Below are 43624 nucleotides of genomic sequence, written 5' to 3'. Positions count from 1 at the left end.
AAATTGTCGATGCAGGCGATGCTTACTTTCGCTGCCATGAATTTAAAAAAACTCGCCAGCTGGACATGGCGAGCTCCGAAAATGGCATAAATAATCCTCGGAGAGGTCTACTTTCCTCAATAATTGCTTCAAATTCAATAAAAATGACAAAAGGGTTTCGGAATGAACACATTCCGAAACCCTTTTGTCTACAACCTGAGACTGGTTCTCCAAGAACCTGTCTTTTTTATTTGCTTCAAGCGGGAAGTTATTAAATATTTCTAGTTAATATTTAAATAACACTAAAAAATTCACTATTTCTGCCGATAACTAATATATAGAAGTCTAATAGTATGCAAATTTTTGTTTGAATCAACCAATAGTAATATTGATAGATAAAGGGAGATCCTTTCATGGAAGTTAAAAATTCAACTGCTAATCATTTTTCAAAAACTGTTGAACCGGGTTTAGTGAAACCGATAGTAACTCTCCCTCTTCTTTAGAGAAAAAAACGAATGATATCGAAGAAAAAATTATAACTAAAGAAATGATTGTCAATAAAGTAGAAGGCATGAATGAATTTTTACAGCCGACTTCTACCAATGTGAAGTTCCAGCTCCATGAAAAGCTGGATATCTATTATGTGCAAGTAATCGATTCGAAAACAGATGAAGTCTTGAGAGAAATCCCAAACAAGAAGTTTCTTGATATGTATGCTTCGATGGCTGAATTGGCGGGATTGATCGTGGACGAGAAATTATAAATAGCTTAAATAGAAATTAGATTGGAGTGGGGATAGATGCGAGTAGGCGGTTTAGCTTCAGGAATGGATACAGATGCATTAGTCAAACAATTGATGCAGGCACAAAAAATGCCTTTGGATAAATTGATGCAGAAAAAAGTTTGGACGGAATGGCAACAGGAATCGTTTCGGGATTTCAACTTGTCCCTTTCGAGTTTGCGGACCAGTGCAAGCAATTTGCGCTTACAATCTTCTTTTAATGCATATAGTGCGACATCGAATTCAAGCACTGTGAATTTGACAACCACTGCCAACGCAGTGAGTGGTACATATAAGGTTGAGGTATTGAGTGTTGCCAGTTCTGCAAAACTGCATTCAGCGACTGCGATAGTAAAATCGGACGGCACTGTGGCAAAGTCGACGGATCTAATCGGTGCTGCAGCTGCTGGAACCATAAAGGTGAAAGGCAGTGACGGTTCGGAAGTTGCCGTGGAGATTACCGAAGACATGAGCTATGCAGACGTGGCAAAAAAATTACAAGATTCAACAGCTGGAAAACTGCCGGAGCTACGTGTGAGTTTTGACGATACCACTTCAAGATTCTTCATTTCCACTAAAGGTATGGGAGCAAATCAGGCGTTTTCACTTGAATTTACGGATACGACTGGAGCGCCTAATTCCGCTTTAGCTAATCAAGTTGTGAATAATGGAGGTACAACTGCTCTAGCGGCAGGGGCAGAAAATGGTTCGGTGAGTTTGGACGGAATCGTCATTGATGGACTGACTACTAATAAAACGACCGTAAACGGGTTAACCCTGAATCTTGTTCAGAAAGGCCCAGAAACAACCGTTACGGTTCAATCTAATCCAGAAAAACCTTTAGCAATGATTAAAGAGTTTGTTGGAAAATACAATGAAACGATTGCAAATATCGAGAAACAGCTAGTTGAAAAGCGTTATCCGAATTTCCAACCGCTTTCAGATGAACAGAAGAAAGATATGAGTGAGAAGGAAATTGAACTTTGGGAAGAAAAAGCCAGAAGCGGATTGGTACGAAATGATCCTACTTTAAAAAATGCGATACAGGAGTTAAGACGTGCATTTATGGATCCAGTTGATGACATCGCTACTGGAAACATCGAACTGCTGTCGCAGATTGGCATCAATACAGGCAAATATACGGAAGGCGGAAAGCTTTTCATTGATGAAGATAAATTAAACGCAGCCTTTACGAACAAGCCAGACGAAGTGATGAAGTTATTCACCAATAAAGACGCAGCTGGAAACGGTATTGGAATAGGCGACAAAGTTTACCAGAAGCTAAACGAGGTTGTGAAAAATCTCAGCACGCAGGCAGGCAGCCCTTCAAATTCTGTAGACAATAGCACGCTTTCCAAGAAAATTAAACAGATGAACGATGAGATCAGCCGATGGCAAGAGCGTTTGGTTGGTGTCGAAGACCGTTATTGGCGTCAGTTTACCGCCATGGAAAAAGCCTTGAGCCAAATGAATTCACAAAGCTCGTGGATGCAGCAGAATATGTTCGGTGGTATGTAATGAATGAAAAACATAATGCTTTAACAGAATTTCTTCATCTGACGGAAAAAATTCATCATCAAGCTAAAGCGGTTCACTCCAAAATGGAGGACAATGACAACGAGCGACTTGAAGCGATACAATCGCTATTTGATAAAAGGCAACAGATAATCGAGCAGATGGAAAGCTTTTTACAGCAAGCCAACTTCGGATGGACGGGTGAAGATAGGCTCGTAATTGAACAGCTGAAAGAAATCGAACAATCTCTTCAGCCTTTAATGAATAATTTACATAAATCCTTCCTGTCCCAAATGAACCGTATTACGCAGACCAAGCAAGTTTCTACGAAATATATGGGTGCCTATCAAAACATGGCGACCGAAGGGTCATTTATAGATAAACGGAAGTAGAACCAAGGAGGAAAATACGTGTCAATTAGAAATCCTTATCAAACGTATCAGCAAAATTCAGTGTTGACCGCTTCGCCGCAGGAACTGACATTAATGCTGTATAACGGCTGTTTGAAATTCATCAAACTCGCTAAACGAGCAATGATTGAAAAGAATTTTGAGGAAAAGAATACCAATATCATCAAGGCTCAAATGATTATCCAGGAGCTTCGCATCACACTGGATCCGGATATCGAGCTTTCACAAGGGTTGGAACAAATGTATGAATATCTGTACAATCGCTTAGTCGAAGCAAATATGAAAAACGATGTGGAAGCCTTGGAAGAAGTGGTAAACTTTGTATTAGAGTTGCGTGACACATGGAAACAAGTCATGGGGATTGTGAATAAGAGATAACTCAGCCGCTTGTTGGGTTATGTAATACTTTGAACTGAAATGAGGGTACTGGTGTGGATAAGACATCATGGTTAGGCATAATACTTGGTTTTGTTGTATTAGTCGGTGGGTTGATTTTAAAAGGTTCTGATCCTATTGCTTTATATAATCCTGCAGCGCTGGTGATTATTTTTGGTGGAACGGTTGCATGTATATTAATAGCGTTTCCGTTTAATGAAGTGAAGAAAATACCTAGTTTATTTAAGGTTATTTTTTCGGATTTAAAAATCGTTCCGATAAAGCAGTTAATTCCTACTTTTACAGAATGGGCAATGCTTGCGAGAAAAGAAGGACTTCTTGCGTTAGAAGAACGAGCTGAAGAGGTTGAAGACCCGTTTTTACAGCGAGGTTTAAAGATGGTGGTTGATGGACAATCACAGGAATATATTCGGGAACTGATGGAAGAAGAAATTGCTGCAATGGAAGAAAGACATGAGCTTGGTGCGAAAATTTTCACACAAGCAGGTACATATGCGCCAACCTTAGGTGTACTTGGTGCAGTAATTGGTTTAGTAGCAGCACTTGGTCACTTAGACGATATTGCCTTACTAGGAAAATCAATTTCAGCGGCATTTATTGCCACGTTGTTCGGTATATTTACCGGGTATGTATTGTGGCATCCCTTTGCAAATAAGTTAAAACGTAAATCAGAACAAGAAGCTAAGATGAAATATATTATGTTAGAGGGATTACTGGCCGTTCAAGAAGGTCTTCCCGTACGTATAGTAGAAGAAAAACTGCTGACGTATTTACCTGCAAAAGATCGAGTTCTTGTTGAACCAGAAGAAAGAGTAGGTGTTCGTGTTGAAGCGTAAGAAAAAGCATGAAGAGCATGTAGATGAATCATGGCTAATACCTTATGCTGATATTTTGACGCTTTTACTTGCTCTTTTTATCGTTTTGTTTGCTGCCAGTGAAGTTGACTCTAAAAAATTCAAAGCGATTTCTGATTCTTTTAATACGGAGTTACAAGGTGGGACAGGTGTACTGGAACAGCAAGCTGCTATTGAAATTACTGAAGATACTTCACAAACCGCAAAGCTTGATGAGACTATTCCTATCGAAGAGAGTGAAGAAGTAATGTCAGCTTATCAAGATCACAAAGAACTCCAGGAACTCCAACGGAAAATCGATGAATACATTACTGACAAAGGATTATCACCTAGACTACAAACGGAGTTAACGATTAAAGGATTGGTGCTTAAAATAAAAGAAGGTGTTTTATATCAATCTGGTAGTGCTGATATTAATGAAGAATCAAAAGTCATTGCGGTTGAAATTTCTAACTTACTAGTGACAGACCCGCCTAGAAATATTTTGATTGATGGTCATACGGACAATATTCCAGCCGTTTCAGAGGAATTCCCGTCAAACTGGGAATTAAGTTCGGCTAGGGCCATAAATTTCATGAAAATACTTCTTGAAAATAAGAATTTAGATTCAAATAAATTTAGTGCAACTGCATATGGCGAGTTCCAACCGATCACTTCGAATGACACAGAAGCGGGTAGAGCAGAAAACCGTCGTGTGGAAGTATTAATCACACCGTATAAGCAAGAAAATTAATTAACTATTTAGAGGTGTATCATGGGGAAAATTAAAGTTCTACTCGTAATTATTTTTGCTGTAGCGGCTATTGGTGCAAGCGCGATGTTTTACATGAAGAAAGTTGAGGCTGAACCTGAAACTGAAAAGGCAATATCAGCAGAAGAATTAGCTGAACTAAGCATTGATACCGATGTAATTACAACTAATTTAGCATCTGCAAGTAATTTTGCGATTGTGCAGTTTAATATATTGTTGAGTAGTGAAGAAGCAAAAGAAGAGACAGAGAAGAGAACACCTGAAGTGCGAGCAGCTATTATTTCCACCATTGCTGGACTGACGAAAGATCAGTTAATTGGTGAGGATGGGATAAACATACTCGAAAAAGAACTTTCGGCGAAGCTAGGCAAAATCGTTGAAACTGGGAAAGTGGAACGAGTGTTAGTTACAGAATTTAAAATACAATAATAAAACTTTTACTAAACATTTTAATTTAAATGCCGATATAAATAATAGAAAGTATTAGGTGATTCACATGCAATCAGGCCAGTTAGATAACTGTATAATTTGCGGAAGACTATTTCTAAAAGATCATACGGATTCTTGCTTAGAATGTTATCTAGAAAAAGAGCATGATTTTAATCGTGTGGCTGACTTTTTAGAAAGTGATCAAAACCGTTTTGCGACCATTGAAGAGGTAAGTGATTTTACGAATGTGTCCCTAAGACAAATTGCAGAGTTCCTTCGTGATGGCCTTATCTTCTCTGAGGACTATCCTAACCTGGGTTATCCCTGTGCCCATTGTAGTAAACTGATTAAAAGACAGTTGCTATGTAACGAGTGTTTCAACCGATTTTCAACAGATGTTAATCGAACATTAAATAGAGAAAAGCTGTTAGACGAAATTCAAAGTAAGTAACATATAAATTTTTATAGGTTGACAGGTAAAGAAAAATAAACGACAGGGCGGTGAAGGAATGAATATCGACAAAACAAATGGTTCTTCCTTTATTCAATCTTATCAAAAACAAATGCAAGTATCTCCAGCTGGAAAAACACGATCCATACAAAAAGAAGACCAACTGCAAATTTCACCACAAGCAAAAGAGATGTTTAAAAAAAATATAGAAATTGATGTAGATAGACAGGAAAAGATTAACGCTTTAAAAGCCCAAGTTCAATCTGGAGAATACCAAGTCAACAGTGAGAAAGTGGCAGATTCATTCTACCAATTTTGGTTCGATAAGTAGATTGGTGCTGTAAAAGAGGAGGGTGTCGGGTGCTTCATTTAATCGTCACGACGCTAGATGAATTGATTAGCATACAAAATCAACTTATTAACTTTGCCGAAAAAAAGACAACAGTATTAATAGAGCGAAAAGTTGACGAGTTAAATAAGCTGGTGCAAGAAGAAACAAAGGTAGTAAAGCAACTTAATGACCTAGATAATGAACGTGAACGGTTGGTCGAGATCTTGCTACAAAAGCATCCATCACTTAGCTTTAGTCAATTTGTAGAACAACTTCCATGTGATAGTACAAGAAGCAAATTACAATCACAACTGGAAAGATTACAGCAGCTTATGGTAGAGCTACAAGCAAAAAATAAAATAAATGAGAGACTCCTTACAGACTCTATGAGCTTTGTTCAACATATGATTGAACAAGTTACAAAGTCAAAACAACAACATTTCAATTATCAATCCCCGATAGGTCAACAAAAATCATTAACAAGTAGTCAAGGCTTTTTCGATACAAAAGCTTAATTGAGTAGGGAGAAGGGATATATATGGTTTCAACATTTCACGGATTAGAGCTTGGAAAACGCGGTTTAAATGTTGGTCAAGCAAGTATCGCAACAACAGGTCATAATATTGCCAATGCGAATACAAGAGGGTACTCACGCCAACAAGTAAATGCAACTGCTTCACCGTCATTAAACGTTTGGACAAGTGGTGCAGTTAATCCAAGTCAGCTGGGCTCCGGAGTATCACTAGACTCAATTACCCGTGTGAGAGACCGCTTTTTAGATCAACAATACCGAGACCAAGCAGGAACACTTGGACAATGGTCAGTTAAACAACAGTCGTTGGACCGTCTTGAAACGGCTATCAATGAACCAAGCGAAACTGGACTTCGTTCTTCAATGGATCAATTATCTGGTGCGTGGCAAGACCTAGCGAATGAACCAGACAGCCCATCCGCACAGGCAGTTCTTAAAGAGCGAGCAGAAGCATTTGTAGAAACGGCTCAGTCAATGGACAAAGCGATGACAAATGTAAAAGATGATTTAAACCAACAGTTAACTGTAACCATGGACGAAGCGAACGGCTATTTGACACAGATTGCCGAATTGAATACAAGTATTCAACGCAACGGTTCACAATCGAATGATTTACTTGATAAGCGAGATGTGCTGGTCGAAAAGCTATCTGAACTTGTTCCCATCAAAGTAAACGAACAAGCAAACGGAGTTTATAATATCACCTTGCGTGACGGAACTTCTCTTGTAGATGGATCAAATGTGTCAAATATTGATGCTAATAGTAATATTACCGGTGGGAAATTGGCTGGTATCAATGAATCACTGACCATCGTTGCTAATTACCAAAACAAATTGAACGAAACGGTCAAAGAGTTTGCAGTGGCAACTGGGATGTCTGCAACTCCTGCTACAGCTGGAGGGAATTTATTTATCGGAGATAGTAATAATTTTTCGATTGCTAATCTTAAAGTTAATTCTACGCTTAACAAAGACAATCCACCGGTTTTAAATCAGACTGGTAATCCTCAGAATGCTAAAGATTCATTCCAATCTCTTGTCGGCGAACTTGGAGCCGAAAGCCAAGCTGCTATGAATTCGGTTGCAAATCACGAGGCTGCTTTAATGGCTACCGAGAGTCATCGTCAATCGGTAATGGGCGTTTCGCTTGATGAAGAAATGGCGAATTTAATTAAGTATCAGCATTCATATAGTGCTGCAGCTAGAATGATTTCAACCACAGATCAAATGCTGGATACGATTATTAATCGTATGGCTGCACGTTGATCATGAGGTATTGGAGGAATTGATGATGAGAGTTACGCAACAGATGATACATCAAAATTCATTGCGTCATATGAATCAAAACTTGAGTCGATTGGAAAAAGCCAATTACCAAGTTTCATCAGGCAAACAACTTCACCGACCTTCGGATGACCCGAACGGTGTAAGTAAGGCGATGAACCTGAAAAGTGCACTAGCTGCAAATGAACAATATGAACGAAATACGAATGAAGCAACCTTGTGGCTAGATGAAACGGATCAAACCATTAATGACATGGTCAATGTTATGCAACGGGTACGTGAATTAGCGGTTAAAGGAAATACTGATACACTATCAGATCATGATAAATCGGTTATAGCATCAGAAGTAGAAGAATTAACCGAGCAAGTTCGACAATTTGCCAATTCAAAAGTAAATGGCAACTATTTGTTTAATGGACAAAAAACGAAGGAAGCTCCGTTCCCTCAAAAAGATTCCTATAAAACTAATCCGTTTGATACTGGTGCCAAATCATTTACCATTGCAGATGGAGTAGTTGTTCAAGCGAATGTAACAGCTGATAAGTTGTTTGGAAATGCTGAAGATGATGCCAATTTGTTTCAAACATTAAACAATCTCTCTGAAGGACTTCGTTCTGGTAATGATATCTCTATAGATCAAATCGATAAAGGGATTGAGCGAATGTTATCTACTGAAGCGGAAGCTGGCGCTAGGCAAAATCGTGTTGAAGCAGTTGGAAATCGTATTAAAGATAGCAATCTTGAACTTAAATCAATGTTATCAAAAATAGAAGATATTGATTATGCAGAAGCTATTACGAGATTGAAAAGTGAAGAGAGTATTTATCAAGCAACTCTTGCAGCTTCAGCAAAAATCATTCAACCAAGTTTAATGGACTTTTTAAGATAGAGAAAAGGAGCAAATGCGCTATGCATTTGCTCCTTTTTTGTGCTTTTATTGATGTTCAGACGTCAATGCCATTTTTTCAGACGTCGAGGCCGAAAAGTCAGACTGAGATTTTTCCAAAGAGTAAAAACCCCGCGCAACCCGATTTTTCTATCCTTTTATCGTATTAACTAAGCCCATCATATCGTCAGCGAATGAAATAGCTCTTCCTTGTGATTGAAACAATCGTTGCGTCGAAATTAATTCTGTCATTTCTTCAGTCAAATCAACATTTGACATCTCGAGAGAACCTTGATTAATTCTGATTGAGCGATTATTTTGCTCCGCTAAGTTTACAATTTGTAGGGTGCCATTTGCTACTTGCTGTTGTTCTGTTCCAGGAAGTTGATATCGATTACCGCCAATTTTTTCAAGCAAGTTTGGACGGTTAATCTCCGCTATACTTAATTGAATTTGAGTAGGTTGTTTGGCAGAATCTTTGTAGGATATTTCTAGAGTTCCATTTTCATCAACCTTAATTGCATCATAATCTCCATCAAAGGAAATTGGACGATTATTGCTATCGAGAACCGAATCTCCTACAGATGTCACTAAGTTTACTCGGTTTGAATTTAGGATTGGTTGCAATTGAAATGAGCCATCTTTTGTATAGTAAGTATTGCCTTCTGAAGCTACTCTGAAAAAGCCGGAATCACCTTGAATCATAAAATCAAGCGGACGATCTGTTTTCTGAATCGATCCTTGTTCTGTCCGAAGAGTAGTTTGAGAAATGAAGGCACCAGATCCTACACGTAAACCATTCGGTGTACTTCGTCCAACTTCGTGCTGCAATCCTGATTGTTTTTCGATCGATTGGACAAGGGTGTCAGAAAAATTTGCTTCCTGACGTTTATAGCCAGTGGTATTCACATTAGAAATATTGTTTGAGATAATGTCGATTTTTTTCTGTAGTTCACGCATCGAAGTTGTAGCAGAATTCATTTGGATATTCATGTGTAATAACCTCCTTAGTAAATCCGGCCGATTTCATTTACTGTTTTCTCCATACTGCGGTCATAGGCTTGTATAACTTTTTGATTCGCCTCAAAGCCACGATATGTGCTCATCATTTCCGTCATTGTTTGGGTCAAATCAACATTGGATTGTTCAACAAAACCTTGTTTAACTAAGGGACCTGTATTATTTAGCAAAGCTACATTATCTACAAACTGTGGTGTACCTTGCACATTCCCACCCCAACGCATCAAGCCTTGTCCTTCTTTTACAAATTGTTTAGGATCGGGAGTGTATCCGAGCCACAGGCGATTTGTTGTGGTTCCGTCTTCTAAGACGACTTGTCCATTATCAAGGACCTTAAATTCTTTTGAATTTACTTGAATGGGTTGCAAGTTTTGATTTAACACTTTGTGACCTTCAGCCGTTGTCAGGTATCCGGCGTCGTCAACTGTAAATTGTCCATTCTGTGTATAGCGAACTTCGTTATTATCAAGTCTAACAGCAAAGACTACTGTACCCTTTTCCTGTGTATCTGGATTAATTGGTAAAGACTCAGTAAGAAGGGAAAAGTCCGTTGTGTTTCCCGTTTCTCTTAATGCCCCTTGAGTAAAGGATGGAATTCCTTCTTGTGTATAAACGCCTGTATTTAATGTGCCGATGGTGTTTTGTCCAGAAGGTACATTAGTCCCATTGTCCATGGTGTACCCTTTTTCCATAGCCTTTATCAATTGAGCAGGAAATGCACGCAAAACACTTAAATCCTGTTTATATCCAGGTGTATTCGCATTTGCTAAATTATTTGTCAAAATTTGTTGTTGCCTATTATGTGCCATCATTCCAGATGTGGCAGTATATAAACCCCGAAACATTACTTTTTCTTCCTTTCAAAACACACTTAGATGATTTTAAATTAGCATAACATTATATAATGGCTAAATATAGAAAAATCAAAAATAAAATGGTAATTAAAGTATATATTTTTAGTAAAAAGTCACACATATTCAGAAAACTGTGTTAAAGTGTTAGTATATTTTGGTATAATTATGTCGAAAAACCACGAATTATTTGTTTGAAAAGTAAGAAAGTTTTTATCGTATCGACAATAGCAAACTTATTCGAAAGATAAGGACGCAAAGCCACGGGCCTAAAAAATTTTCTGTATGGTAGCCGGGTTGCCGAAAAATGGAGACTTGAACGTAAAGTCCACCTTTTTCTTTAGGGTGTTTTTTTTATGGCCATTTTCAATAAAATCAGGGGGTCAAGAATGAATATATTTCCTCAATCATTTCAGTCTTTAGAGCAGGCATTATCAACTGCTTCATTGAAACAGCGGGTTCACTCAGCTAACATCGCAAATGTGGATACGGCTAATTACAAGAGTAAGCAAGTTAGCTTTCAAACAGTTTTGAATACTGCCATGAATAATCCAGGCATTTCTAGTTTTAAAACAAGTGCTGAGCATTTATCTTTTAGCAGTGAAACTAAACAATTCAATCCAACCATAAAGACTAATAATTCTACACAATATAATCCGAACGGAAATAATGTGGATATGGATTATGAAATGGCAGAGTTGGCAAAAAACCAATTATGGTATAACGCGGTTACGGAACGAGTAAATGGGAAATTTAATAGTTTGCGAACAGTAATCGATGGGAGATAGCAGTGATGAGTTTATTTAATGGTTTTAATATTAGTGCTTCTGGATTGACAGCCAATCGTATGCGAATGGACGTTGTATCTTCAAATATTGCCAATGCAAATACGACTCGTGCTCAGCTTGTGAATGGCGAGTGGGTCCCTTATCGTCGAAAATCAGTGGAATTATCACAAAGTGGGGTATCTCCATTTGAACAACAACTTCAGTCCATGATGAATAAGGAATCTTCACATGTGTCAGGAGTAAAGGTATCGAAAATTAAAGAGGACCAAACTCCATTTACATTAACCTATGATCCAACACATTCCGATGCGGATGAGGATGGTTATGTTCGCTCTCCAAATGTTGATCCAATCAAGGAAATGGTGGATCTTATGTCTGCAACACGTTCTTATGAAGCAAATGTCACGGCATTAAACGCATCGAAAAATATGTTTATGAAAGCTTTAGAGATTGGCAAGTAATTTAAGAGATTGTTAAGGAGTGTACTATGGACAAACTGAGCCAGATTCAAACCCCATTTATTCAAAATCAATCGATTTCAAAATTGAAGCCTGAAAATAAGGTGGAAGGGTTTAGTGAAATATTTAAACAAACGCTTGAAGAAGTGAAATCTGCACAGAATCAATCAGATAAACTGACTAACGAATTAGTAACAGGTGAAGTAAAAGATATCCATGAAGTGATGATTGCTTCACAAAAAGCAAGTCTTTCTTTGCAACTTACTGTACAAGTACGCAATAAAGTTGTGGAAGCATACCAAGAAGTAATGAGAATGCAATTATGATTCCTGTAATTAGGGTGAAGGATGAAGGATAAATGAAAGAGAAGTTACTGGTTTATAAAAATAAATTAACAGAGTCATGGGGAAGTTTTTCTAAAGCTACAAAATGGTCAATTATAGGTACATTTGTAGCAACTCTTTTGTTGCTTTCTATTATTGTGTTTTTTAGTTCTCGGACAAGCTATGCAGCGCTATATACTAATTTATCTCCAGCTGAGGCTGGTGAAATTAAAACGGCTATCGAAGAACAGGGAATTCCTGTGCAGATTTCGTCAGATGGCAAGGCAGTTAGTGTTCCTAACGAAGAAATTGCCAATTTAAAGGTGAGTTTAGCAGCTGATGGAATACCGAAAAGCGGGAATGTGAACTACAGTATTTTTAGTGAAAATATGGGATTAGGAATGACGGATCGTCATTTTGATGTAGTTGAGCGTGATGCGATGCAAAATGAACTTGCTGATTTAATTAAGCAAATTGATGGAGTAACGGAAGCAAACGTGATGATTACCCTTCCAAAAGAAAATGTCTGGATTACAGATGAAGAACAAGTAGCAACTGCATCTGTTGTTGTAAAAGGTGATCCAACCTTCCAACTAGATCCAAAACAAATTAATGGTCTATATCATTTGATTAGTAAAAGTGTTCCTAATTTACCGCCTGAACAAATTGTCATTATGGATCAAAATGGTCAGGTTTTTGAAATACAAGATGAAAACCAGACTGATACAGCATTGTCTATGTATCAGCAACAGCGAGAAATAAAAAAGGATATTGAAAAAGATATTCAACGTGAATTGCAACAAATGCTTGGTTTAACTCTTGGTCGTGACAAAGTAGTCGTGTCAGTCATGGCAAGTATTGATTTTACGAAAGAAAAGCGAGAAGAAAATCTAGTTGAACCGGTCAATAAAGAAACCAATGAAGGTATTGATATAAGCGTTGAACGAATTGTAGATACCTATTCTAGCGAAGGTGTTGCAATTGATGATACGACAGGCACAGGGGAGACCGAAATTGCCAACTACCCAGGTGTTGATGGAGGCGGAAATAGCGAATCTGAAAAAACAGAAGATCGAATTAACCGCGAAGTAAACAGGATTAATCGCCAAATAGAATTAAGTCCGTATGTTATTGATGATATTACGATTAATGTTGGTGTCGAGCCTCCTAACCCTGAAGATTTGGAAAGTTTAACACAGCAAAATATAGCAGATATTAGTAATCTTTTGAAAAATACAGTAAGTACATCATTAAGTATGAATGGCAACCAAGTGACAGACGAGGAGCTTGATGACCGGATATCCGTATTTGCAACTGAATTTCAAGGTAAAACGATTGTAAATGGTGGAGAACCGGAAGAATCGTTATTAAATATTAATAATATTCCCAACTATGTTCTCATCTTTATCGGTGTTGGGCTTGCTCTGGTTATCTTAATCGTTCTTATTATTGTATTTGTAATTCGTAAAAGAAAACGCGAGGAACTTGAGGAAGAATTCGAATATGAAATGTTTGAACCACCTTTATCTACGCTTAGAACAGATGAGGATGAAGAAATGGATTTATCCGAATTTAATACAAAAGCAAATCCTAAGCGGAAAACAATTGAAAAGCTTGCTAAAGGAAGACCAGAAGATTTTGCGAAATTGTTGCGGACATGGATGTCAGAAGATTAGGAGAGTGACACATGGCTAAACAGACAAAAGAGTTAACAGGATTACAAAAAGTAGCCGTATTGTTAGTTGGCTTGGGGCCGGAAGTCTCTGTTGAAGCATTTAAACAACTAACTGAACAAGAAATAGATCGACTAACGATGGAAATTTCTAATGTTCGACAACTAAAAAAGGGTCAAACAGAACAGGTAATCAATGAGTTTTATGAAATGATTCTTGGTCAGGACTATATGAATGAAGGCGGCTTGGCTTATGCAAGAGAAGTCCTTGAAAAAGCCTTAGGAAAAGAAAAAGCGATGGATACAATCGGGCGTTTGTCGAACAAATTACAGGTAAAACCATTTGATTTTGCTAGAAAGTCTGATCCAAAGCAACTTTTAAATATTTTACAACATGAGCATCCACAGACCATTGCACTAGTACTCTCTTATTTAGATTCTAAGCAATCATCGCAAATTCTTTCTCAGCTACCTCCTGAAAAACAAGCAGAAGTGGTTCGAAGAATTGCGCTAATGGAAAGTACTTCTCCAGAGGTAATACACCAAGTCGAGCAAATTCTTAAGCGAAAGCTTTCAGCAACAGGGGCTCAAGACTACACAGCGACTGGTGGAGTAGAAGCAATTGTTAAGGTTTTGAGCAATGTGGATAGAGGAACGGAGAAAGCAATCCTTTCTCAATTGGAACTCGATACACCAGAGCTTGTAGCAGAAATCAAGAAACGAATGTTTGTATTTGAAGATATCGTGAATTTAGATACTCGTTCAATTCAGCGAGTTATTCGTGAAGTAATTGATGCAGATTTAATATACGCATTAAAAGTAGCAAGTGAAGATGTGAAAGATGTTATTTATCGCAATATGTCGACTAGAAGAGCTGAACTGATCAATGAGGAAATCGGATTGATGGGTCCTGTGAAATTAAAAGATGTAGAAAATGCACAAACAAATATCGTTACCTTGATTCGAAGTTTAGAAGAAAAAGGTGAAATTATTGTTGCCCGTGGCGAAGGGAATGAAATAATTGTCTAATGTTTTTCGTTTCAATCATATTCCATCAGTTGAAAAGAAAATTATTAAAACAAAAAAAATAGAAAACAAGAGATTGGATTCTATCGAACAAGAAATAGATCATGGACAAACGAAAGAACATTTGATGCTTGAGGTAGAAGTATTAGAGGCTAAGTACAGTCAGTTGCAAAAGCAAATAAAGATAGATCAAGAAAATGCACAGATAGATATCGATAATTGGTGGCATGAGAAGCAAGAAGAAGCAAAGCAAGAAGCTCGAAGATTGGCAGAAGAAGCATCTGCACAGGGATTTCAAGCAGGAACTAATCAAGGTCTTCTTCAAGTGGAAGAGGAATTTCGTGAAAAGCGACAGGAAATGCATGATTTAATCCAAACAGCTTATGAAGAAAAAGCGAAAATTGTACAACAATCCGAATCATTCTTACTGTCTCTCAGCGTAAAAGTTGCTGAAAAAGTGATAAAAGAAGAATTAAAACAACATGATGAACAATTATTAAACGTCGTAAAGCATGCTTTAAAACAAATTGAAGAATCTGAAGACGTCGTGATGCATGTTTCACCGGAAGATTATCCAATAATATTACCTTTTTTAGAGGAAATTAAAACGTATGTCAGAGCAGAATCAGAGTTGAAACTGATTCCTGTTGCTAGTCTTGCAAAAGGTGGTTGTATGATACACACCGCGAGTGGATCTTATGATGTCACGATTGATAGTCAACTAAAAGAAATTAAAAAGCACTTACTCGCTTATTGTGAGGAGAAGACAAACGATGAACCTAAGGCAAGATGATTACCTTGCGCTATTAGAAGAAATTGAACCGATTAAAAAGCACGGAAAAGTGATTCAAGTCATTGGCTTGACTATCGAATCAAGAGGACCGTATGCAAAAATCGGAGAAATATGTCTCTTGTACCCTAACAATTATGAGAAGCCGATTGAAGCGGAAGTAGTGGGCTTTAAAGAAAATAAAATTTTACTAATGCCGCTAAGGGATGTTTCGCAAATTGGACCTGGGTGCCTGGTTGTCGCAACTGGATTTCCTCTTCAAATAAAGGTTGGACCGTCTATCTTAGGGAAAGTCCTTGATGGAACGGGGAAACCGTTAGATGAAAGCATTCTACCAAAAGGCTTAACAAAATACTCAACCAATAACACGCCTCCGAATCCATTACAACGACCAAGAATAGAAAAGCCATTAGAAGTAGGTGTACGAGCCATTGATGGGTTGTTGACAGTTGGACAAGGGCAAAGAATAGGTGTTTTTGCAGGTAGTGGTGTTGGCAAAAGCACATTAATGGGTATGATCGCCCGCAATACGGAAGCCGATATAAACGTAATCGCGCTAATTGGAGAGCGGGGCAGAGAAGTCCGTGATTTTATCGAACGTGATTTAGGCCCAGAAGGGCTGAAAAAATCTGTTGTAGTTGCAGCAACTTCTGACCAGACTCCATTGCAGCGTATTAAAGGAGCATTGACAGCAACAGCAATTGCAGAATATTTTCGTGACCAAGGAAAAAATGTCATGTTAATGATGGATTCCGTTACACGTTTTGCAATGGCACAGCGGGAAGTCGGACTTGCGGTTGGTGAACCTCCCACGAGTAAAGGATATACGCCAAGTGTTTTTGCCATGCTTCCGAAACTATTAGAACGCTCAGGAACGTCAAGTAAGGGTTCAATTACCGCTTTTTATACGGTATTAGTTGATGGCGATGATATGAATGAACCGATTGCTGACGCTGTTCGAGGAATTCTCGACGGACATATTGTGTTAGATCGTAAAATTGCTCAAAAAGGACAATTCCCAGCTATAAATATTATGTCAAGCGTTAGCCGAGTCATGCATGAAGTGGTGTCTGAAGAACACCAAAAGGCAGCTATAGAATTTAAAAGATTGTTAGCTGCGTATGATTCAGCGGAAGACCTGATAAACATTGGAGCCTATAAAAGTGGTGCAAACAAAGAGATAGATGATGCCATCCTTTCACATCCACTTATGAAAGAATATTTACAACAAGATATTTATGAAAAGACCAAACTGGAAGAGAGTATTCAACGTCTATCGGCGCAATTTGGAGGAAACTATTCGTGACACAATTTAACTTCCGATTTCAAAAAATATTAGATTTAAAAGAAATTGAAAAAGACTTTGCACAAATCCAAATGGCGGATGCCATCAAATTGGAAGAAGTAGGACACCGAAAAAAAGAAGCAATCTATAACAAAATAATGGATGCTGAACGTTTAAAAAAAGATAAGCAAGAAGATGGAGTTAATATCTCGGAATTAAGGATGCTAGAAACTTATATTCATCAACTTCAAGACTTCCTGTTATCGTCTAATCGAGAGCTTCTGCATTTGCAAAACAATGTGACGAAAACACAAAGAGATTTACAAATGAAGGCTCAAGAAGAAAAAAACTGGGGTAATTTAAAACAACAAGAACTTACTATGTATGTAGAACGTAGCAAAGTGGCAGAACAGAATTTTTTTGATGAGCTGGCAAGCACGAGATTTTATCGAACATCCCAAGTTAGTTTAGCTGAAAGAGGGTGAATTCAATAGACGCATTGAATATGTCTTTCCAACCACCAGTGGTTCTAACAAGTAAGGCTTTCAATCAAAAAACTGATAGTACTTCAGCAAAAGAAGCCGTGAATTTTGCACAGTTGTTTGAATCCATAACTGTCGATGGCCAAATTGCAAGTGAAGAAGTAGTAACTGAAACTTCGCAAGAAGAACTGCTAGAAAAACTTGAAGATGTGTTGCAAATCTTGCAAGATCTACCAAAAGAATCTATGTCTCCTGAACAACAAGAGATGATGTATGCAATCATACAGATGTTATCCAATCAAACGATCCAAATAGAAGAACAGCTTCAAGTTAATGAGTCCAGCCTAGAAAAGGGTACGGCAAGTAATTCAACTCAAGAAAAGCTTGTGAACTTAATTCAACAGGTTGAGCTAGAGCTTAAAGAGCTTATGTCAAATTCATCTATTATAAAATTCGAAGATGTTTCGGAAATTGTGGGGGTAGAAGAGAAAAATATTTTCGCGGACCCTAAAAAGCTTGATCAGGTGTTTAAACAATTAGTCGGTTTTATCCAGCAGCTTGAAGCAGAACAGCAAACTGCAGGGAAACAAACTTCATTTCAGCAATTAGAACAATTAGATCAAGCTCTAAAGCAAATGAATAGTACTACTCAAGAACTAGCAAGTCACACACAACTAGTAGAAACAAGACAAAGTAATGTAATAAATGTAGATACCTCTCTACAAGTAACTGGGAGTACCGTTAACCAACAGACAAGTGATGGTGGACTGTCAGTAGAAACAATTCAAACCGAAGAGATTAGCCAAACATTAACTGGTGGTACAGCCCTTGATACAACAAAGTCAAGCCAGGCAGGGGGACGGACAGAAACGAATGTACCAGCTCCTACGGTCCGCATGACTAATCTTATTGAAGAGTTAGGCGGAGTACTTCGCAGTTCTTTTCGTTTAAATGGGAATGGGGAAGGTTCGCAAATAAAAGTGAACATCTTTCCTGAACATCTCGGACATTTAGATATTCGTATAACCGAATTAAATGGAAAGATTGCAGCTCAGATTTTTACTAGCAGCTTAGTAGCAAAAGAAGCGTTAGACCTTCAAGTAAATCAGTTGAGAAATTCACTGCTTCAGCAAGGGATAACGATTGAGAAAATTGAAATATCGCAACAGCATTCTTCCCAATCGTTTGGACAACAAAACGCACATCCCGACCAACGCTTTTCACAGCAGCAAAAGCAAGGAACCGCGGCACGGAATAAACACGGATATCAACAACTCGAAGAAGAAGTAGCAGTCATACGCAATCATGCGGTAAATGGAATGATGAAAGTAGATTATACAATCTAGTAAAAGAAAGGAGTATTTCCATGAATGTGAACAGCTACAACTCGGTCGGTAAGCAGGCGTTGGCTACAAATAAACAATCTGAGCCACAAAATGGACTTGGAAAAGATGCTTTTTTGCAAATTCTTGTCACACAAATGAAAAACCAAAACCCTTTAGAACCTTTAAAAGATACAGAATTCATTGGACAAATGACTCAGTTCAGTAGCTTGGAGCAGTTAACAAACTTAAATCAAACGATGAATCAGCTTGTGGGAGTTCAAGGAATGCAATCATTTACAGAACATTCAAATCTAATCGGGAAAAAGGTGTTTTGGGAATATGAAGTGAACGGGAAACTTGAATCAGGAGAAGGTATTGTTAAAGCGTTGTCGTTTAGTAAAGGTGAGTTAATAGTGGAGCTTGAAAAGGATAATATAAAGGTTCCGATTTATGCTATAAACCGAATTGAAAAGCACTTAGAAACAAAAAACGAACAGGAAATTGTCTAATCCACAAAGGGGATAAGGCAATATTTGAAAGGGGAAAAACAAATGTTACGTTCAATGTATGCGGGTGTGTCGGGTATGAAAGGTTTTCAAACTAAATTAGATGTGATTGGGAACAATATTGCCAATGTAAATACGATTGGTTATAAGAAAAGCACAATTAATTTCCAAGATTTATTAAGTCAAAATTTATCAAGCAGCGGTGCTAATCCAATACAGGTTGGATTAGGGTCAACTACTTCTGCTATTAATGTAGTTCATACTCCAGGTTCATCTATGACAACAGGAGATGGTAAAGACCTTACCATTATCGGAGATGGGTTTTTCGTTGTACAAAATCCAGCCGCTAATGGAAGTCAGTATTTAACACGAGCTGGGAACTTTGTAGTCGAGGCAGACGGAGATTTAGTTACAACTCAAGGTTATAACGTTTTAAATAGTGCTGGTCAGAAAATTACGATTAATCCAGCTACTTATGATTCATTTACCATTGATCGGTTAGGTGAAGTCAAAGGCAAATTACCGAATGGAACAGAGCAGTCGATTGGCTTTATAGGTATTTCTTCACCTCCAAATCCAACTGGGCTTCGTAAATTTGGAGGATCTTTATATGAATTAACTACAAAATCAGGTGCAGGACCAATTGGACCTGCAGCTGACCAGAATACTGAAATTGGTGCTGGCATGCTTGAAATGTCGAATGTTGATCTTACTGAAGAATTCACAGAAATGATTATCGCTCAGCGTGGATTCCAAGCAAATTCTCGTACAATTACAACTTCTGATGAGATCTTACAGGAAGTTGTTAACTTGAAACGATAACATAGGAGGGTTGGGCTGAGAGAGGACATCCTCTCTCTCGCCACTTTTATTATGATTCAATTAACTAGACTAAATCAATCATCTATTACATTAAATGCCATTTATATAGAAAGAATAGAATCGATTCCAGATACAGTGGTGACGTTACTATCGGGTAAGAAGGTACATGTATTAGAAACGGTTGAAGAAGTTTCCGATAAAGTGGCAACCTTCTACCAGAAAATAAACCTTTTCCATAGTTTACAAGAGCCAAACTGGACGGAATGAGGGGGGAACAGCCTTGGGAGAAGTCTTAACAGATGAAAATATTGATGCCATTCTTTCGTCTATAAAAAATGAAAAACCTAAACAGGCTAAACCTGGCAAAGAAAGAAATGTTCAAACTTACGACTTTAAAAAAGCATTACGCTTTTCACAAGACCAAGTTAGGACATTGACTAGAATCCATGAAAACTTTTCGCGATTACTGACCACCTACCTATCAACGCAGCTTCGAACGAATGTACAAATTTTTGTTACTTCTGTTGACCAATTTCCATATGAGGAATTTATCAATAATGTACAAGATAAATCCCTTTTAGGTGTATTTGATGCTCCTCCGCTTCAAGGAAGTATGGTCATGGAATTTTCTCCGGAAGTTGTGTATGTCATGGTAGATCGATTGCTTGGTGGGCAAGGAAATATAACGCAAAAAAGCAGTGACCTAACTGAAATTGAAATAAGTGTGATTCAGAGAATTTTTATTAGGACATTAAATAGTTTTCAAGAAGCTTGGTTGTCTGTATTGAAACTATCGCCAGAATTTAAAGAAATTGAGGTCAATCCTCAGTTTTTAACGATGTTTCCTCCAAATGAAACAGTAATTTTGGTTTCTTTACATACGAAAATTGGAGATGTCGAAGGCATAATTAACATCTGCTTGCCACACGTTGTATTAGAGCAAATTTTACCTAAGCTATCCGCGCGACATTGGTTAGCTAATCAGAAGAAAACAATTGAAAATCATGAAGCGGAAGCATTAGAAAAGAAATTACAAGCCACTAGACTGAATGTCAAAGCTATTTTAGGAAGATCAACGATAGAAGTGGGCGATTTTTTAACGCTTAAAAGTGGAGATGTCATTCGCTTGAATGAGTCCTATACCGATCCCGTAATCGTATTGGTTGATGAAAAGCAGAAGTTTTTTGCACAACCTGGGGTCTCGAAAGGCCGGATGGCTATACAAATTACCGGTATTCATGGAGAAGGAGATGAATTCGATGACAACTAATAAGTTAACTCCCGATGAGATTAATGGTTTATTAGGTCAAAAAGAAACGACTGACAAGATGATTTCCGAAAGTTTACTGTCTAAAGTGGAAATGGAAGCTTTAACAGAGTTACTAAATGTTTCAATGGGTGGTTCATCTACTGTACTTTCCTCACTATTTTCTGAACCAACCACTGTAATGTCTGCAGAACTGTCAATAAAACAAAATGACCATTTATTAACGAATACACAGTCACCTTTTATTGTGATACTAGGGGAGTATACCGGAGGCTTTAATGGCATTCAGATTCTCTCCATATCTGTAGAAGATGTACAAGCCATAAGTGAAATGATGGATCCGGGTAGTGAAGCAGAGAATATGCGAAAACAGTTCCAGATTGTAGAAGAAGTTGTTGAAAAAATGTTTACTTCTGTCTCTCAATCAATGGCTACTGTATTAGAACAAGAGATTTCTCACTCCTTATCTAGTATGGATTTGATTGAAACTCAACAAGACTTCCCGGTATCTAAACTCACGCAAGAGAGATGGTTTATTCAGGCTGATTTCCAAATAAAAATTGGCAGTCAAAAAAGTCTAAGCCTCCAACTTAACCTTCCTGTTCGCTTGGCTAAACAAATGGTAGGGATATTAACAGATTCATTGGACGAGGATTATCCAGAGGAGACACAAGAGATGCAATTTCAATCTACTAATCAATCAACTACAACAAAAACAATAGATTCAGAAGCAACACCTAATATCCAATCTGTCCAATTTTCAAGTTTTGATGAATTTAGCTCATCTCAATCCGAACCAAACAATTTAAACATGTTACTCGACATTCCGCTTCAAGTAACTGTTGAATTGGGAAGAACGAAAAGAATGGTTAAAGAAATTTTGGGAGTTTCTCAAGGTTCGATTATTGAACTTGATAAATTAGCAGGTGAACCTGTCGATATTTTAATTAACAATAAGTTAATTGCAGTAGGTGAAGTTGTTGTAATTGACGAAAATTTCGGTGTACGTGTAACAGATATTTTAAGTACAGCAGATCGTATATCAAAGCTGCGATAATGCACTAAGTAAGGAGTTACCAAGCTTGATTCAAAAATATGTTATTGCGATAATTTTAGTTTTTGCTTTTCTAGTAGTTTCCATCCCAAATCCTGTTGATGCAAAAGAACCTATGGCCTCCGACTGGGTTAAAAAAAAGCAAACTGATGATCAGTCAGAACCTGAAGAAACAGAAGATAGTACTGTATCAAATACTTCTGAAGACAAGAGTCTCGTGGTAATCATCATAAAACTTATTTTCTATACGCTCTTAATTCTTGTGATGATTTACGCATTGATTAAATTTTTGGCGTTAAGACAAAAGAAACTACAGCCAAACCAAGCCGTTAAATTAATGGGGGGCACTCCGCTAGGCAATAATAAATCACTGCAGCTTGTTAAAGTTGGCAAAAAGGTTTATTTAATTGGTGTCGGAGATCAAGTCACATTGATTAAGGAATTTTCCGAGTCGGATGAAATTAACAACATTGAATCAGATCTAGAGAAACAATCTACACTTTTCACTAGCCCTCTAGCTAATATCTCTACCTCAATTGCCTCGATCGTTAATTTTTCGAGAGAAAAGATGAGCAAAAGAATGGGATCTAAACCTAATCTTAGTTTTGATCACTTATTCAAGCAAAGCCTAACTAAACAAAAAGGTAAGCAAGATCAACTTAAGCAGGACTTAAATGAAGTAGATGAAGATAAGGAAGGTAACTCAAAATGACCGACTTCCTATTTCTTGTGAGTATTCCTGGTATCGATTTTGGTTCCGATGCACCGGGGGACGTTTCAGTTACCCTACAACTTCTAGCCTTACTGACCATTTTATCTCTTGCTCCGGGGATCTTAATTATGCTTACCAGCTTTACTCGGATAATTATTGTTTTGTCATTTGTGCGGACAGGATTAGGAACACAGTCCATGCCTCCAAATCAAGTGCTTGTTGGGTTAGCCCTATTTTTAACGTTTTTTATCATGTCACCCATTATGGTGGAAATTAATGAAACGGCCTTACAGCCATACTTAGCAGGTGATTCAACTCAAGACGAGGCGCTCGATACAGCGGTTATTCCAATTAAGGAATTTATGGCAGAGCACACACGAGAGAAAGATTTAGCCTTGTTTTTTAAATATGCTGGATTGAAAAAACCAGACAGTATTGAAGATATTCCGCTGACTTCACTCATTCCGGCATTTGCTATTAGTGAGTTGAAAACTGCATTTCAAATTGGTTTTGTTATCTTTATCCCATTTTTGATTATTGATATGGTGGTCGCCAGTACGCTTATGGCTATGGGTATGATGATGCTTCCGCCAGTAATGATTTCTTTACCATTTAAAATATTATTATTTGTACTTGTTGACGGCTGGTATTTGATTATCGAATCGCTGCTTGTTAGCTATTAGTGAAGGGAAGAAAACGATGACTCCAGACGTGGTAATTAAACTAGCGGAACAATCAATTTACATGATCATCATCATATCTGCACCAATGCTACTTATTGCATTAGCCGTCGGATTAATTGTGAGTATTTTCCAAGCAATGACACAAATTCAGGAACAAACCCTTGCGTTTATTCCGAAAATATTAGCCGTGTTTTTGTCTCTTGTATTATTCGGACCCTGGATGTTGACGCTGTTATTGGATTTTACAAGAGATTTATTCCAACAGCTCCCACAGCTAATCGGATAGTAGGCATATTATGAATTCGATCATTGAGATGTATCCGTATCTTTTACTTATATTTGTTCGCTTAACTAGCTTTTTTATCATTGCTCCTTTATTTGCGATGAAGGGTGTTCCCAATCAATTTAAGGTAGGGCTTGCTTTCTTTATAGCGTTGGTTGCCTTATCGAATCTACCAGATGGGGAGCCGCTTCCGCTAGATTCCTTTTATATACTGTTGATCATTAAAGAACTCGGCGTAGGTCTAGCTTTAGGGTTTACAGCCGCATTACTCTTGTACACGGTTCAAATAGCTGGCGCGTTTATCGATTTCCAAATGGGTTTTTCAATTGCCAGTGTCATGGATCCACAAACTGGAACCCAGGTTCCAATCATTGGTCATTTTAAATATATTTTAGCCCTGCTTTTTTTACTGACAGTTAATGGGCATCATTTAATGCTTGATGGTGTCATGCAAAGCTTTCAATCGTTTCCAGTAGAATCAATTGCATTCTCGGCGAAAATGGAAGACGTTGCACATTTCTTCACGAAGTTATTTGTAGAAATGTTTATGATTGCTTTACAAATCGCTTTACCGATTGTGGGTGCGCTATTTCTCGTCGATGTCGCACTTGGGATTTTAGCTAAAACCGTGCCACAATTAAATATTTTTGCTGTCGGGCTCCCTTTAAAGATTATTGTAGGATTCATCATGTTGTTTCTATCCATGCCAATTTTCTTTTACATTTTGCAAATCCTGTTTGAAAAGATACTGATTAGCATGTCTCAGTTGATCCGATTATTAGGAGGGGCATAGATGGAGAAGAGATATCTTCTAGTTCTAGATTTACAATTCTTTTCTGGGGAAAAGACAGAAAAAGCAACACCTCAGAAAAGGCAAGAGTCCAAACGAAAAGGACAAGTAGCTAAAAGTCCTGAAGTTCCTGCAGCTATGATTATGCTTGGTGGGATTATGTTACTTAATTTTTGGGGAGGATGGATGCTTGACCAGCTTCTGGCAATCTATCGGATTAATTTTAGTCAGTATATTGCTTGGGAATGGTCTCCAATTAATATCCGCAATTTATTTGAACAAATGACATTTAATGCGATTAAGATAGTTGCTCCTATCATGGCCATTGCGATGGTATCCGGCTTTCTAGGGAATTACATTCAAGTGGGTTCCTTATTTACAACGGATCCATTAAAAATGAAATTAGAACGATTAGATCCAATTCAAGGTGCGAAGAAAATATTTTCTATGCGTGCTTTAGTAGAACTTGTAAAGTCATTACTTAAAATTGCCATTATTGGCTTTGCCGCTTTTAGTGTTTTGTGGTCAGAAAAAGAAGAGCTATTTTTACTTTCACAAAAGAGTATTGGTTATTCTTTATCGTTTATTGGATCACTAACTCTCAAAATGGCCACCGTTTCTGCCATCATTTTATTGTGTTTAGCTATTTTAGATTATATGTATCAAAAGTATGAATTTGAAAAAGGCATCCGAATGTCGAAGCAAGATATTAAAGATGAGTATAAGAAAGCAGAAGGGGATCCTCTGATTAAATCAAAAATTAAAGAACGGCAAAGACAAATGAGTATGAACCGAATGATTCAAGATTTGCCGAATGCAGATGTTCTTATCACGAACCCAACACACTATGCAATTGCGATTAAATATGATGCCGAAACAATGGCAGCCCCCATGGTTATTGCGATGGGAAAAGACCATATTGCATTGAAAATTAAAGAAAAAGCAAAAGAACTTGAAATTGTGATTATGGAAAATAAACCACTTGCCCGTGCTCTATATCATCAGGTTGAAATAGGAGACTATGTTCCTGAAGAATTATTCTTAGCGGTAGCAGAGGTTTTAGCATATATCTATCGATTAAAAGGAAAGATTAAATGAAGAATATAATAAAGGAGGAGGAAACAACTTGAAAATCAAAGATTATGTCGTCTTAGTATCAGTTATTATGATTGTCGTAATGATGGTTATTCCTCTTCCACCACTCTTGTTAGATATATTAATTATGATAAATATTAGTCTTTCCTTAACTATTATTCTGGTTGCCATGAATACCAAGGAAGCACTGCAATTCTCAATTTTCCCTACGTTGTTGTTACTAACTACATTGTTTCGATTAGGATTAAATGTATCTACTACTCGATCGATTTTAACCAATCAAACGGGTGGAGAGGTTGTTGAAACTTTTGGTTCATTTGTTGTTGGAGGAAGCCCGATAATTGGTATTTTGATTTTCCTGATACTCGTAATTATCCAGTTCTTAGTAATTACCAAAGGATCTGAACGTGTTGCAGAAGTTGCGGCTCGTTTTACACTAGACTCGATGCCGGGTAAACAAATGAGTATCGACGCTGATCTAGGTGCTGGGATGATTTCCGATCAAGAAGCAAGAAAACGCAGAGAAAAGGTTAACCAAGAGGCGGACTTCTACGGGGCCATGGATGGTGCAAGTAAGTTCGTTAAAGGGGATGCGATTGCTGGGATAATCATTGTTCTCATTAATATTATCGGCGGTCTATTAATTGGTGTCATCGTTCATAAATTGCCAATTGGAGAAGCGGCACAACTATTTACACTGTTGTCAATCGGTGATGGTTTAGTTAGTCAGATTCCGGCATTGTTGATTTCAACTGCAGCAGGAATCGTGGTCACTCGGGCTGCTTCTGAAGGGAACTTAGGTTCAGATATTGCGAAACAACTCTTCGCATACCCTAAAATGCTCTATGTGGTGGCTGGGACATTATCATTATTTGCTCTGTTCACACCGATAAATCCTCTATTAGTATTGCCTGTTGCCGCTCTTGTGGCTTTTGGTGGCTATAAAATGCAGCGGAATTTAACAGCAGAGGAAAATAAAGAGAAGGTAGCTAGTAATGAAGACCAAGAGCGTGAAGAATTAAAAAGCCCCGAAAGTGTCATTGATCTTTTGCATGTTGATGCGATTGAATTTGAATTCGGTTACGGCTTAATTCCGATTGCCGATAAGAACCAAGGCGGGGACTTATTAGATCGCGTCATTATGATTCGAAGACAATGCGCTATCGAATTAGGAATAGTTGTTCCGGTCATACGAATACGCGATAATATTCAACTACAACCAAACGAATATGTCATTAAAATTAAAGGGAATCGAGTAGCGTCCGGTAAAATTATGCTCGATCATTATTTAGCAATGAGCCCAGGAATAGACGACGAAAGCATTGAAGGTATTCCGACGATTGAACCTGCATTTGGTATGCCGGCTCTATGGGTGAATGAAGAAATGAAGGAAGAAGCAGAGTTAGCAGGTTATGCAATTGTCGACCCCCCTTCTGTAGTCTCCACACATCTTACCGAAGTGATTAAGCGCCATGCACATGAATTAATTGGCAGACAAGAGGTTAAATCACTCGTTGAAAATGTACGTGAAACCTCACCGGCAGTTATAGAAGAATTAATTCCACAGATGATGGCAATTGGCGAAATACAAAAAGTCTTAATGAAACTTCTAAAAGAAAAAGTATCGATACGAAATTTACTTGTGATTTTAGAAACATTAGCAGATTATTCATCACAAACGAAGGATCCGGATGTACTGACTGAATACGTGAGACAAGCTCTTTCTAGACAAATTACCTTGCAGTACACCATTCAACATGAACCTTTACAGGTTATTACGGCAGGTGCAAGTCTCGAGAAGAAATTCGCAGAGTCTGTCCATCGATCGGAACAAGGTAGTTATTTATCGATTGACCCAGAAACATCACAAACTATCTTTCAAAAGATTCAAGAACAAGCATCACAACTGCAACAATCTGGTGTTCAACCGATTCTTTTAACTTCGCCTGCTATACGCATGTATATGAGGCAGTTTATTGAACGGTTTGCCCCAGATCTTCCAGTACTCTCATATAACGAACTAGAACCAGAGGTAGAAATTCAAAGCGTTGGGGTAATCAATATCTCAGCAGGGGCAGCTAAAATCCCAGTCGGGGCGGTTAATATCTAATGAGGCTAAAAACTTATACTGTAAATAATATGACGCAAGCAATACCAATGATTAAAAGAGACTTAGGCGAAGACGCTCTTATTTTGAATACAAAGAAAGTCAAAACTGGTGGTTTTTTAGGGTTTTTTAAACAAGAAAAACTTGAGGTAATAGCTGCCGTTGAAACAAAACCAAGTGAAAAAAAGAGAAGCAATGAAAACATCAATCCTGAATCCGAATTTTTACAAAAGGAAGAGGTTTCAGTTTTAATGGAATCCGAAAATCCATCTGTTAAAAAGGATGAAAATCTCGATGGGCTTATGAGTGAATTGAAAAGCTTGAAGCAATTCATGTTCCAAGCGATTGATGAGAATCGAATGCCTGATGCATTAAAATCGTTGAATAAAAAGTTAATTGCACAAGGAATCACTGAAGAAGTTCAATCTGAGTTACTGGGAAAGCTGATGCTAGTTTTAGATCAGCATCCCAATTACACGGAAGACAAAATACATGCTTTGGCTCGTAAAGAAATCATCAAGTTAATCAATACCCATAAAAAAAGGCTGAGCAGAAAAAAGGTAGACATCATTTGTTTTATTGGTCCAACAGGAGTTGGAAAGACCACAACAATCGCTAAAATAGCTGCGCACTATTTATTGAGTGAAGAGAAAAAAGTGGGACTCATCACATCAGATACCTACCGAATAGCGGCAGTGGAGCAATTGAAAATCTATGCAGGGATTTTGAATATACCGATCCGAGTCGTGGAATCTTCAGCTGACCTGACTGTAGCAATGGATGACCTCAGCAACTGCGATATCATTTTGATGGACACGGCAGGTAGGAATTATCAACAAAAACAGTACATTGATGATCTAAAGCAGATGTTGCCTGAGGACAAGAAAATCCAAATTAATTTAGTGTTGAGTCTTACCTCAAAGTACGAGGATATGAAGAAAATCATCGATAATTTCCAAACGATCGTAATGGACCAGCTGATTTTGACAAAAAAAGATGAAACAAGTTCATCAGGTGCCATCCTGAATTTGATTTATCATTATTCAACCCCTATACGTTATATTGCCAATGGCCAAAATGTTCCAGATGATATTCTTACGGTAACCCCGGAGATGATAGCGAACTTCGTATTAGGAGAAGATGAAAATGATTGATCAAGCAAAACAATTAAGAGATAAAGTTCTGCAAAAGAAAACTAAAAAAGAGCGAAGACAAACCCGAATTATTGCTGTCACAAGTGGTAAAGGTGGAGTTGGAAAATCAAACTTCGCAATAAATTTCGCGTTAAGCCTAGTTCAACAAAACAAAAAAGTGTTAATCTTTGACGTTGACTTAGGATTTGCCAATGTGGATGTGTTATTAGGGAGATCTAACAAAGAGTCCATTGCCTCGATGATAGAAAAGGATTTATCTATTTGGGAGATTATCGAAGAAGGGCCAAATGGGTTGTTATTTATATCTGGCGGTACAGGATTTAATGATATGTTTCGGTTAGATGAAACGAAAATGAACAAATTTTTTACAGAGTTAAGTACGATTCAAGGAACTGTGGATTACATTATCTTGGACACAGGTGCAGGGTTATCTTATGAAAATTTACGATTTATACTAGCAGCTGATGACGTCATTTTAGTGACAACTCCAGAGCCTACTTCAATCACAGATGCTTATTCTATTGTGAAAATGGTTCATGCAAAAGATCAAAACGTACATATGAAATTGATTATTAACCAATGCACCAGTGAAAAAGAAGGAAAACAAACAGCGGATAACTTTAAAAAAGTGACTGAGCAGTTTTTAAATAAACAGATTGGGACATTAGGCTTTATTCCAAGCGACGTAAATGTGCCCAATGCAGTAAAAAAACAAGTCCCGTTTTTACTGGCATTTCCAAACTGCCATGCTTCACAGGCTATGCAAAATGTGACGAGTGAATTTCTACAATTACCTGTTGCTTATAAGCTTGGAATCAAAGGGTTTTTATTGAAAATGCTTTTTAAAAATTAGGCTATGTTAAAGAATGCCGTTGATATTGAGGAACAAACGAAAGCGCAAATGTACGAAAAACAACAGTATATTTTCACAGCAAAAATTGAGTAATACACGTCTCTCGTACCTATGTCTAGCAAGCGCCAGCCTAAGATCTCTATATAGGGGTCAGAAAGGCGCTATGCACTTTTCTTGCAATCTTAGAAGTGGTGGTGAAACTCATGTTGAACAATAAATTGTCAAAAGAAGAACTTTATTACTGGGAAAATTGGCAAAAACAGCGTGATCCACAAGCGGGAGAATATCTAGTAGAGCGCTATCTTCCTTTGGTTGACTTTGTTGTACAACGGTTTATGATCAGTTTACCTAGAACGGTTGAAAAGGATGACATACGTAGTCTCGCATATGAAGGGCTGCTTGATGCATTTGATAAATTCAATATCGAGCGAGACTTAATGTTTGAGACTTATGCTTCATGGAGAATTAAAGGAGCAATTATTGATGGTCTTAGGCACAGTGATTGGTTACCTCGTTCTGTAAGGGAAAAAGTGAAGAAAATCGAAAAAGCTTATGCTGTTTTAGAGCAGAAAAATAATTATTCAGTTACGGATGAGGAAGTTAGTGAATATCTAGGGATTACTAAAGTCGAGCTGAACAAAACAGTATCAGAAGCTGCTTTATCTACAATGACTTCAATTGATGAAACCACTTATGATGAACATAATCAAGTTGGAAAATATAATATGGTTAATGATAATTCTGGATCTCCAGAACGATATTTAACCGAACAAATGACTAAAGAATCTCTATCAAAAGCTATTGAGCGCTTGCCAGAAAAAGAGAAAATAACGATTTCTTTGTGTTATTTCGAGGAATTAAAATTAACTGAAATTGCAGAAGTTCTAAATGTAAGTGTTTCTCGAGTTTCTCAGCTGCATTCGAAGGCAATGTTGCGATTACGTGCATCTGTTCTATCTATACATGAAAATTATTAGGTTTTTTGAATAAGGTTCAGAAGGTTAAGGTGATACCCTTGGATTGGTTACTAATTGGATTAGTTATTTTAGTGATTTTAGTGAATATCAGGTCATTTATCGTTTTGACTCAGTTTAAACAAAAAAGGACACAAATGTTACAGGATACGGAAGCCATTCATCAAAGTATGGAGGAGTTTGTAACTAGCATAGAAAAAGAAAATGATGAACTCTATCATAAACTCGTTGATTATATCAAAGTGAAAGAGAGTAAGCTTGACGAGAGAATTCGACTATTAGAAGAACAACTAGATACTAGCTTGATGATAGCACCTACCAATGTAAATACGATTGATAACCAAGGCGATGAGGAACAGACAAATGACTTTTATTCGAATGAGAAAGAACTAGAAAACGAAAAAATATCAAAATTATATAAACAAGGTTTTTCACCCACACAAATAACAAAAGTACTAAAGATTGATCAAGGAGAAGTAGAACTTGTCATAAATATGTTGATCAAAAAGCAAAGCTATAATAAGTAAAATGAGGTGCTTCATTTGCGTATTGAAGGGCAAACAAAATTTCCAAGCGACAGGCTTAATAAAAGTGCTGTAGAAAATAAATACACGGAGTCTTTTTCTGCAGTAATAAAAAAATCTCAGTCAAAATTGCAGCTGGAATCTTTAAATCAATTAATGACTCGTGTGGATGCACAAGGACAGAAGCTTACGAAACAAAAAACAATAGAAAATCTCGTTGATTATAAGAATTTAGTAAAGCAATTCATAGGAGAATCATTGAGTTATGGTTTGCAATTATCCGATAAACAAAGCTTTAGCCCTAGTGGTGGTATGAAAAATCATCAATTAGTTGAAGTAATTGATCAAAAACTTATTGAACTTCACGAGGAAGTGTTAAATAATGAAAAGGAAGGTATTGACATTCTTCAGATGGTTGGAGAAATCAAAGGGATGCTAATTAATATATATATGTAATTAGTGATGTAAATGGGGGAAACGTAATGAGCGAAAATCGTCGTGAATTTTTTCGAGTGAATTTTGAGAGATCGTTAAGTGGACAGCTTTTAGTACATGGAGGAGAGTCAATGTTCCTAAGTATTGATAACCTTAGTGTGAAAGGCTTAGGATTTTCTTCATCAATCGAGATTTCGCTACTTGCTAAAGTAGAATGTCGTTTTGAGATTTTAGATATCCCTTTTACAATGGATGGTTCTATTATTCGCAAGTCTAGAAAAACGGATGAAATTGAATACGGAATTGATTTTGTAGTGGATAAGGAAAAATCTTCACAACTATTTAAGCAATTAAATGCTTACCAAATTCGCCAACGAAGAGGAATGTTGGTTGATTAGTTAGATCAACCACTTCGCTTGGAGAAGGACATTGAAAAGCACCAATTAAGATGAATTTATCTTAATTGGTGCTTTTTTAATAAGAGGAAAAGTATAGTATAAACAGGTGATAATTTACAAGTATAGGATGATCTATTACATTAAAATCAGAAACTTAAAGAGGAGAGATATGATGGATTACACGGAAGATAAAAGTAAATTTTGGATTTTTTCCTTACTTTTATTAATAATAGCCCCTTTTGTTATCATGCTGACACCCATGATTGTTTCTGTTACACTATCGGATACTCCTGATAAAGTTGTCTTTATTCCGAAAGGTACAAGTATGATGATGTATGGTTTAGCTTTTGCAGTTGTGATCGTTTTTCTATGTGCAATGTATTTTTCAAAATCCAAAATGTTAAATATGTTGCTAGGGTTCATGGCGGTAGTTGGCTTCATCACCATTTTCAGCTTAGGTGTTCAAAACTACGTATATCTCCATAAGGACTTTATCAAAAATAATCCGATCTTGGGTTCTAAGGTTGAATACCAGTGGGAAGACCTTGCGAAAGTGACACACGAAATGTACGACGAAAAAACAAATCGCGAAGAAAACTATATTTTCGAGTTTAAAGATGGTTATACTTTCAGTTTTATTGGATCCGGAATAGTAGATGGAAAGGTGAAAAGTGAAATTTACCAAAAGGTGATGAAACTCGAAGTGCCTTATGATGAATATTAACAGAAGGTAACCCTATTTTGGGAAGCCCTTTTTTTTTCGCTTGGTTTCGGCATCTACGGTAGTTTTCATAAATGCAGACAAAAACCCATATAAACATAGAAACAAATATCATAAGGGTGGTAAACATTTCTTCTATATGGGTGGTTGGGTATTTATGTACAGCGTTAGGTTTTAGTATCGGGGGGATTATTGCCTGGATTTTAAAAGGATTTCAGAAGCGAATCGATACTGTTTACAGTATTTGCGCAGGTTTAATTCTTGGATTAATAAGTTTTGAAATTGCTCCTGAAGCAATCGAGTTAGGCAATTGGTTTACTTTTATTTTGGGATTTTTAATAGGCGTTACTTTATTTAAGGTCATACATAAATCGTTTATGATTCAAAGGGTACTTCCAGAAAATAAAGAAAAGCGTAATCCCTTATACACTGGGGCGATGCTAATGTTAAGTATTTCACTTCATAACCTTCCAATAGGAATCACGTTAGGTTCTAATCAAGACTCCACTTTAAGCTTTTCCATCCTTCAAACAATATTTCTTCATAACGTTCCTGAAGGGATTATTGTATTTACTCCATTATTTATCGCTGGTCTGGGCATCTGGACATTGATCTTTTTTTCTCTTATTGTAGCCTTACCAGTGGGGGTTGGTGCATATTTCGGGAATTTTTTAGGCATCGATAGTCCGGTTTTCTGGTCGGTTTTCATCAGCTTATCTATTGGGATGATCTATATGGTGACGGTAAAAGAAATTCTGACTGACTCGATTAAAGACTCTAAGTCAACGAAAGTTTTCTTCCTTGCACTCTTTGGTTTTGGTGTAATTGGAGTATATTTCGCTTTTATTTAACTTATACAAAATACACCCCGCTGAGATTACGAGATTTTGTTAATGGATAAGTTTACAGACAACTTGTTTGATAGTATGTTGCAAAGGTTTACTGTCCAGCTGTTTCTCAAACAAAAAGAAAGCTGATTTCAAAAAATTCTTAAAAGAAAGTTGTGCATAGTATGGTTGCAATTCTCCATGATCGTTTGCCCTTTTTTCTCTAAGAGAGCGATCAAGCGAATAAAGCCAATCCGAAATAATTTCATCAGTTAAATGGTGAGTGGCTAAAGTGACAAATGCACGAGCTAATCGTTCTTCTTCATCGTCTTGATAACCGACTGCAATAGTGAGGAATCGAGCAATATGTTTGAGTACTTTTCGTGCATCTGCTTCTGTTGACAACGGATGTTTGATTAGTGATTCCAATAAATCAGCTCCATGGGCGACGGCATGTGCCCATCCTTTATCTTGTACATAACCTCTCAAATCCTGTTCGTTCATCATATAGTCATGTGAAGCATTAATGACTTGTCGAACGATACCTTCATCAAGTATTTGTTTGGTTACATCATATTCTAAAATTGCTGCAAAGATGAGAGACGTGAATGAACGCGTAAAGACAGAATCTGGCGATGAATTTTCTAAATCGAAAAACAATGAACTATTTTTTAATAGAGAGTTCAATATATATTCCAACTGCTCTTTTTCAAAAAGATCTTCGAATATCAGTTTACAAAATGCACTAAAAATAAGTTGATCTCTTACGACAGGGTCGGTCGTGCCAATATTTTCAATCATTTCATCAAGAATATGTATTGATATATGAGTTACTTCCCCAGCGATTACACTAGTTAATGTTGTTTTTAAGTTTTCCATATTATTTCTCCTTTTTGCTCACTCTACCTTATTTAAGAATGATTATTGAGTTGCTTTATTGAACTCTAAATGTCCAAAATACTTAAAGTGTGTTAATATAATTTTTTACAAAAAATACACATATATGATAATATTACCACATGATAAAATTATTAAAAAGTTTTTTAGAATGTATTAAAAGAGAGTGAAAAATAGCTGGGGGACATTATGAAACTAAAAATTCTACATACTAATGACATACATAGTAACTTTGAAAACTTTTCAAAAATCGCGACATTGATTGCGCAGCATAAAGATGACAATACTTTAATTCTAGATGGTGGGGATTTCGCTGACTTTAAAAGCATCGAATTGCAAGGTACGAGAGGAATAGCGGCAATTGAACTGCTGGAAGAAGTGGGATACAATGCATTGACTATAGGGAACAATGAAATGTTCAATGGCATGGATACGCTTGAACATATGGCAACCCACAGTTCTGTCCCGTTCATTAGCAACAACTTAGTGAGAAAAGAATTAAGCAACGTCAAGGGAGTAGTTACGAGTACGATTATCAATAAAAATGGATTGCGTATACTGATTACGGGCTCTTCACCAGATATGGGTGTGTTCAATGAAGGTCTAGGGATTCATGTGCATCCTTATCAGGTTGCGATTGCGAATGTGATTGAACGAAATGAAGGTAAGTACGATTTGTGTATTTTGCTTAGCCATATCGGAACTGTAGCCGACGAAGACCTAGCGAAAGATATGCCCCAAATAGATGTTATCCTTTCTGCACACGATCACCAACTTTACAAAGAAGCAAAAATCGTCAATGGCACAATTATGAACAGTGCAGGGAAGTACGGAGAATATTTAGGAGTTGTGGAATTAGAAGTGAATCCGAATAGACACATAGAATTGCTTCATTCGGCCACTCTTTCTACCGAACACGGGAAGGAAGATGAGCGTGTACTGGCTATTCTTAAGGATAATAAAGAAATAGCTATTGAAACGTTGAGCAAGCCCCTCTATACAATCAGTCATCCTCTTTGGCATGATGTGCTTGAGGAAAATCCATTGACTAACCTAATTGCGGACGGGTTAAAAGACATGTTGAAGTGCGATATTGGTCTTATTAACAGTGGTATTGTCAATGCGGGTGTCTTTAACGATATTTCCAATAAAAAGCTAATTGAAATCTGTCCATCTCCTTTAAATCCAACGTCGTTTGAAGTGAAAGGAAAAGACATCAAATTAGCTCTTGAGCAATCACTGGATGTCCAAGTTTGTTTGGCAGATGGCAGAGGTCCTGGATTCAGAGGAAAATTCGTGGGAAGACTTCATATTTCCGGTGCTGATATCGTACATAACGGCAAAGTAATCGAAGTGGTCACCATTGGAGGACAAACGATGGAAGATGATGTTTGGTATTCAGTAGCAAGCTCTGATTATTTACAGCGCGGTTCAGGCTATGCATCACTTGCGAACAACCGCAATGATCAATACCAAGCAGAAGAAATCAAAGACGTCATCCGTCAATATGGTAACCAAACAGATTTTGTGGAGCGTGCGATGGATAACCGATGGAAACAGAAAACTAAAATGAACGTATAGAAAAACCGGTGCGGGAGATCTCCCGTACCGGTTTTGTTCATTCATAAACGAAGGTAATTTAAATTAAAATAATCCGACCGCATTACCATCTGAGTCAACATCCATATTCAATGCGGCAGGTTGTTTTGGTAAACCTGGCATGGTCATGATGTCACCCGTTAGACAGACTAAGAAGCCAGCACCGAGTTTCGGGATAATGTCCCGGATGGTAATGGTAAACCCTTCAGGACGCCCATGAAGGGAAGGCTGATCAGAAAGAGAATATTGAGTTTTGGCCATACAAATTGGCAATGCATCCCAGCCATATTTTTTTAGTTCTACCAGCTTTTTCTTGGCACTATCTGTTAACTGAATGTCAGTCCCACCATATACTTGTTGAACAATAATTCGAAGTTTTTCTTCGACCGAATCGGTTTCATCATAAAGCATAGTAAAGTTTTTCGGTTTAGCTAATTCTTCTTTAACAAGCTTAGCTAATTCAAGTCCACCTTTACCACCTTGCTCCCATACATTGGTCAATGCAATCTGAACACTTTGTGATTTAGCCCATTTCATAACTTCTTGTAACTCATCTTGTGCATCTGCTGTAAAACGGTTTAATGCAACGACTGGTTCAATACCAAATTGACGAATCGTATCTACGTGTTTTGCTAAGTTCGACATCCCGCGTTTCACAGCATCAGCATTTGGTTGTGTAAGTTGATTCTTCTCAACACCCCCATGCATCTTGAGGGCACGTACGGTCGCAACAATGACTACGGCATCTGGGTGGAAGTTACCTTTTCTTGATTTAATGTGCATGAATTTCTCAGCACCTAAATCTGCCCCAAACCCAGCTTCCGTTACGACGATATCTGCCAGTCTTCTAGCGGTATTTGTTGCCATCAAAGAATTACAGCCATGGGCAATATTTGCAAAAGGACCACCGTGAATGATTGCAGGAGTACCTTCAATGGTTTGCACCAAGTTCGGCTTGAATGCATCTTTTAATAGCAATGTGAGAGCACCTTCAACACCTAATTGTCGTACAGTTACGGGTTCTTTATCATATGTATAAGCAATGACCATTTGAGCAAGGCGCTCTTTCAAATCTTCGAGGCTTGTTGCCAAGCATAAGACTGCCATAATTTCAGAGGCCACGGTGATATCAAATCCATCTTGTCTAGGAACTCCTTGTAGTGGACCGCCTAAACCTATAGTTACTTGTCTTAATGCACGGTCATTCATATCAAGAACTCGTTTCCACGCAATTCTTCTTGGATCTAAATTTAGTGCATTACCTTGATGTAAATGATTATCGATAAGCGCGGATAATGCATTATTTGCTGATGTGATGGCATGTATATCTCCGGTGAAATGAAGATTGATGTCTTCCATCGGCAATACTTGTGCGAATCCGCCGCCAGTTGCTCCGCCTTTCATTCCCATAACAGGTCCTAGCGATGGTTCACGCATTGCGACGATGACAGACTCATTTAGTTGATTAAATGCATCAGCAAGTCCTACCGTAACCGTCGATTTTCCTTCACCAGCAGGTGTTGGGCTGATGGCAGTAACTAAGACGACTTGGCCTTGAGTAGTCACAGGTGGCAGAGAATGGACGTCAATCTTGGCTTTATAATTTCCGTATAATTCAAGTGCCTTTCGTGGTATTCCTGCTTTATCAGCAATTTCCTGTATCGGTAACATCGTTGCATTCGTAGCAATGGATAAGTCTGTAAACGACATGAATTCTCCAACTTTCCTTTTTTCTTTTATGGAAATATTAATTGATCCTGCTTTTCTTATATCGCAATCATGAACTAACTACAGAGTAAATTCAACTTCGCTTATGATTTAACAACCATCTATTTTTAGTTTTCATAATCTACTCCTTTTACTATTATGATGTGTTTATAGGAATTCACAGAATGACCTTCCTAATTCTCTATTTGACAATACTAACTTACAAAATTCATAGATTCAAGTGAATTTTTAGTTAAAAGTCGAACGATTTAATTATTTTTAATAAAAATCATTCGTCTTTTTATTTCGCGAGGGACACCCAGCTCTCTAGAATTGAATGATATATCTTAACCGAAACAACAAAAATAAGCATTCAAGCGCTTGAAGCGTGTGATAAAAGTGAATTCCGGGTATACCTAAACCAAACTACATTCTATAAATGATTCGAAGGAGGAATATGCATGCCCGATAATAAAAATAAAGACAAACACAATCATGATGATAAAACCATTACTCGTAAGGATAATGAAACAAAAAATGTTAAACTTTCATCAAACGATGTTTCAGAAGAGAAAAATGAAAATACAGAGACTGTGGTGACGCAACCCCGCATTAATACAGAAGGTCTCTAATGATCAATGGACTATCTCAAATGAGTTAGTCTTTTTTTATGAGTTCATATTCAACTAGCATTATTAGGATAAAACAGAAGTCTTTTTTGGGATTTCACTCGAAAATTATTAAGCTCTTGGTGTATAATGCAACAGTGAGCAAGCGTAAAGTATATGGTATGAAATTATCATTATTTAGATAGACACACCGGGAAGAGAGTGAATCGAAATGGGACGTAAGTGGAATAATATTAAAGAAAAGAAAGCTTCAAAAGATTCAAATACAAGTCGAATCTATGCTAAGTTTGGACGCGAAATATATGTAGCTGCAAAACAAGGTGAACCAGATCCAGAGTCTAACCGAGCATTAAAAATTGTTTTAGAACGCGCAAAAACATATAGTGTGCCAAAAGCAATTGTCGATCGTGCCATTGAAAAAGCAAAAGGCGGATCAGAAGAAAGTTATGATGAACTACGTTATGAAGGCTTCGGACCAAATGGCTCAATGGTTATCGTTGATGCTCTGACAAATAACGTCAATCGTACAGCTTCAGATGTTCGTGCTGCATTTGGTAAAAACGGTGGAAACATGGGTGTCAGCGGATCTGTGGCTTACATGTTTGATGCAACGGCTGTTATTGGGATTGATGGAAAAACGGCAGATGAAATATTCGAACTTTTAGTCGAAGCGGACGTCGATGTACGTGATGTTTTAGAAGAAGAAGAATCAGTCATTGTTTATGCTGAACCAGATCAGTTCCATGCAGTTCAAGAAGCATTTAAAACCATAGGAATTACAGACTTTACTGTAGCTGAACTGACGATGCTTGCGCAAAACGACATTCCTCTTGATGTGGATGCTCAAATTCAATTCGAGAAAATGATTGATGCATTAGAAGATTTAGAAGATGTTCAACAAGTTTATCATAATGTTGATTTAGGCGAATGAAGAGAAATCCAACACCGTAAATGGTTGTTGGATTTTTTTGTTTTTACATACTAAGAAAAATAAAAGAAGCTCCACAGATCAATCCGCTCCACTTTTCTTGTGAAAATTGGAAAAGGGACATGCCCGATTGGACATGCCCCTTTGATAGACAAGATAACATATAAAGCTTTGAATGATATTTTTCATCCCGAATATTCGGGGAATAATTTCCTAAGAAAGTGTTCCGTTCTTTCCGTGCCGCGGTAATTTGTCCACTGGTTGTCTTCCTTAAGCAACGTAAACCCTACCTTCTTTTACGTCCTTGCGACCCTTTAGTCGCGCCAGTGTGAATAAGTTTAATCAAAAACATCGAGTAGATGCCAGAATTTCAAATCTTAATTGCTATTTGTTAACTAGATTATTATTACATAATATCTAGGCTATGTCAATGTGTGGTCACTGATTTAAACATAACATGTGAAGCATCCCTGTAAACCATTACCGCTATTAGCATCTTGACGAAATGCTCTTACTTCACTTTCATGTCTTTTGTTATATTAAAAACTCCGCGAAATCCCTAGGTCCCTCTCAATAAATTACATAAGATAATAATAATCATTGAAGGAAAGGGGGACTTTATCATGGATTATTATGGCGGTTACGGTGGCGGTTACGGCGCTTGTGGAGGTTATGCACCATGTGGTGGTGGTCAGTTCGAGGAATGCTGCCCTCGTAGAGGTAGCACTTTTGCATTAATTGTGGTTCTTTTCATCTTATTAATTATTATCGGAGCAACTTTTAACCATAAGAGATGCTAAGTAAGTAGTTACAAGATATTTAAGCACGTATAAGTGATGAATATCTTGAAATTCCCCTAAACATTATCCAAATTGAGTAAAGAGTGCCTTAGACGGCACTCTTTTTTATTGTGATTTTATATCTGAACTATCGCTAACCGCAATATGCTTCCAGGTAGTCATTATGGCGTTCCAGGTTGCACAAAATACTATTTCTGTTGCAAAATTATTGAGTTGTTGTTTTGAGTGTATGATCTACGGGAACTTATTATTAAAAAAGGAGTTTTTCGCATGCCTTGGAACAGTACTGATTATCCAGATTCATTTAATAACTTGGACACGCCTGTCCGTAAGAAAGCTATTGAAATTGCCAACGCACTTCTGCGGGATGGAACGGAAGACGGACGAGCTATTGAAATCGTCACAGAAAAAGCTCGTGAATATGTTGGTGGTGATGTAAAACAAGAAATTTACAAAGTATTGAAGCATTCAGATGGATGGCAACTTCAGAAGGATTCCGGTACGAATGCGATTTCTGTAGCAGCAACAAAGCAAGAACTATTAGATAAAGCAAAACCTTATGTGAATGAACACAATGGGGTACTGAAAATTTACCAAGAAGATGGCTCATTGCAAGACACGATGTATGATTATGATTGAAGGTCTAAATCTCATGAAATTTAAACACCCACTTCATCTACATAATGAAGTGGGTGTTTGCGTATTAAATGTTAGCTTTTTTTACTTGTTTATAAAATAAAATCCCGCTTGCGAGTAAAAGGACTCCAAATGTAAATGTTTTGATATCTGCAGTTCCTGCATAAATCACCCAGATGGAGTAAGCAGTAGCAAGAGCACCGATAATCCCATCTGTAATTCTACTTCTGACATTTGTATATGTTTCCCCAGTAAAGACAAGCTTTAACTGGAATGCAGAAGAAATGAAATAAGGAACTAAATAAGATAGGGTAGCTACAATAATAATGAAATCAAAAGCTGAAGCTATCGTATTAGAAATCGTCGAGAAAATGAACACTTGTCCAATTAAATTCGTGATTATCAATGAAAGGACAGGAATTCCTTTTTTATTTACTTTTGCGAATGAAGGGAGGAATAACCCTTGTTTAGCTGCTTGATAAGGAATTTCAGCACTTAGCATGACCCAACCGATTGTTGAACCAAATAAACTAATCAATCCAATTGCTGCAAGAATTTTCCCGCCTACTGGTCCCAACACAGTTGAAATAGCATCAATTAGCGGTTTATCAGAAGCAATTAAAGCATCATGGTTTAACATACCTAAAACTAATGTGCTGATACCCATATAAAGGGCAAGTGCGATTAGCAGTCCAATCGTTGTTGCGCGCTTAACGTCAATTGGTTTTTTAGCTCGTGAAGCAAAAACAATGGCAGATTCAATGCCAAGAAATGCCCAAAGAGTGGCTACTGCGGCACTATTCACTTGCCCAAACAGACTGACTGAATGTCCTAATTCATCGTATCTTGGTGCTACAAAAGGAAGAATATTTGCTTTTTGGAATGCAAATAAGCCAATCACAATAAATAAGATGAAACCAATTACTTTTGTTGCTGTGGCAACGAAATTTATCTTACCAGCATTTTCAAGACCATTTAATATAATAAAATGAACACCCCAAAGAAGGAGCGTACAAACTGTAAAGGTTAATGCATTTCCTACTCTTAATGTGAAAGATCCAATTGTAAACAGTTCAGCCTGATTTACTAATATAGGGAAGAACGTAGTTAAATAACCTGCAAAAGTTGTGATGATGGCGATATTACCAGCAACATTCCCAAACCAATATCCCCAAGTAGACATAAATCCTGACATTGTGGAAGAATTACTACCAGACTTAAATAATTCCTTCGCATAAATTTGAGGACCCCCGGTTAGATTAGGTTTTCTTATTGCCAAATTACCAAACACAAGAGCAATCATTAGTACACCGAAACCTGTGACTAACCAAGCCGATATAACGCCAGCAGGGCTTGCAACTTCGCTTAATGTACGAGGCAGCATAAAAATACCGGAGCCCACCATATTTCCAACTACTAACGCAGTTAATATCCATAAACCAAGTTTTTTATTTGTATTCATCGTATTTTCCTCTCTATCGAAACTCGATTGACTCAAAATAAGAAATTACATGTCTTGTCAAAAAGAGTATAAAAAAAGCACACTCAGAAACGGTGTGCAAAAACCGGATCAGTCAAAAGATAGTTCAACATAGTGACTCACTATGACAGTCCTGCCCCTTTCGGATACAGTCCCAGCTCCCATAACCAGAGTGTTATAGTACTTCGGCAATAAATCCTTTCGTTTGATATCAGCAAGTTCTCTGACTCTCCTTCAAACTATTCATATTTATTGCGACCTCTACCTCATCTTGAGCTGATGAGGAATATATTTATTCAACTGTATTAATATAAATACATTCTTAGAGGATGTCAAACATAATCATTGTCACAAGGGAGAGCTAAAGTCTGTATACCCACGATAATTATTTTAAAACCGTTTGACTTTGACGTAACGTGAAGGTGTACGATTAACTTATCGGGAGGTGAAGTATGGAATATACGGTGCAAAAGCTTGGGAAGATGGCAGGTATCAGTACCCGGACGTTGCGTTATTATGATGAAATTGGCATGCTCAAGCCGGCGAGAATCAATTCATCAGGATATCGGATTTATGGTGAGAAAGAAGTTAATTTACTGCAGCAAATCATGTTTTATAAAGAACTTGGAATTAAATTAGAGACGATTAATCAAATTGTGACGTCACCAACTTTTGATGAAGCAAAAGCCTTAGCGGATCACCGTTTACAACTCCTTGATAAGCGAGCCCAGTTAGATTTATTAATTGCCAATGTCGAAAAAACAATTTCATCGAAGGGAGGGGAAATAGAGATGACAAACAATGAAAAGTTTGAAGGATTTAAACAAAAAATGATTGATCAAAATGAAAAGACTTACGGAAAAGAGATTCGCGAGAAGTATGGAGATGAAACCGTCAATAAATCCAATGCAAAAGTAAAAAACATGACGCAATCACAACACGATGAAGTGAAGCGACTTTCCGAAGAAGTACAGACGACTTTAGCTGAAGCATTTAAAACAGGAGATCCATCAAGCGACCTTGCGCAAAGAGCAGCAGACCTGCATAAACAATGGCTTATGTACTTTTGGAATGAATATAGCAAAGAAGCGCACGAAAATCTTGCACAAATGTACGTAGATGAT

At 37.4% G+C, this 43624-nt stretch carries 51 protein-coding genes and 2 riboswitches (1 of these 53 only partly in view); of the genes, 46 read left to right on the top strand and 5 right to left on the bottom strand.

Annotation, left to right across the window (positions count from 1 at the left end):
• Window positions 1-526: 526 nt before the first annotated feature.
• The 12 genes from flaG (at window position 527) to flgL (ending at window position 8602) form a co-directional block, all read left to right on the top strand.
• Window positions 527-742, top strand: coding sequence for a flagellar protein FlaG (gene flaG, locus C8K15_RS06900; protein WP_369973714.1), 216 nt, complete (start codon window positions 527-529; stop codon window positions 740-742).
• Window positions 743-778: 36 nt separating this feature from the next.
• The gene (gene fliD / locus C8K15_RS06895) at window positions 779-2278 is read left to right on the top strand and encodes a flagellar filament capping protein FliD (RefSeq protein WP_108585684.1); all 1500 of its coding nucleotides are present in this window, start codon (window positions 779-781) and stop codon (window positions 2276-2278) included.
• On the top strand, window positions 2278-2667 hold the full coding sequence (gene fliT / locus C8K15_RS06890; RefSeq protein ID WP_108585683.1) for a flagellar protein FliT: 390 nt from the start codon (window positions 2278-2280) through the stop codon (window positions 2665-2667). Before fliD ends, fliT begins: the two co-directional genes overlap by 1 nt.
• Before the next feature lie 18 nt (window positions 2668-2685).
• The gene (gene fliS / locus C8K15_RS06885; protein WP_108585682.1) at window positions 2686-3063 is read left to right on the top strand and encodes a flagellar export chaperone FliS; all 378 of its coding nucleotides are present in this window, start codon (window positions 2686-2688) and stop codon (window positions 3061-3063) included.
• 53 nt (window positions 3064-3116) lie between these two features.
• On the top strand, window positions 3117-3917 hold the full coding sequence (gene motA / locus C8K15_RS06880; RefSeq protein WP_108585681.1) for a flagellar motor stator protein MotA: 801 nt from the start codon (window positions 3117-3119) through the stop codon (window positions 3915-3917).
• Window positions 3907-4668 carry a flagellar motor protein MotB gene (motB, locus tag C8K15_RS06875; protein WP_108585692.1) on the top strand — a complete coding sequence of 254 codons (762 nt, stop codon included), beginning with the start codon at window positions 3907-3909 and terminating at the stop codon, window positions 4666-4668. The genes motA and motB overlap by 11 nt, the downstream gene beginning before the upstream one ends.
• A 21-nt stretch (window positions 4669-4689) precedes the next feature.
• On the top strand, window positions 4690-5115 hold the full coding sequence (locus C8K15_RS06870) for a flagellar basal body-associated FliL family protein (RefSeq protein ID WP_108585680.1): 426 nt from the start codon (window positions 4690-4692) through the stop codon (window positions 5113-5115).
• Window positions 5116-5182: 67 nt separating this feature from the next.
• Entirely contained in the window at window positions 5183-5566 is a 384-nt protein-coding gene (locus C8K15_RS06865) for a flagellar protein (protein WP_108585679.1), read from the top strand.
• A gap of 58 nt (window positions 5567-5624) precedes the next feature.
• On the top strand, window positions 5625-5897 hold the full coding sequence (flgM, locus tag C8K15_RS06860; RefSeq protein WP_108585678.1) for a flagellar biosynthesis anti-sigma factor FlgM: 273 nt from the start codon (window positions 5625-5627) through the stop codon (window positions 5895-5897).
• 29 nt (window positions 5898-5926) lie between these two features.
• On the top strand, window positions 5927-6412 hold the full coding sequence (locus tag C8K15_RS06855) for a flagellar protein FlgN (protein WP_108585677.1): 486 nt from the start codon (window positions 5927-5929) through the stop codon (window positions 6410-6412).
• A gap of 23 nt (window positions 6413-6435) precedes the next feature.
• Window positions 6436-7695: a flagellar hook-associated protein FlgK gene (gene flgK / locus C8K15_RS06850; RefSeq protein ID WP_108585676.1), complete on the top strand. Its 1260-nt coding sequence runs from the start codon at window positions 6436-6438 to the stop codon at window positions 7693-7695.
• A 25-nt stretch (window positions 7696-7720) separates the two neighbouring features.
• Window positions 7721-8602, top strand: coding sequence for a flagellar hook-associated protein FlgL (flgL, locus tag C8K15_RS06845; RefSeq protein WP_108585675.1), 882 nt, complete (start codon window positions 7721-7723; stop codon window positions 8600-8602).
• 147 nt (window positions 8603-8749) lie between these two features.
• Here the strand turns inward: flgL and C8K15_RS06840 are convergent, their stop codons facing one another.
• Entirely contained in the window at window positions 8750-9592 is an 843-nt protein-coding gene (locus tag C8K15_RS06840; protein WP_108585674.1) for a flagellar hook-basal body protein, read from the bottom strand.
• Between the two features lie 14 nt (window positions 9593-9606).
• Entirely contained in the window at window positions 9607-10464 is an 858-nt protein-coding gene (locus C8K15_RS06835) for a flagellar hook-basal body protein (protein ID WP_108585673.1), read from the bottom strand.
• 225 nt (window positions 10465-10689) lie between these two features.
• A riboswitch (cyclic di-GMP riboswitch) is annotated at window positions 10690-10775 on the top strand.
• Window positions 10776-10859: 84 nt separating this feature from the next.
• Here C8K15_RS06835 and flgB point away from each other — a divergent pair.
• From flgB to C8K15_RS06695, 28 genes are all read left to right on the top strand, one after another.
• Window positions 10860-11258, top strand: a complete 399-nt coding sequence (gene flgB / locus C8K15_RS06830; protein ID WP_108585672.1) for a flagellar basal body rod protein FlgB — start codon at window positions 10860-10862, stop codon at window positions 11256-11258.
• 5 nt (window positions 11259-11263) lie between these two features.
• Entirely contained in the window at window positions 11264-11719 is a 456-nt protein-coding gene (gene flgC, locus C8K15_RS06825) for a flagellar basal body rod protein FlgC (protein WP_108585671.1), read from the top strand.
• A 26-nt stretch (window positions 11720-11745) separates the two neighbouring features.
• On the top strand, window positions 11746-12042 hold the full coding sequence (gene fliE / locus C8K15_RS06820) for a flagellar hook-basal body complex protein FliE (protein ID WP_108585670.1): 297 nt from the start codon (window positions 11746-11748) through the stop codon (window positions 12040-12042).
• Between the two features lie 32 nt (window positions 12043-12074).
• A complete protein-coding gene (gene fliF, locus C8K15_RS06815; protein WP_108585669.1) occupies window positions 12075-13715 on the top strand; it encodes a flagellar basal-body MS-ring/collar protein FliF in 1641 nt (546 codons plus the stop codon).
• A gap of 11 nt (window positions 13716-13726) precedes the next feature.
• Window positions 13727-14740: a flagellar motor switch protein FliG gene (gene fliG / locus C8K15_RS06810; protein WP_108585668.1), complete on the top strand. Its 1014-nt coding sequence runs from the start codon at window positions 13727-13729 to the stop codon at window positions 14738-14740.
• Window positions 14733-15530: a FliH/SctL family protein gene (locus C8K15_RS06805; protein WP_108585667.1), complete on the top strand. Its 798-nt coding sequence runs from the start codon at window positions 14733-14735 to the stop codon at window positions 15528-15530. Before fliG ends, C8K15_RS06805 begins: the two co-directional genes overlap by 8 nt.
• Window positions 15511-16833 (top strand): flagellar protein export ATPase FliI, encoded by a 1323-nt coding sequence (fliI, locus tag C8K15_RS06800; protein ID WP_108585666.1) that lies wholly within the window; start codon window positions 15511-15513, stop codon window positions 16831-16833. The genes C8K15_RS06805 and fliI overlap by 20 nt, the downstream gene beginning before the upstream one ends.
• A complete protein-coding gene (gene fliJ, locus C8K15_RS06795; RefSeq protein WP_108585665.1) occupies window positions 16830-17297 on the top strand; it encodes a flagellar export protein FliJ in 468 nt (155 codons plus the stop codon). Before fliI ends, fliJ begins: the two co-directional genes overlap by 4 nt.
• A 20-nt stretch (window positions 17298-17317) precedes the next feature.
• Window positions 17318-18640 (top strand): flagellar hook-length control protein FliK, encoded by a 1323-nt coding sequence (locus C8K15_RS06790; RefSeq protein ID WP_108585664.1) that lies wholly within the window; start codon window positions 17318-17320, stop codon window positions 18638-18640.
• Window positions 18641-18660: 20 nt separating this feature from the next.
• Entirely contained in the window at window positions 18661-19128 is a 468-nt protein-coding gene (locus tag C8K15_RS06785; protein WP_108585663.1) for a flagellar hook capping FlgD N-terminal domain-containing protein, read from the top strand.
• A 42-nt stretch (window positions 19129-19170) separates the two neighbouring features.
• Entirely contained in the window at window positions 19171-19947 is a 777-nt protein-coding gene (locus C8K15_RS06780) for a flagellar hook-basal body complex protein (protein WP_108585662.1), read from the top strand.
• A gap of 51 nt (window positions 19948-19998) precedes the next feature.
• Complete coding sequence (locus tag C8K15_RS06775; RefSeq protein WP_108585661.1) at window positions 19999-20214, top strand: flagellar FlbD family protein; 216 nt, start codon at window positions 19999-20001, stop codon at window positions 20212-20214.
• A 13-nt stretch (window positions 20215-20227) separates the two neighbouring features.
• Complete coding sequence (gene fliM, locus C8K15_RS06770; RefSeq protein ID WP_108585660.1) at window positions 20228-21217, top strand: flagellar motor switch protein FliM; 990 nt, start codon at window positions 20228-20230, stop codon at window positions 21215-21217.
• Window positions 21207-22271 (top strand): flagellar motor switch phosphatase FliY, encoded by a 1065-nt coding sequence (gene fliY / locus C8K15_RS06765; RefSeq protein WP_108585659.1) that lies wholly within the window; start codon window positions 21207-21209, stop codon window positions 22269-22271. The genes fliM and fliY overlap by 11 nt, the downstream gene beginning before the upstream one ends.
• Window positions 22272-22296: 25 nt before the next feature.
• Window positions 22297-22980, top strand: coding sequence for a flagellar biosynthetic protein FliO (locus C8K15_RS06760; RefSeq protein ID WP_108585658.1), 684 nt, complete (start codon window positions 22297-22299; stop codon window positions 22978-22980).
• A complete protein-coding gene (gene fliP / locus C8K15_RS06755) occupies window positions 22977-23663 on the top strand; it encodes a flagellar type III secretion system pore protein FliP (RefSeq protein WP_108585657.1) in 687 nt (228 codons plus the stop codon). The genes C8K15_RS06760 and fliP overlap by 4 nt, the downstream gene beginning before the upstream one ends.
• A gap of 16 nt (window positions 23664-23679) precedes the next feature.
• Window positions 23680-23949, top strand: coding sequence for a flagellar biosynthesis protein FliQ (fliQ, locus tag C8K15_RS06750; protein WP_108585656.1), 270 nt, complete (start codon window positions 23680-23682; stop codon window positions 23947-23949).
• Window positions 23950-23959: 10 nt separating this feature from the next.
• Window positions 23960-24739, top strand: coding sequence for a flagellar biosynthetic protein FliR (gene fliR, locus C8K15_RS06745; RefSeq protein WP_108585655.1), 780 nt, complete (start codon window positions 23960-23962; stop codon window positions 24737-24739).
• Window positions 24740-25834 (top strand): flagellar biosynthesis protein FlhB, encoded by a 1095-nt coding sequence (gene flhB / locus C8K15_RS06740; RefSeq protein ID WP_108585654.1) that lies wholly within the window; start codon window positions 24740-24742, stop codon window positions 25832-25834.
• A gap of 67 nt (window positions 25835-25901) precedes the next feature.
• Window positions 25902-27941 (top strand): flagellar biosynthesis protein FlhA, encoded by a 2040-nt coding sequence (flhA, locus tag C8K15_RS06735; protein ID WP_369973715.1) that lies wholly within the window; start codon window positions 25902-25904, stop codon window positions 27939-27941.
• 29 nt (window positions 27942-27970) lie between these two features.
• On the top strand, window positions 27971-29092 hold the full coding sequence (flhF, locus tag C8K15_RS06730) for a flagellar biosynthesis GTPase FlhF (protein ID WP_233260401.1): 1122 nt from the start codon (window positions 27971-27973) through the stop codon (window positions 29090-29092).
• Window positions 29085-29945, top strand: a complete 861-nt coding sequence (locus C8K15_RS06725) for a MinD/ParA family protein (RefSeq protein ID WP_108585651.1) — start codon at window positions 29085-29087, stop codon at window positions 29943-29945. The genes flhF and C8K15_RS06725 overlap by 8 nt, the downstream gene beginning before the upstream one ends.
• Window positions 29946-30148: 203 nt before the next feature.
• A complete protein-coding gene (locus tag C8K15_RS06720) occupies window positions 30149-30922 on the top strand; it encodes a FliA/WhiG family RNA polymerase sigma factor (RefSeq protein ID WP_108585650.1) in 774 nt (257 codons plus the stop codon).
• 29 nt (window positions 30923-30951) lie between these two features.
• The gene (locus C8K15_RS06715; protein WP_108585649.1) at window positions 30952-31446 is read left to right on the top strand and encodes a DUF6115 domain-containing protein; all 495 of its coding nucleotides are present in this window, start codon (window positions 30952-30954) and stop codon (window positions 31444-31446) included.
• Between the two features lie 15 nt (window positions 31447-31461).
• Complete coding sequence (locus C8K15_RS06710; RefSeq protein WP_108585648.1) at window positions 31462-31899, top strand: YaaR family protein; 438 nt, start codon at window positions 31462-31464, stop codon at window positions 31897-31899.
• Window positions 31900-31925: 26 nt separating this feature from the next.
• Complete coding sequence (locus C8K15_RS06705; RefSeq protein ID WP_108585647.1) at window positions 31926-32276, top strand: PilZ domain-containing protein; 351 nt, start codon at window positions 31926-31928, stop codon at window positions 32274-32276.
• A 172-nt stretch (window positions 32277-32448) separates the two neighbouring features.
• Window positions 32449-33000 (top strand): hypothetical protein, encoded by a 552-nt coding sequence (locus tag C8K15_RS06700; protein WP_108585646.1) that lies wholly within the window; start codon window positions 32449-32451, stop codon window positions 32998-33000.
• A gap of 140 nt (window positions 33001-33140) precedes the next feature.
• Window positions 33141-33848 carry a ZIP family metal transporter gene (locus C8K15_RS06695; protein ID WP_233260400.1) on the top strand — a complete coding sequence of 236 codons (708 nt, stop codon included), beginning with the start codon at window positions 33141-33143 and terminating at the stop codon, window positions 33846-33848.
• A 39-nt stretch (window positions 33849-33887) separates the two neighbouring features.
• On the opposite strand, the gene C8K15_RS06690 is transcribed toward C8K15_RS06695, so the two are convergent.
• The gene (locus tag C8K15_RS06690; RefSeq protein WP_108585645.1) at window positions 33888-34703 is read right to left on the bottom strand and encodes a DUF2785 domain-containing protein; all 816 of its coding nucleotides are present in this window, start codon (window positions 34701-34703) and stop codon (window positions 33888-33890) included.
• A gap of 207 nt (window positions 34704-34910) precedes the next feature.
• On the opposite strand from C8K15_RS06690, the gene C8K15_RS06685 reads away from it, so the two are divergent.
• Window positions 34911-36302 (top strand): bifunctional metallophosphatase/5'-nucleotidase, encoded by a 1392-nt coding sequence (locus C8K15_RS06685; RefSeq protein WP_108585644.1) that lies wholly within the window; start codon window positions 34911-34913, stop codon window positions 36300-36302.
• A gap of 63 nt (window positions 36303-36365) precedes the next feature.
• Here C8K15_RS06685 and C8K15_RS06680 read toward each other — a convergent pair whose 3' ends face one another.
• Window positions 36366-38030 (bottom strand): formate--tetrahydrofolate ligase, encoded by a 1665-nt coding sequence (locus C8K15_RS06680; RefSeq protein WP_108585643.1) that lies wholly within the window; start codon window positions 38028-38030, stop codon window positions 36366-36368.
• A gap of 458 nt (window positions 38031-38488) precedes the next feature.
• Here C8K15_RS06680 and C8K15_RS20570 point away from each other — a divergent pair, with 458 nt between their 5' ends.
• From C8K15_RS20570 to C8K15_RS06665, 4 genes are all read left to right on the top strand, one after another.
• Entirely contained in the window at window positions 38489-38659 is a 171-nt protein-coding gene (locus C8K15_RS20570; RefSeq protein ID WP_199224072.1) for a hypothetical protein, read from the top strand.
• A gap of 208 nt (window positions 38660-38867) precedes the next feature.
• The gene (locus C8K15_RS06675; RefSeq protein WP_108585642.1) at window positions 38868-39587 is read left to right on the top strand and encodes a YebC/PmpR family DNA-binding transcriptional regulator; all 720 of its coding nucleotides are present in this window, start codon (window positions 38868-38870) and stop codon (window positions 39585-39587) included.
• A gap of 620 nt (window positions 39588-40207) precedes the next feature.
• Entirely contained in the window at window positions 40208-40384 is a 177-nt protein-coding gene (locus tag C8K15_RS06670) for a YjcZ family sporulation protein (RefSeq protein ID WP_108585641.1), read from the top strand.
• A gap of 270 nt (window positions 40385-40654) precedes the next feature.
• Window positions 40655-41023, top strand: coding sequence for a DUF2188 domain-containing protein (locus C8K15_RS06665; RefSeq protein ID WP_108585640.1), 369 nt, complete (start codon window positions 40655-40657; stop codon window positions 41021-41023).
• A gap of 64 nt (window positions 41024-41087) precedes the next feature.
• Here C8K15_RS06665 and C8K15_RS06660 read toward each other — a convergent pair whose 3' ends face one another.
• Window positions 41088-42482 (bottom strand): amino acid permease, encoded by a 1395-nt coding sequence (locus C8K15_RS06660; protein ID WP_108585639.1) that lies wholly within the window; start codon window positions 42480-42482, stop codon window positions 41088-41090.
• Between the two features lie 112 nt (window positions 42483-42594).
• Window positions 42595-42772, bottom strand: a riboswitch (Lysine riboswitch).
• 180 nt (window positions 42773-42952) lie between these two features.
• On the opposite strand from C8K15_RS06660, the gene C8K15_RS06655 reads away from it, so the two are divergent.
• Window positions 42953-43624 carry the 5' portion of a MerR family transcriptional regulator gene (locus C8K15_RS06655; RefSeq protein WP_108585638.1) on the top strand. It continues 93 nt past the right edge of the window, so the window shows 672 of its 765 coding nt (coding positions 1-672); the start codon lies at window positions 42953-42955; its stop codon lies beyond the right edge, outside the window.

The organism is Paenisporosarcina sp. OV554 (assembly GCF_003058165.1).
Classification (GTDB): Bacteria; Bacillota; Bacilli; order Bacillales_A; family Planococcaceae; genus Paenisporosarcina.
Note: the sequence above shows the minus strand (reverse complement) of the source record. Positions and strands in the feature narration are given on the sequence as shown.

Bases quoted from the DNA above. Each gene is read 5' to 3' on its own strand.
- flgM (WP_108585678.1), top strand. From the start codon at position 5,625: ATGAATATCGACAAAACAAATGGTTCTTCCTTTATTCAATCTTATCAA.
- C8K15_RS06785 (WP_108585663.1), top strand. From the start codon at position 18,661: ATGAATGTGAACAGCTACAACTCGGTCGGTAAGCAGGCGTTGGCTACA.
- flgC (WP_108585671.1), top strand. From the start codon at position 11,264: ATGAGTTTATTTAATGGTTTTAATATTAGTGCTTCTGGATTGACAGCC.
- C8K15_RS06665 (WP_108585640.1), top strand. From the start codon at position 40,655: ATGCCTTGGAACAGTACTGATTATCCAGATTCATTTAATAACTTGGAC.
- C8K15_RS06720 (WP_108585650.1), top strand. From the start codon at position 30,149: ATGTTGAACAATAAATTGTCAAAAGAAGAACTTTATTACTGGGAAAAT.
- C8K15_RS06870 (WP_108585680.1), top strand. From the start codon at position 4,690: ATGGGGAAAATTAAAGTTCTACTCGTAATTATTTTTGCTGTAGCGGCT.
- C8K15_RS06670 (WP_108585641.1), top strand. From the start codon at position 40,208: ATGGATTATTATGGCGGTTACGGTGGCGGTTACGGCGCTTGTGGAGGT.
- flhA (WP_369973715.1), top strand. From the start codon at position 25,902: ATGATTGTCGTAATGATGGTTATTCCTCTTCCACCACTCTTGTTAGAT.
- fliD (WP_108585684.1), top strand. From the start codon at position 779: ATGCGAGTAGGCGGTTTAGCTTCAGGAATGGATACAGATGCATTAGTC.
- flgL (WP_108585675.1), top strand. From the start codon at position 7,721: ATGAGAGTTACGCAACAGATGATACATCAAAATTCATTGCGTCATATG.
- C8K15_RS06660 (WP_108585639.1), bottom strand. From the start codon at position 42,482: ATGAATACAAATAAAAAACTTGGTTTATGGATATTAACTGCGTTAGTA.
- flaG (WP_369973714.1), top strand. From the start codon at position 527: ATGATTGTCAATAAAGTAGAAGGCATGAATGAATTTTTACAGCCGACT.
- C8K15_RS06790 (WP_108585664.1), top strand. From the start codon at position 17,318: ATGTCTTTCCAACCACCAGTGGTTCTAACAAGTAAGGCTTTCAATCAA.
- fliT (WP_108585683.1), top strand. From the start codon at position 2,278: ATGAATGAAAAACATAATGCTTTAACAGAATTTCTTCATCTGACGGAA.
- C8K15_RS06705 (WP_108585647.1), top strand. From the start codon at position 31,926: ATGAGCGAAAATCGTCGTGAATTTTTTCGAGTGAATTTTGAGAGATCG.
- C8K15_RS06680 (WP_108585643.1), bottom strand. From the start codon at position 38,030: ATGTCGTTTACAGACTTATCCATTGCTACGAATGCAACGATGTTACCG.
- flhB (WP_108585654.1), top strand. From the start codon at position 24,740: ATGGAGAAGAGATATCTTCTAGTTCTAGATTTACAATTCTTTTCTGGG.
- C8K15_RS06865 (WP_108585679.1), top strand. From the start codon at position 5,183: ATGCAATCAGGCCAGTTAGATAACTGTATAATTTGCGGAAGACTATTT.
- flgB (WP_108585672.1), top strand. From the start codon at position 10,860: ATGAATATATTTCCTCAATCATTTCAGTCTTTAGAGCAGGCATTATCA.
- fliY (WP_108585659.1), top strand. From the start codon at position 21,207: ATGACAACTAATAAGTTAACTCCCGATGAGATTAATGGTTTATTAGGT.
- C8K15_RS06775 (WP_108585661.1), top strand. From the start codon at position 19,999: ATGATTCAATTAACTAGACTAAATCAATCATCTATTACATTAAATGCC.
- fliG (WP_108585668.1), top strand. From the start codon at position 13,727: ATGGCTAAACAGACAAAAGAGTTAACAGGATTACAAAAAGTAGCCGTA.
- fliF (WP_108585669.1), top strand. From the start codon at position 12,075: ATGAAAGAGAAGTTACTGGTTTATAAAAATAAATTAACAGAGTCATGG.
- flgK (WP_108585676.1), top strand. From the start codon at position 6,436: ATGGTTTCAACATTTCACGGATTAGAGCTTGGAAAACGCGGTTTAAAT.
- C8K15_RS06700 (WP_108585646.1), top strand. From the start codon at position 32,449: ATGGATTACACGGAAGATAAAAGTAAATTTTGGATTTTTTCCTTACTT.
- fliI (WP_108585666.1), top strand. From the start codon at position 15,511: ATGAACCTAAGGCAAGATGATTACCTTGCGCTATTAGAAGAAATTGAA.
- flhF (WP_233260401.1), top strand. From the start codon at position 27,971: ATGACGCAAGCAATACCAATGATTAAAAGAGACTTAGGCGAAGACGCT.
- C8K15_RS06840 (WP_108585674.1), bottom strand. From the start codon at position 9,592: ATGAATATCCAAATGAATTCTGCTACAACTTCGATGCGTGAACTACAG.
- fliP (WP_108585657.1), top strand. From the start codon at position 22,977: ATGACCGACTTCCTATTTCTTGTGAGTATTCCTGGTATCGATTTTGGT.
- fliE (WP_108585670.1), top strand. From the start codon at position 11,746: ATGGACAAACTGAGCCAGATTCAAACCCCATTTATTCAAAATCAATCG.
- C8K15_RS06690 (WP_108585645.1), bottom strand. From the start codon at position 34,703: ATGGAAAACTTAAAAACAACATTAACTAGTGTAATCGCTGGGGAAGTA.
- fliR (WP_108585655.1), top strand. From the start codon at position 23,960: ATGAATTCGATCATTGAGATGTATCCGTATCTTTTACTTATATTTGTT.
- C8K15_RS06835 (WP_108585673.1), bottom strand. From the start codon at position 10,464: ATGTTTCGGGGTTTATATACTGCCACATCTGGAATGATGGCACATAAT.
- fliQ (WP_108585656.1), top strand. From the start codon at position 23,680: ATGACTCCAGACGTGGTAATTAAACTAGCGGAACAATCAATTTACATG.
- C8K15_RS06685 (WP_108585644.1), top strand. From the start codon at position 34,911: ATGAAACTAAAAATTCTACATACTAATGACATACATAGTAACTTTGAA.
- C8K15_RS20570 (WP_199224072.1), top strand. From the start codon at position 38,489: ATGCCCGATAATAAAAATAAAGACAAACACAATCATGATGATAAAACC.
- C8K15_RS06725 (WP_108585651.1), top strand. From the start codon at position 29,085: ATGATTGATCAAGCAAAACAATTAAGAGATAAAGTTCTGCAAAAGAAA.
- C8K15_RS06780 (WP_108585662.1), top strand. From the start codon at position 19,171: ATGTTACGTTCAATGTATGCGGGTGTGTCGGGTATGAAAGGTTTTCAA.
- C8K15_RS06675 (WP_108585642.1), top strand. From the start codon at position 38,868: ATGGGACGTAAGTGGAATAATATTAAAGAAAAGAAAGCTTCAAAAGAT.